Raw genomic sequence first — 57,671 nt, forward strand, 5'->3', positions numbered from 1 at the left:
AGCATAAGCTGGAAAATCTCATCACGGGATTGGTATTAATTCCGGGGAAAGGTCACAAATAAGGTAAAGCTATTAACCGGATTCGTAACAGCCTCGCCGTTCCGTTATGCCGAAAATTTCTACACACTGTGCCTTATTCCATTCTTGTGGCTTAAGGATACGCTTCAATGTTTACCGTTAAAACCTGCAAAACAAATAGAAAACCCTTAGTGCAGCTGTGTCTGGCTTTCTCTTTTTCAGGCTTATTCGCCTGCGGTACAGCACGGGCAGAGACAGCGCCCTCGAGCTTTGACAACCCTATTATTAAATACGATACCCAGGACCCAACCCGGCAGGTGGGCGACTTGATCTACACCGCAGATCCGGCCGCTTTGGTGCTAGGTGATACCCTGTATCTGTATAGCACGCACGACGAGGCGCTGCCGGATGGCAAAGACTACCGCATGTACGACTACCGGCTTTGGACTAGCAAAGACTTAGTCACCTGGCAAAACAAAGGCGCAGTTTTTCGCTACTCAGACTTTGCCTGGGCCAGAGGCGATCAAAAAACTGGCAATGCTTACGCTCATCATGTGATCCACCGTAAAGATCAATCAGGCAAATCTAAGTACTACTTTTATGCCGCAGTAGAAGGTGGACAAACCGGAGGGAAATTTGGTTTTTCCATTGGCGTGGCCGTATCGGATAGCCCTGAAGGCCCCTTTAAAGACGCCCGCGGTATGCCGATGATTTTGCTGGAAGATACCGCAAAAGATAAAGACCACACCTGGCGCAATATAGACCCAGCTGTCTTTATTGATGACGACGGCAAAGCCACTTGTATTGGGGCAATCAGCAATTATGGTGGGTGGAACTGGAAGCTGATTTAGTCCATCTGAAAGGCGAAAGCTACAGCTTGGATGCAGAAGGAAAAATGCAAAATCGCGATACCAGCAAGGTGAAAATCCACAGGGTAGATACTTTGCCTAATTTCGAAGAAGGCCCTTATCTGTCAAAACACAACGGTATTTATTATCTGGTATACGCGGCAGGTTTTCCGGAAAGTCTGGCCTATGCCACCAGCTCATCTGCCACAGGTCCCTGGAAATATCAGGGCATCATTATGCAGCCACTGCCCAACACCACCACTATTCACCCGGCTATGTTCGATTTTAATGGCCAGACCTATCTGGCCTATCACAGCGCCGACCTGCCGGGAGGTGGCAATTACCGCCGCTCAGTCAGCCTGGACAGAGTGTATTTCAATAAAGACGGCACTATAAAACCCATAGTAAGAACCTCTAAGAAGTAGTGCGTAGGTCTGCGAAACAGCCCGAACCATCTGTTTATTCACAAGACACAACAAGGAAAAGGAACAAGATGAAAACTAACTTTATCAATCGCAGCTCCTCGCACTTTGGCCTGTTCCGGCAGAGCCTGTTGCTGGCTGCTTGTTTGTTCACAGCACAAGCTGTGGCGCAGGCCAACGATGTAATGACGCCCATCACAGCGCCCGATCAAAGCAATGCCATAGAGCTTGGCACAGGGCCGCTGCCTGAAGCCAAGGCACAAGAATCCTGGCATTCGCAGTATGGCAGCAGATTTGCGCGGAATGTCACGGTGGCCACCCTGACGCCCTTTTTACCCGATGCCAGCAATGCCTGCGGCGCGGCGGTCATTGTGGCTCCTGGCGGTGGTTTTCGCACCTTGTCGATGGATAATGAAGGCTGGGATGTTGCCAAAGCTTTAGCCAAACAAGGCATTGCAGCCTTTTTACTGAAGTATCGCTTAAATCAAACCCCGGCCGATATGGCGGCCTTTGAGCAAGAAATGGCGCAGATGTTTTCCGGCACAGCCCGCCGTCCACCCCGCCCAGATCCGGCCGAAATGGCCACTCGTCTGGCGCCACAGCTGGAGGATTCAAATGCCGCCTTTGCACTTATTCGCAAACGCGCCACTGAATGGAAAGTCGATCCGGACCGTATTGGCATGATAGGTTTTTCTGCCGGTGCCATGCTGACAATGGCCACTACACTGGTAGGTAAAGACGCCAAACCTGCTTTTATCGCCAATATCTACGGCCCATTGGCTGAAGTCAAAGTGCCTGCCGATGCGCCACCATTATTCGTCGCCCTTGCTGCAGATGACCCATTTTTCGCCAATGGTGACTTTGACTTGATCAAAAACTGGCAACTAGCAAAAAAGCCGGTCGAGTTTCACTTTTACGAGCAAGGCGGTCACGGCTTTGGCATGTATCCAAAAGATACTACAAGCACAGGCTGGTTTAAAGCCTTTAGCAGCTGGCTAAAAATGCACGGCATGATGCAGCCTAAGGCCAAAGCATAACGCAGCTAAAGTGGCTGCTGATTATAAATTCATCCCAATCACACTCCACGGCGCTCTTTACGGGCGCCGCTATATGTTGGTTTGTTGTTTCACCTGCAGAATTTCTGATGCTTGTATATGGCTCGGGCCACATAAACCTGATGGCTCTAACTGGTAACGAATCGCTGCTTTTCACTGAAAGCGGACATTGTTGAAAATTGATAAAACATAGCTCTCAAAAATTTCGAGACAACAGCGAATTGCTGGGACAGTTTATCAATGCGTGGATTATTTATTTCGCGTTTCAAGATATCACCGATTTTTGGACAATAACGATGTGTCCAAATTCAGTTGATCACTGCACTCTTAGTATCGATTTCTAAAGCGCTTAATCGAAGTAAATCGATTTAATGTTGGCCACCCCAATTTCTCATTTCAGTATTGCCAAAAAGTGTACAACACACTACCTTGGAACAGGAACAGAAAACGTCATCATGGCTGCATAGATTGGACGGCATATGCAGCAGTTAAGTAGCTGTAGTTTTTGAATGCCGTGTTTTGTCTTGTTACGACCAAATGCAACGATGCATGTTAATACACATTAACGTGCATCCATTTATTTGGCGGGATTTATAAAAAACGAATGTCTGCAAATAAGGCAAAGCGACATTTGTTTTTTTCGAGAGAACCTACTCTGAATGTTCACAATTTGCTCTTTACAACCAACGGACAGCAACCCTACCAACTACCTGGATCAGTTCCCTGCGGACAATCCTTCACCTATCAGAAGTATGCTTTCTCAGTTTTTACTTTACGTCACGTTCTTTTGACGATGCAAAAGAAAGCGGCTGGCACAAGACGAAAGCTGTTAAGTAAACATTTTTGCAGTACTCCTCGCACTAAAGCATAAAGTTTCTGCTCAGTTTTCCACCAAACTCTTTAATCTAAGTGCAAGATCCACAACAGCATTTGCATTCATACAGCCTTTTTGCTTATGCTGCCAAAAGCATACAAAAGGCCGCAGCGATGATAGAACTTCACCAGTATTGTCCGGAGCAAAAACAATGGCAGATCAGCGATTTTCAGGCGCTGCATTACCCTTTGCTCACCGATACCAAAATCTGGATTAATTTGACGGCCGCCAATCAGATGGAACAGCGGCAAGTGCTGGAGTTTTTCCGTATTCATCCTCTAATCGCTGAGGATTTTTTACGTGAACGTCATCCACCGAAGATGGAGTTCAGCGACAGCTTTAGTCTGCTGATTTTGCGCGGCTTTTCTGGCTCAGATTTCAGTGATTACCCAGGCCATAGTCAGATTTCTGTATTGTTTAACGACCAGGTGCTTCTGGTGAAATACCATAGCCAGCTAGACGATAGCAAAATTGATCTGCCGTTTTCAGCCATGGTCGGTATAGAGAAGTTTAAAGACTGGATAAAAAAATATATTCATGCAGTTTCCGCCACTTATCTGGAAAAGCTGCTGCAGTTTGAAGACGAGCTGGGTGAGTTGGAAGATAGTATGCAAAGCAACGGTAACGATCAGAAAATGGCGCAAATTATGAAGTACCGCTCGGTATTTCGGAAAATTGACCGCAATCTGGCCTACCAGAAAGAAATGTTTTCGGATCTGTTATACGAAGAAGATGCCAGTCATCCATTTAAACGTCATTTTGATTCGATAGAATTACGTGATTTTTACGAGAAGTTTGAACGCCTGCACAGTATGACGCAGATGTACTATGACCAATTGAGTGATTTAGTCGGCAGTTATATTTCGACCTCGTCACATCAAATTAACGAAAAAATGAAAGTACTGACTATGCTCAGTGCCGTCTTTATTCCACTGACCTTTATTGTGGGTGTGTACGGCATGAACTTTAAATATATGCCTGAGCTGGACAACCCCGAGGGCTATTATATTACTTGGGGTCTTATGCTTGGATTGGCAGTAGGCCTGCTGGCCTATTTTAAAATCCGCCGTTGGTGGTAACGCTGTAGCCTAATAGCAAACAGCAGGAGCGGTTTGATGGTTGAAAATACCCAACTGGATATTGAAGAGATAGTCCGCGACAGTTTTGATGAAAACGAAACTGAACAGCTGGCAGAAAAACTGGACCAGTTGGAGCCGGAAGAGATAGCTTTTGCCCTTGAAGCTATGCCACTGGAACAGCGGGTTGGTACCTGGTTAACGCTGGAAAAAGAACAACAAATCGCCGCCTTAACCTATATGAGGGTGGATGCACGCAGCAACATCTTCAAGCAGCTCGAAACAGCACAATTGCATGAGCTGGTTGAAGAAATTGATGTTGATGATCTGATTGAACTGCTGGACGAATTACCGGACGCTATTTATCAGTACGCCTGCTCACGACTGGACCAAAGCGAAAAACGCTGGCTGGATCAGGCCTTAACTTACGATGATGAACAATGTGGTCGTTATGCTGACCACGATGTACTGATTGTAAGCAAAAACGCCAAAGTGCGGGATGCAGTGCGCTTATTTAAAAAACTAACCGAAGATGCTGAATACCAGGAAGCCTTGTTTGTGGTCGACCGCACCGGCCGTTATGTCGGTTTATTGCAGGGCATACGCTTATTAGGTCAGCCTAACCATATGCCTGTGGTGGAGTTTATCGACGCTGAAGCACCCGTAGTACAAGGGGATATGGGATTAGATGAAGGCTCTGATTTAGTAGCTCGCTCTGGTTATAGTGCTTTGGCTGTGGTCGATAGCGAAGGCAAACTCTTAGGTCGTTTATCTATAGGTGAAGCACTGGAAAACGTGCGGCGTAGCCTCGAAGGCCAGTTTATGCATACGGCAGGTCTGGACGAAGAGGAAGACTTATTCGCCCCTATTATCAACAGTGCCAAACGCCGTGCTTTATGGTTGGGTATCAACTTACTGACCGCCTTTTTAGCGGCCTGGACCATAGGTTTATTTGAAGCCACCTTACAGCAAGTGGTAGCACTTGCTGTGTTAATGCCGATAGTCGCCTCGATGGGCGGAATTGCCGGTAGCCAAACCTTAACCTTGATTATCCGGGGTTTAGCCCTAGGGCAAATTACGCCCCAAACTTACTGGACTTTAATGCGTAAGGAGTTAGGGGTCGGCGCTATTAACGGCGTGCTCTGGGCTTTGGTCATAGCGGGTATCACCTATTTATGGTTTGGTGACTGGATTATTGCCACAGTGATCAGTCTGGCCATCGTAATCAATATTTGTGTCGCCGCTTTCAGTGGTGTGGTGATCCCGGTCTGGCTGGAAAAAATGAAGATAGACCCCGCCCTGTCAGGCTCAGTGATACTAACTACGGTTACAGACGTGATAGGTTTTTTTGCCTTCCTGGGCTTAGGTTCTTTGTTTTTGCTTTAATGTAAATTTTTTGATTTTATACAGATACTTGGCTGGGAAAGCGCACTAGAATACTCATAACAAAAAAATTAAAGGTGTTGTTATGAAAATTGCGGTTTTATCGCGCAATAGTGAGTTGTATTCGACCCGCAGGTTGGTCGAAGCGGCCGAAGAAAGGGGTCACCAGATTGAGGTGATAGACCCGCTGATGTGTTATATGAACATCAACAAAACCAAATCCGGCATTCACTACAAAGGTGAAGTGCTGGAGCAGTTTGACGCCGTGATCCCTCGCGTTGGTGCCTCTATTACCTTTTATGGCACTGCAGTATTGCGTCAGTTTGAAATGATGGGCGTGTATGCACTGAATGAATCCAGCGCCATCAGCCGTGCCCGCGATAAACTCTGCTCATTGCAACTCTTAGCCCGCGAAGGCATAGGTTTGCCTATTACCGGCTTTGCCGATAAACCCGGTGATATTCCTGATTTAATCGACATGGTTGGTGGCGCACCGCTGGTGATTAAACTGCTGGAAGGCACTCAGGGGATAGGTGTTGTACTGGCGGAAACCCGCACCGCAGCGGAAAGCGTGATTGAAGCTTTTATGGGCCTCAATGCCAATATTCTGGTGCAGGAATACATCAAAGAAGCCAATGGCGCCGATATCCGTTGTTTTATTATCGGCAATAAAATTGTCGCTTCGATGAAACGACAAGCTAAAGCTGGTGAATTTCGTTCCAACTTACACAGAGGCGGTACAGCCTCTTTGGTCAAACTGAGCGCAGAAGAAAAACGCACTGCCCTTGCTGCGGCCAAAACCATGGGTTTGCATGTAGCAGGGGTGGATATTTTGCGCTCGAACCACGGCCCAGTGGTGATGGAAGTCAACAGCTCACCGGGCTTAGAGGGGATTGAAGGTGCAACCGACATAGATGTGGCTGGCCGGATGATTGAATATCTGGAAAAACATGTGCCTTTGCATCAGGCGCGCATGCAGCAAAAAGCACTGCAAAAACAGCAGGGGAAAAAGTAAATGTCGACAATTGAAGGCAAGCTCGTGCTGGCGGAGAAACAACAGGCTTTTACTTTAGGTGGCACAGTGATCCAGCCAGGCCAGCGTGCTGTGGTGGATATTCCTTTTGGTAAACTTTATACCCACACTGAACTGAATATAGGCGCTCATGTGGTGCATGGTAAAAGACCGGGCCCTGTGCTTTTAATCACTTCGGCTTTGCATGGCGATGAAATTAATGGCGTGGAAATATGCCGTCGTCTGCTGAAAATGCCGAAACTCAGCCAGTTGCGCGGCACCCTGATCGTTGTGCCTATCGTCAATACTTATGGTTTTGTGCAGCAATCGCGTTATCTGCCGGACAGACGGGATTTAAACCGCAGCTTTCCGGGCAGTGAAAAAGGCTCACTCGGCAGCCGCATGGCGTATCAGTTTACCGAACGAATTTTAAAACAATGCACTCATGTCATTGATTTACATACGGGTGCTATTCATCGCAGTAACCTGCCTCAGGTGCGCGCCAGTGCCAAGGACAAAGTAGCGTTGCAAATGGCCGAGGTGTTTAACGCTCCTATTATTATCAAAGCAGCCAGCCGGGAAGGCACTATGCGTGGCACAGCCAACGCCTTGGGTATTCCAATTATTTTATACGAAGCAGGTGAAGCGCTGCGTTTTGATGAACAGTCAATCAAAATTGGCGTGCATGGCATTTTAAATGTGATGCAAGACCTTCGGATGTTTAGCCCCAGCAAAAAAGCCGTCAAAACAGGCTCTTTATTCAGTAAAAAAAGTAGCTGGATCAGAGCAGAGCACGACGGCATAGCGCGGTATTACGTGGGTTTAGGTCAGACGGTACAACAAGGCGATGTACTGGCCCATATCTACAGCCCCTACTCCGATTTTGAAGTAGCGGTTGAAGCCAGTTTTAACGGCATAGTGATAGGCCGCAATAACTTACCACTGGTGAATGAAGGCGAAGCTTTGTTTCATATAGCAGAAGTCAGCTCGTTGGATGAAGCAGAAAAAACCCTGGATGCCATCACAGACGAGGTCGATGCTGCGATGCCATCCATATTGGGCGTGGTGTAAGAATGGGGTCAGAAGACCCCATTTTGTTATAACGGACTAGCTTTAGGCGCTATACCCACAGTGGCTATGCGTTGCCCTACCATTTCACGGACGGAAAGTGTCACTTCGCTAAAGTCTTTGCTGGCACCCAACACAGCCTGGTCTGCTAAAGTCTGACGCAATAATTCATCCAGCGACACCCCTCCTTCAGCCGACAATTCGATGCCATAGGAATGCTGCAAGTCTTCCACTTTGGTATAGCCTTTTAAGCGTAATTCGGTCGCAGGCAGCTCCTGATGGCTGGTTTCAGACACTCCGGCGCAGACCAAATCGACAAATTCGCGCGCCTCTGGTTTCATCACAATAAACAAATGATCACCGGCATGCAGCAAGGTTGACCCACGGGGCGGGATCACCTCATTACCACGAGTGATCATCGCCACCACAGTTCCATCAGGCAAAGCCATTTGGGATAAACGACGCTTTGCCGCTCTCGAATTATCTCCCAGTTGGTATTCGACTATGTCCGCATCAACATCACCCAAAGCAGTGATCTCGAGCGTTGCCGCAGGCGTTACTGGTGGAGGTTCTGTCAGTCCCAAAGTACGAGCCACCCAGGGTAAGGTAGAACCTTGAATGGTGGCTGAAATGAGCACTACGAAAAACACCACACTAAAAATCAGCTCTGCGCCAGGTAAACCATAAATCAGCGGGTAAATCGCCAGAATAATAGGCACTGAACCCCGTAACCCGACCCAGGATACTAAGGTCATTTCGCGCGCATTAAAACCAAATATCTTCAACACCGGCAGCACAGACAAAGGTCTGGCGATCAGGATCAACACTGCAGCTATGCAAAGCCCTTCCAGCCAGACATCAAGCAAGGAAGAAGGGTTAATCAGCAAACCTAAAAATACGAACATGATAATTTGGCCCAACCAGGCCAAACCGTCGTGAAACAAAAAGGTACTGCGCTGAAAAACAAAACGGCTATTGCCTATCACCACACCAGCAATAAAAATGGCAAGGAAACCACTGCCGCCTAAATTGGCGGCCACGCCAAAAGCCAATAAACCCAAAGCGGCCACCATAACGGGGTATAAACCTGAGGTGGTTAAATGGATACGGTTAATAATACGCACGGACAACCAGCCACCAGCTAAACCTACTGCCGAGCCGATCCCCATTTGCTGAATAAACAGCATCAATAAGCCGGTCCCTGGTTCCAGCCCTTTGACCATCACTTCCAATAAACCTACGGTCAGGAAAATTGCCATAGGGTCGTTGGTTGCACTTTCAATTTCCAGCGTCGATTTTAGTCGCGGATTGATATGAATACCGGCGTTACGCAATAAGGAAAATACCGCGGCAGCATCAGTAGAACCGACTATGGCACCAATGAGTAAGCCATAAAACAACGATACATCCAGAATATAGGCGGCAGCTACACCAGTGATAGCTGAGGTGACTAATACACCTAAAGTAGCCAGTACAGAGGCGGGTTTCCACACTTGCTTAATAGAGGCCATGGGGGTTTGTAGACCACCATCAAACAGAATAACAGCTAAAGCCAAAGAACCCAGCGCATGGGCAATTTGCGCATTATCAAAGACGATACCACCTGGGCCATCTTCCCCTGCCAGCATACCGACCATTAAAAACAGCACCAGTACGGGCAACCCCAGGCGGGCCGACAACTTGCTGGATAAGATGCCAAAAATAATCAGAATGGCGGCTAATAAAATAATTTGGTCAATCACAAACATAAATAGGGTTCTCACATTGTGGCTACAGGCCAAACCTACAGCAGAACTTCATTTTGCAGCACCTGACTTTTTAAAGTAGGAGACTGCCTGACACTACAGCTGAGTTAACTTAAAACCACAGGAGGAGCACGTGCCAAAAAAGGCAGTAAGGAAAAGACATTCCATCTTGTCACTAAATAGCTATAAGTTTGGCTGAATACCGGGCTAAGGACTTTCTGATGCAATTGAACCAGACTATTGTCATCGTCATCGGACAACGTCATGTGTTTGACAGGTGAAGCCGCCGAGGTCAGTTGGGCCAGGCTATGGCTGGCTGAAGTTTGAGGTGACTCCAGCCACTGTTGGGCAGCCGAAAACTGCGCCGAGGGAAGCAGTGAACTTAAATAAAAAAACAGCGCAACAAAACTTAACAGCCTCATAGTCAACCACCTGAAAGCATAAGAGAAACAACCCCTTGGTCTACAAAGTTCGTGAGTAAGTGTGTTGATCATACCATCGGATCGGCAGCACAACCTGACAAATTTAACCAAAAGATCAGGTTTTTCAGTCTTCTACCTCATATGCTTTCACCAATAGTCTTTAAAAGGCCGGATTTGAACGCATATCTGTTCCAGCCCCTTGTCCTTTGTTGATTTTTTATGCTGTGATGAACACGCGACCAACCGCCTAAAACAACAACAAAAAGGATTTCAGAATGCGTCTGCTTCCCCTCGCCTGCCTGATCAGCTCAGCCTTGCTCAGCACCAGCACTATAGCTGTAACCAAAGACTTAGCCGCAGCTATTCACACCGATTATCAACAGCATCTGGAACCGCTGTTTAAACACTTTCACCAAAACCCTGAACTGTCTTTTATGGAGTTTAAAACAGCAGAGCGCTTAGCCAAAGAGCTCAAAGCGGCTGGCTTTGAAGTGACTACCGGAGTAGGTAAAACCGGGGTCGTCGCTATTTTAAAAAATGGCAAAGGACCACTGGTGATGATGCGCGCAGATATGGATGCTTTGCCGGTAGAAGAAAAAAGTGGTTTGCCTTATGCGTCCAAAGTAAAGAGCAAAGATTGGCACGGCAACGAAGTTCGGTGATGCACGCCTGTGGTCATGATATGCATGTCACCAGCTTAATTGGCACAGCACGTCAGATGGTTAAAATTAAAGATCAGTGGCAAGGCACTTTAATGCTGATAGGCCAGCCTGCAGAGGAGTATGTTGGTGGTGCACAGAGCATGCGTGACGATAACATCTGGCAGCGTTTTGGCACACCGGATTACGCCATGGCGCTGCATGTGTCCAGCGAAATTGAAGCAGGTAAAATTGTTGCTGTCGAAGGTTCGCCCTACTCTGGTGTCGATTCGGTGGATATTCATATTCATGGCGTTGGTGCACATGGCGCCAGCCCGCACCGGGGTAAAGATCCGATCGTCTTAGGCTCCCAAATCGTGCTGGCACTGCAGACTATTGTCAGCCGGGAAGTAGCGCCAAAAGAGCCCAGCGTCATTACCGTTGGCTCTTTTCACTCAGGCTCGAAGCACAATATTATCCCCGACTCAGCTCATTTACAGCTGACAGTACGTAACGATACTTTAGAAACCCGAGAGCAGCTGATTGGCGCTATTAAAAGAGTAGCGACCAATATGGGCCGGGTCGCGGGTTTGCCTGAAGATAAACTGCCTGAAGTGACAGTAGACCCACAAACCACACCACCTACAGTGAACGATATTCCACTGACACAACGTTTAAAGCAGCGCTGGGTCAGTCACTTTGGTGCAGATATTCTGGATCAGAATTACAAACGTTTAGGTATGGGCGCAGAAGATTATCCGTTTTTAATTATGAACCCGACCATTCAGAGTGTGTATTTTCAGATTGGCGGTACACCCAAAGAGGACTTTGAGCGGGAAAAACAAGGCGGCGCACCTGTGCCCAGCCATCACAGCCCTTTATTTAAAATTGCACCAGAGCCTTCGATTAAAGCCGGTGTGGAAGCAACTGTGGTGGCTTTGCTGGATCTGATGCCAAAACACTAAACGAGGCTTCAGAGAATGCAAACCAAGGCTTGCCTCAGGCAGGCCTTTTTGTAAGATAAAGTTACAAATGAGTTTCGACTCGGGTGACAATTCAGGTTAGTCTGATAGTCACATCCTCAGTCCGGCTGTTTCAAACCGATGATGTTCCATAATCAATAACTAAAAGGAAAACGCAACGTGCGCCATTCATTATTAGCTCTTAGCATTGCCGCATTACTGGCAGGCTGTAATCCGGCACAAGATACCAAAACAACCACCGCAGCCGCAGCTGAACCTGCGACAGCAGCAGAAACTAAAGCAGCGTTATCTGAATCAGAGCGGCTAAACCAGTGGTTTGAAACCAAATACGAAGAGCAGCTGCAAATGAGTCCGCTGCAAATGACCTTCTTAGGTCGTAAAGATAAGCAAGATCAGATTGACGACGTGACAGAAGAAGCCGAAGACAAGCAATTGGCCTGGGCTGCCGCTTCTGTTGAAGAATTAAAATCTCAGTTTGATTACAGCAAGTTAGATACGGAAGCCAAAACTTCGTACGACTTATGGGTTTATCAGTATGAACAAAGTCGTGACGCTGCCGCATTTCGTGTAAACACTTATGTGTTTAATCAGATGCAAGGTGTACATGCGTTATTGCCTCAAGTCTTGATGAACTTCCATAAAGTTGACGAAGTGGTCGATATGGAAGCCTATGTCAAACGTATTGGCGGCATTGCCAAAGCTATTGCTGACTTGCAGCAACGTGCCGCTAAGTATGCTGAAGCAGGTGTACGCCCACCACGCTTTGCGTACGAAGGTGTATTGGAACAAGTCAATAACCTGTTAGACGGCGCGCCTTTTAAACAAAGTGACAAAGACGCTCCTTTATGGGCTGATGCCAAAGCTAAAGTGGAAGCGTTGAAAAAGGCCGACAAACTGGATGATAAAAAAGCTGAACAGTTACTGGCTGACGCGAAATCAGCTTTAACCACTCAGTTCCAACCTTCTTATGAAGCCCTGTCTGCTTTTTTAACCAGCGAACTGGATAAAACTCAGGTTAATGTGACGGGTGTATCGACTCAGCCTAACGGCGTGGCGTATTACAACCATCGCTTAGCCCAATCAACAACAACCAACTTAACTGCGGATGAAATTCACCAGATAGGTTTAAATGAAGTTGACCGTCTGACCAAAGAAATGAATGCGATTAAAGATAAAGTGGGCTTTAAAGGTTCTCTCAAAGAGTTCTTTACCTTTATCAAAACTGATGCACAATTTTTCTATCCGGATACAGATGAAGGCCGTCAGGGTTATTTAAAAGACTCAGAAGCTTATTTAGCCTTTATTGAGAAAAAGCTGCCTGAATACTTCGGTATTCTGCCCAAAGCGGCTTTAACAGTAAAACGGGTGGAAGCCTTCCGTGAACAACCAGGTGCGGCTCAACATTATTACCCTGGCACGCCAGATGGTAAACGTCCTGGTATTTACTACGCGCATTTATCTGATATGAAACAAATGCCGAAAAATGAAATGGAAGCCATCGCTTACCATGAAGGCAGCCCGGGCCACCATATGCAGATTTCTATTGCACAAGAGCTAACCTCAGTACCAACTTTCCGTACCCAGGCTGGTTTTACTGCTTATGTTGAAGGCTGGGCTTTGTATTCTGAGTTACTGGCCAAAGAAATGGGCGCTTACCAGAGCGACTACTCTGATTTTGGCCGTTTAATCACGGAAATGTGGCGCGCAGTGCGTTTGGTGGTCGACACAGGTATGCACAGCAAAGGCTGGACTGAACAACAAGGTATTGAGTATTTCAAAGAAAAAACCCCTGTTGCTGAAGGTGCAGTCACTTCTGAAGTGCGTCGTTATTTAGTGTGGCCAGGTCAGGCAACAGCCTACAAAATTGGTATGTTAAAAATTCTGGAAATCCGCGCTAAAGCCAAAGAACAGTTAGGCGACAAGTTCGATATCAAAGGTTTCCACGATACAGTGTTAGGTGGTGGTGCCTTGCCATTACAAGTACTGGAAAAACGTGTGCAGAACTGGGTCGATAGTGTAAAAGCGGCTTAAGTTCCGGACGACCTGTTGAAAATGGCCCGTTTAAGGGCCATTTTTTTGCCAAACACTTCAATTCGATGCAACCAATTTTACATTGCAGGCGTATTGATTAGGCTTTTTCTCACTACAGGATAATTTTATGTTTAGTTATGTCACTTTAGGTTCAAACGATTTAGATAAATCAGTTGCCTTTTATTTGGAGCTGTTAAAAGAGCAAGGTGCTAAGACGTTGATCAAAATGGACCGCATTGTATTTATCGGCAAAAGTATGCAAAGCCCTATGCTGGCTATTTGTATTCCTTACAACAAAGAACCAGCGACACCAGGTAACGGTACTATGCTGTCTATCGCTCCAGGCACTAAAGAGAAGGTAGATGAGCTGTATCACAAAGCTCTGGCGCTGGGAGCAAGCTGTGAAGGTGCTCCAGGTCAACGTATTGAAAAAACCTTTTACGGTGCTTACGTACGGGATTTAGACGGCAATAAGCTTTGCTTTAATCATTTCGGCTAATTTTCATACCACTACCAGGGCAGATTTAGGTGAAGCCTGAGTCTGCTCTTGATTTCTTCGCCCTCTTCATGTTAAATAATTGTAAACAAAAAACACTATTCTCCTCCTCCGGATAGAACCATTTGCGAAAGGATTCTTTGATGCGCGCTTTACTGCTGTTCACTAGTCTTGCTTTTAGTCCATTTGTCTACTCAGATATGCTCGATGCCTTACAACAGTATGAGCAACAAGACTATCAAAAAGCCTCTGCAGAATTTTCCTCACTCTTACCCTTGGGGAATGAACTGGCCGCTTTTAACCTGGCCGTTATGCATTACAAAGGGGAAGGTAGAAAAGCCGATACAGTCAAAGCTCTGGCTTATTTTCAACTGGCCGATGCGCTCGGAGATAAAAGAGCGTCAGCTCTTGCCAAATCTGTCGCAACTAAACTGTCAGCAGAGCAGCAGCAACAAGCGACTGAGCTATTTCAGGAACTACTAAGCAAAGTACAGATCCGTGATTTGCCTGATGACGAAGTGGATTTAACTGCTCTGCCTGAAGTGATCAGCCGTAAAGCTCCGGCTTATCCGAAGGAGGCGGCTCACAGCGGCATTTTCGGTTACACAGTGATGAAGTTTTTAATAGATGAGCAAGGTCATGTCGGCACAGTGGAAGTGTTGGGATCCTTTCCTGACAAAACCTTCAACAAAGTATCTGTCAAAGCGGTTAAATCATGGAAATATGCTGCCACAGGACAAAAACACCAAGGTAAAGTGATGCTGCACTACAGTCTGGGGCCTTTAAAGGAATATCAGGTGAAGGCCTTTATGCAGCAGCATAAGTTAATGGATTTTGCTGTTGCTGGCTCCCCCCAACACCAATTCTTGCTGGGTACTCTGCTGGATATGCTGGCAACTAACTCTAGCTATGTTGTGCAGGCGGATAAAAATCTGGCTTTAGAGCCAACCGCCGAATTACCAGCCCAGCTCTTTGACCGCAGATCCGGCTTCAGTAGCCGTATCGAAGGTTTTTCTGGTACAGCCATGGTAAAAACTGATGTGACTGGCAAAGTGACTGAAGTGCTAAATGCCGACAAACTAAGTAAGCAGCAAGCCAATACTCTGCTGCTGGGCAAAGTACTGGATGAAGATGCCAGCAATGGCGTTTTCAGACTCTGGGCCGATCCTGGCAAAACGACCTATGTCACTCCTGTTGTTTATGTGTCTGAATTACATACTGGCGGCTATTGGTGGACTGTGGCGGCGAAAAACGGCAATTTAGCAGCACAACGCCAATTGGCCATGGTATCTGAGTCCTGGGAGAATTATCTGTTACAGCGCAACGATCCCCAGGTACAGGCCTGGAGTGGCGTTAGAAAAATACTGCAGGGGAACAATGCTGAGGGTCAATTACTGCTGGATAAAGCGGTAGCGCAAAACTACGAAACCGCGGCGGAGCTTAAAGCCGCACTTTAAGCTCTGTCGACACATCAGCCCACCTCTGCGTGGCTTTTTTAACGCTCAGACTTCTTTTGTAAAGCCTCATGCATATCCTCCAGTCGTACCCCTCTGGTATCTATACCGTGGCGATGCAATAACAATGCAGCGGTAACCAAAGCAGCCATAATCAACAAGGCCGACCACGCCATCTGGTCGAACACACCAATGACACCAAGTAAAGCCCCTAAAATACCACCAAACTTTGAGCTGGCAGCCACTATACCAGAACCAGTGCCACGCAAATGCACCGGATAAATCTCTGCCGCGTAAGGGATCAGCATGGCGATCACCCCACTGGAGCTGACCAGCAGCAACGCAATGGATACAGAGAGCAAGGTCACAGAACGGCTATCGAGCCAGTCAAACAAGCAAAAACTTAGCAAAGACAAAGCTGTTAACAGAATAAACAGCAATAAGGTTTTTATGCTACTCCAGCTGTGATACAGCCAGATCACCACTGCCACGCCTGGCAATGCAAAAAAGGCGGATTTGGTGATGATAGCGCTGGCCTGCCTTGCTAAGCCCATTTCGCCTAAATTGGTTGGCAGCCATAACATAAAACCAAAGTTCACCAAACCCCAGGCCACACCGGCCGCCACTAAACCTAAAGTAATACCAGCATAATGCCCTTCTAACAGCTGTTTAAATCCTGTTTGCTCAGAGGCAGGCTCTTCCTCGACCACTATGCTGCTTTGATCCTGCGCCTGAACCCCACTGAAACGCTGTAGCACCAGGCGGGCTTCGCTGGTTAAACCTTTACTGGCAAGATAACGCGGAGATTCCGGAATATAACGGTTTAAAAAAATAACCAACAAACCTGTCGGCAACCCCAACATCCATAAAACACGCCAGCTAAACATGGGCTCTAATAACGCAGCAGAGCCAGAAGCAACCAGATAACCGGCTGCAGTGCCAAAGCCCCCCAGAGCCACTAAGAGCCAGCCTCGGTGAGCCGACGGAATAGTTTCTGCCATCAAGGTAAAGGTAATAGGTAATAAGCCCCCGCTGACATCCCCATTAAAAAGCACATCACCAGATTCCATTCAAAAGTTGGCATAGCACCACAAATCGCGGTACCAATAAACATCAGTGCTGACAACAAAATAGCGGCTCTGCGACCAAACAAATCCGCCATCAGGCCCCAAAGCACTGAGCCTATGGTGGTGCCCGTTAAAGCCACCAGAGCCAAAACGCCAGCTTCTTTTGAACTGATACCATATTCAGCTTTCATACCCGGCATAACAAAACCCAAAGTGGCAGGTTTCATTACATCCACTATCACAGCAGCCATCAGCACCATGACTAAGGTCCAATGTTCTTTGTTGAGCGGTAACTGATCCGCTATATGAAAATGCAATCTGCTGTGATCTGCAGTGCGAAGTTGCTCTAGCCTTGGCATCAATCCATACATGGCAAACAGCAAACCCAACGGAATAAGTCCCATACCAATCAACATAGTATTGTCCATCGGCATACCCACCATCTGATAATTCATATGAGAAGCGTGGATAAACATGGGCACATGAGCCAGAACCCCCAAAGTGATAGCAATACAGCCCAGCCAAAAGGCGAACGGATGGTAAAAATTGATTCCCTGAGATTTCATGGTACTTGTCTCTGTGATTGGCCCCTGCTGAGGCTCTGATGTAAGCGCAAAGCATACCGGGCAACTTGCTTGAATAGCAAGAATAGAAACAGCAGCCTGCAGATAAAAGCTGTTGATTAGAAAACAAAAATTAGCGCTGTTTTGGCTGGCAAATTCAGCTACCATAAATCTTCGTTCTGTCAGCCTTACACCAGACTGTAAGGACAGTTTCTTTGCCCTACTCCATCTGAGGATTGTATGCGCCCTTTGTCTGTTGCCCTGCTTTGTTTATGGAGTGGTTTTGCTCTGGCCAAACCCGGTGAACTGGTATTTTCCAGCGACTTTGAACAAGACGCCCATCAGTGGAATATTCTTGCAGGTTGCCAGCGTAGCTCTGAAATGGCGCGAACTGGTACAAGCGCTTTATTTTGTCAGGATGGCAGCAGCTCGTTAGTCAGCCGCTATCCTGTGTCTGAACTGGGTTTGCTGGAGTTTTGGGTCAAGCCTCAGTCCGCTTTTGCCAGCTACCGTATTAATATTCTGACCTCCTCTTCTGTCGCTTTGGATGCGCAGTGGCAACAGGTTGGCTTAATTGAAGCACCTGCTGGCACTGAAGCTTATATGGCACATCGGGTTTCTATCGATGATCCGGGTCGTAAGTATCTGCGCTTAGATATAGAAACCTTGCATGGTGGTCTTGCACTGGACGATGTGACTCTGGAACGTATCTTACTCGACACAGCGCTGCAGAAAAATGAGCAGAAAATTATTACCGGTATTCTGGATAAACTTCAAACCAATAAAAACTACGAATTACAAAGCGAGTCGTTCCGAACTATTGGCAAAAACTACGCGGCACAGCTGGAGAGTCAGCGCCAGTACCTGGAGTACGCCAACGCTATTTATTCAACCATTACCTTTGCACTGGCCAGTTCAGAGCGCAATAAAATGTCCAATCCAATGGCCTACTCCTCATTTCGTACTATTCTGGCCGATACCAAAAGAGTGGCTTCGCCTTTACAGCAAGCCCGGCTCAATTCAATGGTGAAACCTTTTGGTGATTTAACCACTGCGACTTTGACCGTGGTCAGTGGTGGGTTATACGCCGCTTTTGCGGAGCCTTTTAAGTCTTTCCTGGCCACAGCTTTTGATAAATCTAATTATGAAAACGCCGATTTAAACCGCAAAGATCGTAAATTTGCCGAGGAGAATGGTTTAAAAATTTACGAGCAGGCAGAGAAGTTTTTAAACGAGCTGGAAAAAGAGCTGGTGCAAGTATCCGCCCTGGAAAACGATTTGCAAAGCATGCTGAAGATGGTGGAAGTATTTCGCAAAGATTTAGATAAACACCTGCGCGATTATCTCCAACACGCCGGTCTTGCCCGCACTCAGGAAAACTACAGCAGGGTGATGAGCAAAGAAGACTCCATTCGTGCTCTGATCATTAACGAAGTGGGTGAAAATGTGACCAATAAAGCTCAGGGGTATCTGGCCGCCAATGACAATACGCAGCTTATCCAATACATGTTAAAAACCTCTGAGCAGCTCGAAGGCATGCAGGAATTTAAAGAACGTTTTAACCAAATCACTTCGTCGGCTATTACCTTTTACGACAGATTTGAACGCTCAGTCGCACCGGATCAAAACCCATTCACTGACGCCAAAGACAAAGCGGCCTGGGAGCAGCATGCACAAAAAGCCCGCAGCTATATCAGGCAATCCAAAGAGGCCTTCGCCAAGGCTTATATGTAAGGGATAAACAAAGCAAAGAAACCAGTCAAAGTACAAGAACTTTGACTGGTGAAAAGACATAAAGTTATTTAGTAGTGCGTGGTTTGGCTTTTGGTTTTGCCTTAGGTTTTACTTTGTTGGCACTGTCCAGATCAATCCGGGTTTCGCTGGCTTTATTAGAGCGGCCTGATAGCACCTTGCGCGAAATACTTTTGAGCAATGACTCACGGTTACTGACTTCAAAACCAGGTACCAGCACTCGTTTAATTTTACTGCCGATCAACTTTTGGATGCGCTCTAAGGTTTGCTCTTCTTCACGACTGACAAATGAAATCGCCTGCCCTTCAGCACCTGCCCGGCCAGTGCGACCTATGCGGTGTACATAATCTTCCGGCAGATAAGGTAAGTTAAAGTTAACCACATAATCCAGCCCCTGAATATCCAAACCTCGGGCTGCAACTTCAGTGGCGATTAATACCTGTAACTTAGCGGATTTGAAATCAGCGATAGCACGGCGTCGTGCGCCCTGACTTTTATCTCCATGACACACAGCGGCTTCAATACGGCGTTGTTGTAAACCTGCTAACAAGCGGTCAGCCTGCTCTTTGGTACTGGTAAAAACCAACACCTGAAACCAGTTATTTTCTGCTAACAGCTGTTCGAATAATTCGATTTTGCGGCTTTCTTCCACCGGATACACCACGTGGTGCACTGTATCTGCAGTACTGTTGGTTTTCGCCACCCGGATTTGCTGATGATTTTTCAGAATTTTATGCGACAACTCATTTACTGCTGGTGAGGTTGTAGCGGAGAACAACATGGTTTGGCGTGAAGTGGCTGTCATTTGAATAAGTTTCAGCACATCCGTAACAAAACCCATATCCAGCATACGGTCGGCCTCGTCCAGCACGACAAATTCAACATCAGTTAAAATCACATTGCCAAGAGCCATATGCTCAATTAAACGGCCCGGTGTACTGATGACAATATCGACACCGGCTTGTAGTTTATTCGCCTGCCCGCCCATTTTTACGCCACCGTACAGTGCCGTCACGCTCAAAGGCACAAACCTGGCATACGCAGAAACAGACTCGGCGATTTGCTCAGCTAATTCACGGGTTGGAGTCAGAATTAAGGCGCGTGGGCGCTGTGCCACTGTATCTTTTGGTTTATCCAGCATGCGTTGTAACAAAGGAATAGCAAAAGCAGCCGTTTTTCCCGTACCTGTTTGTGCTGTAACTTGTAAATCTTTACCACGACGAGCCGGCACTATCGCCTGCTCCTGTACCGGAGTCATAGTACTGTAGCCGCATTCAACCAAAGCGCGTTGTAAATCCGGAGCTAAATCTAAAGATGAAAATTGCATAAGAGTTCCTCTGTAGAATAGCTACAGTAAAAAATGAGGGCAGAATATACAGTATTTTAGCGGTAGAAGAGACAATTCTTTGTGATTGAATGAATTTTACGCAGTTTTTCTGTACTTTTCAGCTGCCAGAGGCAAGCTGGTTTTCAATTAAAAAGTGAAATGCTTATCTGCAGCGACAAGCATCCAGAGTATTAACCTTCGTCAGCTTCGTCGATGTCAAAGCCAAGTTCACGTGGTTTATGTTTACAGGCACGAGCAAGAATTTCTACATAGAAACTCTCCAACTCTTGAGCCACAGCAGCATCAATATGTTTATTGATTTCAGAGGTGAAAATCTTTTCAGCTTTCTCTTCAGACGCACCAAAGCGGCAATCAAAAGTCCAGTAATCCATACCTACAGGCAGGGTTTTACGGCGCTCTCTGTTCAGATACTTTTTAATATCATATTTAATGGAGTCTACCCAGCGGGCCGGTTGCAGTTTGGGGTGGGTCAAAGCTATGGTTTTTTTCATTACAAATCCTGAATAGGTAGGCCGGCGCGCATTCTACATGGAAGAGCGCAAGATAACTATAGCCAGCTCCTGCACAAAGCAGGTCAAATACCGCCAACTACTTCCAGTATTCGCTGATTTTTATCACTTTGTTGGCACGAAACTCAAATACAACCAGATGATTCTGCGCCCCCCTTATGCACTTCCTGCTGTTCTGGGGCCACAGTGTTGTAACCAGCTACTTGCTTGAGAATACGATACCGGGGTTCAGCTTTATCCTACCTGCCCAAGGCTTGCAACCGTATCGTATTGTCTTACAGTTGTTTTTTGCTGTAGTTCCCACCATAGACATCGTGCCGATATACAAAGTCATGGCTATAAAATACAAAAGCTAGTATTCATGCAGACTCGGGCTTAACGGTAAAAAGTTTGAGGTCAAGGCTGCGTCAGCTTCGACTCTGAACTTTTCCGAAGTTAATACCATAACTTTCTGGTTAATGACTCACAACCTTAGAAAACACCTGCATAATCACTACACCAGCGATGATCAAAGCTATGCCAACCAGAGCTGGTAAATCGAGTTTCTGACCAAATAAAAACCAGGAGATGGTGGTGATCAGCACTATACCAACCCCAGACCAGACTGCGTAAGCTATGCCTATAGGAATAACTTTTAGGGTGAGTGACAGAAAGTAAAAAGCGATGGCGAACCCAACAACTACAGCCACTGAAGGCCAGAGTTTGGTGAAGCTTCGCTGGCTTTAAGGGATGACGTGGCGATCGTTTCAGCTACTATAGCTGTGGCTAAAAATAACCAGTGTTTCATTGCAGCTCTCCTTTAGTCAGTGGTCCGGCTTAGCTGTCCCTGCTGAGTAAATTCTGATACATCTGTGCCAACAGTTCAGACATGTGCTGTTGCTGCTGCGAAGTCAAGCCTGCCAGCATTTTGCTGGCTATCTGGCGTTTTTTTATTTGTAACTGCGTAGCGACGTGTTGGCCTTGGCCTGATAATACTAATAATTGCCGCCTGCCATCGCTCGGATCGGTATGACGCTGCACTAAGGCAGCCTGCTGCAAGTCATTTAACAACCGGGTAATTTGTGCTTTATCCCGCCTTAACAATTCCGACAGTTGTTGCGCTGTGCAGCCGGTTGTTCTGGCGATCAGTAACAGTAAGCGGCCATGCATAGCAGTTAAGCCTGGTAATTCAGGCCCGAGTTGCTGGAAAAACTGCCCTCTGAGTTCAGCAGTAAGTTGCTGTAGTTGATCCAGTACATCCTGTTTTTGTTCCATGATCGTTCCTCATCACACAGACAGATAGTTGACTTTATCCACAAACACACAGATAATTAAGTTGATTATATCAACTAAAAAGCAATTTACCAAAGCTCAAACTAGCCCACAATGAGGTATTTATGTCAGATATACACAGTTGCCCAACCTGTAATGCCAAAGCAAGGCAAGTGAGAGATGCAGACTCAGGAGAACTCAGGCTTAAAGCCATACAGAACGATGAAGCTGCTGCCAAAATTGCTCAGTTAAAGCTGTTGTTGGAGAAAGAGAAAAACCGGAATGAGCGGCTAAAAGCTAAACTTGCCGAACTGGATGGACAGCCTGAGGTTTAATTATGAGCTGAGTGGCTTAACTGACCCACTCAATTTTATTTCATCGTTACAACATCATAGGCAAGAAGTTGGGGAACACGCTGTTGCAGCTGAGTTTCAATCTGATCAAGCTCAGTCAGGCGCTGACAAAACAACACAGATTTTTGCTCCAACTCGTCGGCTTTTAAATCCAGCCCTGTGTTAATTTTTGCCAATAATTCATCTGCGGGTTGCCAGTTCTGGCTTTCAGTCCGTTCAAAATCGTCTTCACTTTGGCGCAAAGCATCACGTAAAGCGTCCCACACCGCGCCGACAGTGTATTTGGCAAGGTCTTTCAGTTGAGTTTTTAATTCCCCATGTAAAAAGGAGTCCAGTTCATTCAGACTTTGTGGTGCCAGATAAAAATGCTCACCGCTGCGGACAAAACGTGAGGTCAGCTGATAGGTGGTTTCGCGGATCAGCGCTTGCCATTCCTCCTGCTGAGCTGTGCTGCCAATACCGACCAACATATTTTCAATGGCCGTCAAACCAAGTTCGACGCTGTCCACCGCTATGGTCACCAGCTCTGGTACAAATTTACGTAACCCCTGAGCGTACTGGCGAACCAACTCCTGCTCTGCCGGGTTTAAGGTGATCCATTCACCCCGGATAAATAGATCTTTATCCTGATTGATCTGAAACACTGTGCGGTTGGTGTTTTGAATACGAATTTGTTCAGGAGAAATAAGAATACCGTGGCGAAAGGCCATATTGCATTCAGCCGCCAAGCCTTGCCAGCTGCAGAACATCAGAAACAGGATCAACACAAGGCGCAAAATATCAACTCTCTTTCAACGGGATTGGTCAGGCAATGCAGGCTAGCTTAGGTGAAAAAGATTGCGAAATCATCTGGAAGTAACGCATTGCTGTGGTCTTTCATCGAAAAGACCACAGCATATAACCTTTTATTCATCACTGAATCGGACCAGGCGCACGTACAAACGAATAATTTTCTCTTTGGTATTGTTTTTGCCACTGTACATCGCAATAGCCCAGGCTCTGTCAGGCTGATTGACCACTGTAGTTCCTGTCCACATGTTTTCACTGTTGCTGGCAGGAAAAGCGGTCAGGTTGATAGCCGGGTCTACACAGCTGCGTTCAACCAGCGTCAGCACTTCTTTGGCATTAGGCAAACGCCAGGTGCTAAAGCCTGCCAGAGTACTGCGTTTTGCTTCAGTTAAAGCTTCAGGCCAGTCCAGTTGCTGCGCTGTTCCGGTACAGGTGCGGCTGGAGCTATCCCAACTTTGCCCAATCAGACAACGTGACCACATCAGCTTAGTCTTAGTATCCAGCACTGTGCCATCTGCGTTCAGCTGAAAATTACTGATAGGTTTAGTCGTCGTAATATCGCTGTAACATACTTGAGCTGCATAAGCGGGTAATGTCACCAACAGCATCATCAAAACATATTTTGACATAAATTTTCCTTATGGTGAGCGCACCAGACGCACATAACCTAACTGGTTTTGCTGTTTTGGCAAGGTGTTGTCGTTGCCGTTACGGATATCGAACACCCAGGCTGAGATCCCCCCGCCGCCCTCAGCGCTGGTTTGAGCTGTCCAGTAAAACATATTGTTTTGGATTGAAAGATCAGGTTCAAACCGGAAAAACGCCGGATCTAACAAATGATTTTCACCAATACGGCTAAAGTCGGCAATCGACATCAATTCCTCCAAGGTGGGCAGACGCCAGTTTGCACCACCGCAATAGGCAGTTTCATTCACCTCTTCGACATAGACCTCAATACCACAGTTTTCTGCACTGGGGCAGGTACTTAAAGCCGCGGCCGGGACACCGGCTTCATCACCATTGCCTGGATTAGTGCTGACAAAACTGTATCTGTTATTGGCAGCGCGCAAGGTACTGGCTGGTGGGGCGGTAATCACCGGTTCTTTTAATTCCCAAATAAGACCAGTGACATTATCGCGCAGACAGGCAAATTCAGTGGCTGTGTCGGGTAACTCATCACCAAATGGATCCAGCTTGGTAAAATCGAAGGCTTTTTCACCTTTGCCTATTTTGCGCAGATACTGCACCACGCTGTCACGTCCGCCATCCCCATCCTGACGTGGGTAGCTTTCATCACCACAAGGGATCACTCCGGAGAGATCATAACAATTCAGCACACCGGTGTCGGGCAAGTCGCCCAATACCGCATTGCTGACCGTCACTAGCATGGTATCGGTAGAGGTTTGGTTATTGCTGTCTGTGGCAATTAACTGCAGCTCTAACTGACTGGTACCTGAAATATCAGGAGCAATAAAAGACGCCTGACAAGAGGTTGGATTCACCAGAACTAATGCCTGACCTTTTAACTGACTCCAACGACAACCAAAACTACCTGCCACTGTGCGCGTGCCACTGCCGTCTAACTGCACTTCGGCAAACTCACGTACCTGCTGATCGGGTCCGGCATTGGCAATAATTTGTTGCGTGCTGGCGCGTATCGGCACTTTAATACTGCCTTGGGCTGTTAAACCCTCATCATCAGTGATCAGCAGGCTCAGCTCGATGTCAGTTTGGGCAGCCACTAAAGGGGCCACAAAACTAAGGGTCGCTGTGCCCGCGCCTGTTAAGGTGACTTCTGGTCCTGATATCTGGCTCCACTGATAGGCGGCAATACTGCCATCGGCATCTAAGTCATAAGAGGACGCAGCGCTTATACTGACGGTCAGCCCTTGAGCTACAGGTAAAATCGAAGGTTGGGTAATTTGAAGAACAGCAACAGGCCCTTTATTCTCGGCCTTGACCAATACCTGAGTTTCGTCCGTTAAGTTTTGTCCTGCAGGTGTAGTGTAAGTCACCTGAAACACTAAGATGCTATCTGCTTTTACCGCTGGTGCGGTTAAAGTCACTGCGGCTGTGCTGGCAGGCATCCCTGTAACTGCGGTTCCGGATAACTGACGCCACGCAAAAGTTCCACCTGCCGGGTCACCCAAAGCGGTCAGGGTAAAACTGTCGGTTTCATTGACAGTCTGCTCTCTGCCGGCATTGACACTGGATGTCGAGCCTGATTGGCCAGAGTCTTCACCCCCCCCCCCCCCCACAGCCAATCAACGCAGTGCTTAGTAAAAGAAAAATAAACCATTGTTGTATTCGGATCATTGTCTTGTTTCCACCACAGGCCGCTCATAGCACTGTCAATCAGCACCAATAACAGCAAAAATTTGACATCAGAAGTAACACAGGATAAACGAAGCAAAAGACAGGCCAGTTTTGCACAGGAAGACGGCAGAACTGGCATAAAGATGAGGAAGGCTACAAGGCTTCGACAACAACACCTTGCTCAGACAATCGAATACGGGACGGACCATACTCTTTTTTTGTTCTTAATAGTTCGTTGCCAAAACTGGTTTCGACTCCGGCAAATAGTTGCTGTGTCACTTCAATACAAACTGACAATAACAACTGTCGTCTTTGCTCTTCCAGTTGTTTGATATCTGCAATAAAGGCGGAGGCAATACTACGGTGTTCTTCAAACTCTTCCACCATAGCGGCCATCTGCTCTTGTACTGCCGCAGATTTCTCCATCTGTTTAAGTTGCTCGACGTGTTGTTTCACTAGTTCCATCTCGGCTTTTAAACCGGCTAAACTGGCCCTCAGTACAGTTTGTTTTTCTATCAGAGGATCCATCTGCTTATTCAGCACTATTTGCAATAAGCTGCCTGATGGTGCCCCCAGATTGCCGCAACGTAAGCCATTGCCCAGGTAATAACGGCCACCGACAATTTTTCCATTAGCTTTTTCGACTGTACCGGCTAGTACCGAATCCGCTTCAACCTGACAGTGCAGCAATTGTTTGGACACTGTTAGAAGGCCTTCACATTTGATAGCGGCGTATTGCGCCAGCGTACAGTGAATATTACCTTTAGCCCTCAGCTGGGTGCTCAGTTCAGTATGTTCACTGACTTCACCTATCTGATGGCCGATGATAGCGCCGCCTATAGTGATGTCACCGCCAGACTCAATCAAATCACCTTCAAAAATACCTTTGACAAATACATTGCCACCGGCAATCACTTTCATTGCTTCAGCAACGTCGCCGTTAATTACCACAGCACCTTTGAAAATAATATGACCTGACCCCGTGTCGACCTTATTGATCACAAAGACTTCATCAACCGCAACACTGGCCTCCATCAAACGCGGCATTCCATCTTTGCTGGCAATTAAAAGATCGGGGTTATCTGCAGAGATCTCAGAACCTTCAGCCGCTCCCCAAGGTAACTGCTGTCCATCCAAAGCAGAGAGCCGGGTCCCTGTCACCGTCATGCCTTCTTTGCCTTTGGTCGGCGGAAGACGACGCATCAGAGCTTCCCCCTTTTTGACCGATGCAATAGCACCAAAATCACGTAAATCGACTTTGCCTTCAGAGCGGGCAACAGGCTGTTTACTGCGGTTAGACATATCACGGATCAACAGTTCGAACACAGAATCACGGCCTGGTGTTGGTAACCGCCCTGCTGCAATTTCGGCTTTAATTTTACTACCGGGTTCGGCACGGCTGGCTTGTGCTACCAACTGCAGTATCTGCTCTTTTTGGAAACCAAAAACGATACCGGCTTCCTGCCCAGCCTTTACGGCTTCGTTGGCTGAGATAGGGTTCCCGCCATAAGCAGCTGTGATTTCGGCGGTAGCGAGCATAGCGTCGCTGCTAAGCTCAATCTTCAGCTGAGCATGTACACGCTGAGCAACTTTGTATTTCAGCACATAGCCTTCGGCCTGTAACTGCTGTTTGATTTTCTGCTGGATTTGCTGATATTCCAGCAATAAATTTTTGATTTGGTCTTGCAATAATAAACAACGACCGTAACCAGCCTGATGTAATTGCTCTTTGAGTAAATCCACAGTCAGATTGGTCTGAGTGACAGGCATGTGAATAAAGACTAAATCGTCCTGGAGGCTAAACTGACACGCTAACACATTTACTGTCACAGGCAATTACCACTTAAAGAGAGCAAGCCACCATGATGTCAAACTCGTCCGGCTTAAGCCGGCATTGAGTTCGTACCTGATTTTACTAAATATAGTTTTCCTGGTGAATACGGATAAACAAATCTGTACCTACTTTACTGTAATCTACTTTGTATTCTTTGTTATTCAAAGCTTGTACAAATAACAAAGTTTTGTTTTCACTGAATACGTCGGAGCTGGCGATATCTACTAATTCCAGATAACGGGCTTTTGCATCCGCTTTGCTTGACGGAACTTCTTCAGTGAATATTTTCACGCCGTGACGAGTGGCAACAATCACCGGATCTCCCGTGTCATTTACTATGACTAAATCCACTTTTTTCTGCTTGTGGATCAGAGTGTTACGCCCACTAACTAAAAATGCTTTTTCATAATTATTCATAACTGAAATACCGTTTTTAATTTTGTTTTATTGCGCCATTATGATACAGACGCATATCAAGTGTCTAGGTCACTGTATTATCTAAACATTGTAACCTGATTTGATTCACTTTGCGGCAAAACTCAGCAGGTTCCGGACCTATAGCATTCATTGGAATAAATAGATCAAAGCCTGTTAATTGCCTCAATAATTGCATGCGCCGGGCAAACATTGCAATAGCACCTTTATAACTGCGCGCTGTTCCTCTGTATTCACCAACTTCTACCATCAGATCTGTTGGACAGGTCCCTGAAGGGCAATTACTACCTAGTGCAGCAATCAGCAAGTGGCGCTGCTCTACCATTAAATGGACAGCTAAACGCGGTTGCAGTTGATCGAGAAAATCATCGTAGTTTTTCAGTTTTACACCGATATAAGCGATTTGTTTACCATCCAGTTCCGGCACTGCAACAAAAGAAAGCCCGGTCCAGGGAATACGCCAGCGCCCTTTGTGGTGTATATAACAGAATCCTTGCCGGTCAAGCTCAACTACATAAAAAGGTTCTGTTAATTTGGCATACCCCGCCAACAATCCAAGCAAACAACAAATCAACAACAAGACCCAGGCTGAACTGTGCAATAGATCTGGCGTTAGCAATAGCAAGAACAGCCATAACAACAAAGCAGAGCTACTGAAAAGCAGAGTTTTCACACCACCTTTGGCTGTTGCCGCTCTGTACTGCAATTTATCCATCAGCCCATGTACCAAAAATAAAATGCAGCCATCAGTGCCACCCATACAATGTAAAACCGCATATTCTGGCAAAACTCACACTTTTGTTCCGACATTCTCTACTCCGATACGACCAACACCTGAGTCATTGCGATAACACGTGCACTCTGCTGGCTATTATTCCCTACAATAAAGCCCATTATTCTAAGAGTACCAGACCGGGGTTATCGTGACGCAAAAAAATTCGAATCTGATATGGGTGTTGTTAGTGGGGTTATCCCTGTTTATTGTCTACCTTTTCCTCCAAAATCAATCAATTGAGGAGGAAAGAAAGGCAGAAAGCTCAGCGACCTTAGTCACCACCCAAGTCGTCAGGCACTCAGCTTTAGTGCGCCAGGTGACAAGTTTAGGTACAGCTCTTGCTAATGAGTCTGTGCAAATTGTCAGCAACACCAGTGATTATCTAATTGAATTACATATTAACGAAGGTAAGTTGATTGAAAAAGGCCAACTGATCGCTCAGTTAAATGATGTGGAAGAACGAGCCAGGGTAGCTGAACTGTCTGCCTCTTTGGTGGACCAAAAACGCCAATTGGAACGGGTGAAAAACCTGGCAAAAACTCAAGCCACAGCCCAGTCTCTGCTGGATGAACAGCAAACCCGGGTGAATACCACACAAGCTCAGTTGGACGCAGTCAAAGCCCGCTTAAATGAAATGACGATCCGGGCTCCTTTTACTGGCGTTTTAGGTTTACGTCAGGTCAGCGAAGGTGCCTATTTAACCGCAGGTACGGTACTCACTACACTGGATGATTTAAACAAAATCCGTCTGGAATTTAGCGTGGCTGAATATTATCTGGCCCAATTAAAACCTGGTATGACAGTCAACTCCAGCAGTGTGGCTTACCCTGGAAAAGTCTTTACAGGTCAGATCAAAGCGATAGACACTCGCTTAGACCCTGTCACCCGTTCTGTAAAAGTGCATGCCTTAGTGTCAAATGACGAACTGGAATTACGCCCTGGTATGCTGCTGAATGTCAGCGTGACGCTGGCAGAAGTGCAGGCGCTGCAAGTCTCTGAAAAGGCGATAGTGCCACTGCAAAACAAGCAGTACGTCTTTGTGGTCAATCAGGACAACACTGTGACTCAAACCGAAGTGCAGCTGGGGCAACGTATGCCGGGTCTGGTAGAGGTTGTATCAGGGTTAAATGCAGGTGATCAGATAGTGATTGAAGGCACTACTAAAATCCGCTCAGGTTCTGTGGTGACTCCTACTGTTAGCAAAGCGGGGCAATAAGCATGTGGTTATCTGATGTTTCGGTCAAACGACCGGTCTTTGCCACTGTAGTGAACTTGATTTTACTGATTTTTGGTATCGTCTGTTTCACTATGCTGCCGCTTAGGGAATTCCCTGATATTGATGCGCCTATAGTGACCATCAGTACCGACTATCCGGGAGCCTCGGCTGAAATCGTTGAAACCAAAATCACACAGCCCATTGAGGATATGATTTCGGGTGTGGAGGGTATTAAAAATATAAACTCCAACAGCCGTGATGGACGCTCCAACGTCACTATCGAATTTAATATCAGCCGTGATATAGACGCCGCAGCCAACGATGTGCGCGAGCGGGTGTCGCGTATTCTGGATAACCTGCCTGATCAGGCGTACCCGCCTGAAGTGTTTAAAGCAGATGGCGATGACGACACTATTGCCTGGTTTGTGCTCAATAGCGAAACCATGACCAATCTGGAGTTATCTGATTATGCCGACCGTTACATCGTTGAGCGTTTTTCAGTCGTTGATGGTGTAGCCCGTATTCAAATCGGTGGGGAACGCCGTTATGCGATGCGCTTATGGCTGGACAAAGACGCCATGGCGGCCCGTGGGGTGACAGTCCAGGATATTGAAACTGTGCTGCGGGCTGAAAACGTTGAATTACCGGCAGGTAATATCAAATCTGAAGATCGGAACTTTACAGTACGGGTGGTTCGGACTTACAAAACTCAGCAGGACTTCAGACGTTTAGCTATTAAACGCGGTGAAGATAATTACCTGGTGCGTTTAGGTGAAGTAGCTCAGGTTATTTTAAGTTCGGAAGATGAAGAAAACGAATTCCGTGGTGATGGTAAAAACCTGCTGGGTATCGGCATCATCAAACAGTCAAAAGCCAACACGCTGGATGTGGTACAAAATGCCCGCGCAGAGATGGAAAAAATTAAAGCCAGTCTGCCAGCAGGTACAACGATAGAACCGGGTTATGACTCTTCACTCTTTATCGCTGAATCTATTAAAGAGGTGTACAACACCTTAGGTATTGCCATGGGCATGGTGGTCCTGGTGATTTTCCTGTTCCTCGGGAATTTACGTGCTACTTTTATTCCTGCTATCACTGTTCCAGTCGCTTTAGTTGCCGCGGTCACTGTGCTCTACGCTCTGGATTTTTCCATCAATTTGCTGACGCTGCTGGCCATGGTTTTAGCCATAGGTTTGGTTGTGGATGACTCCATCGTCGTACTAGAGAACATTTACCGCCGCATCGAGGAAGGCGAACATCCGCTGCTGGCATCATACCGTGGTGCCCGTGAAGTAGGTTTTGCTGTAGTCGCCACCACTTTAGTGCTGATTGCGGTTTTTGTTCCCTTGGTCTTTATGCAGGGTGAACTGGGTAAACTCTTTACTGAATTTGCGTTAGCTGTAGCTGCTGCTGTGGCCTTCTCTGCTATTACCGCATTAACCCTCTCCCCTATGCTGGCCAGTAAGTTGTTAACGCACAAAAAACGCGAATCCCGTTTCAGTGCAGCTATGCACAAGGGGTTTGCCAAACTGGAAGCGGGTTACAGTAATCAGCTGAATTCAGTGATAGCAAGGCGCTGGCCGACTATGGCCGTGCTGGTGATGAGTTTTGTTGCCACTATACTGCTATTGAAGTTAATTCCTTCTGAGCTGGCACCACAGGAAGACAGAGGCACCTTTTTTGTCAATATGAGTGGCGCTGAAGGCGCAAGTTACGCCAACAACAGCCGTAACATGCGTTTAATCGAAGATATACTGATGCCCTACTACGAAAAAGGTGAGTTTAACCGCTTGCTGATCCGCGTCCCTGGCTGGGGCAATTCAGGCGGCGTGGCCATAGTAGGCACTGAAAACTGGAATAATGGCAAAAGACGTACCTCAGAGCTGATGCAGGAAGTCAGTGGCAAACTGAATCAATTACCTGATGTCAAAGCCTTCACCTTTATGCGCAGCGGCTTAGGTGGCGGTCGTGGTGGTGGTCGTCCTGTGCAGTTTGTAATTCAGGGCAATACCTATCAGGAACTGGTGCAGTGGCGCGATATAGTGCTGGCAAAAGCTGCAGAAAATCCACAACTGCAAATGCTGGATCACGACTACAAAGAGACTGTGCCTCAAGTACTGGTGGAAATTAACAGTGAGCGGGCTGCCGATTTAGGGATTTCTGTCGGCGCTGTAGGTCAGGCATTGGAAGCTATGCTGGGCGGTCGCAGAGTCACCACTTTCCTCGACCGGGGTAAAGAATACGACGTGATACTCGAAGGCGCAGACAAAGACTTTGCCAAGCCTGGCAGTATCAGTAATGTCTACGTGCGAGCGAAAGAGTCTGGCAAGCTTATTCCACTGGATAACCTGGTGGTGCTGAAAGAAGAAGCCACTACATCCAGCTTAAACCGCTACAACAGGATGCGTAGCATCACTATTACCGCTAACCTGGCGCCTGGCTACAGTCTGGGTGAAGCGCTGGAGTTTTTAGAACAAACGGTGAAAGACAATATCGAAGGTACAGTCGGTATTGACTACAAAGGTGAATCACTGTTGTTTAAAGAAAGCGGCGAGTCGACTGTGCTGATTTTTGCGCTGGCTTTGCTTATCACCTTTTTGGTGTTGGCGGCGCAGTTCGAAAGTTTTGTCCATCCTTTTGTCATTATGCTGACGGTGCCGCTGGGCTTAGTCGGTGCTTTGGCTGGTTTATATTTGGCTGGTATGACGCTGAATATATACAGCCAGATAGGCTTGGTGATGCTGATAGGTTTGGTGGCGAAAAACGGCATTTTAATAGTTGAATTTGCTAACCAGTTGCGTGACGCTGGCGTCGAGTTTGAAGAGGCGATTAAGCGGGCTTCCGCTTTACGATTACGGCCTATTGTGATGACCGCTTTTACTACCGTATTCAGTGCTATTCCACTGATCATCACCACAGGCCCAGGCTCTGAAAGCCGTATGGTGATAGGTATGGTGATCTTCGCAGGTGTAGGTGTTGCCACCTTGCTAACCATTTATGTCGTGCCTGTGGCTTATATGGTATTGGCCCGTAATACAGGCTCACCACTGGCTATTAGTAAAGAGCTGGACTTACTGGACAAAGAGTCACCGGACAAAGAGTCGTAACATTAAGGGTTCGACTGAGTCAAAAGACCTCGCTTCGTGCGGGGTCTTTTTTATCCAAGCGCAAATTAAAACACAGTCCTTTGTTTTAGATCTGGTTTATATGGATAAAAATCAGCTATCTTAACCACGAGATCTGATGAATGGAGCAATAGCACATGGACGCCTGGCTTTTGTTGAGTGCACTTTTTCCGCTACTGAGCGTGCTCACGTTTTTAGTCCTGTTGCGCTGGCCTGCCCGCCAAGCCATGCCGCTATGTTTGCTGGGTACAGCTATCTTAAGCGCTTTTGTCTGGTCTGTATCGCTGTTACAGATAGCAGCAGCTATTGCTGAGGGACTAGTCATCGCTGCCACTGTGCTATGGGTAGTGTTTGGCGCCTTGCTGCTTTTAAACCTGCTTGAGAATAACGGTAGCTTTTTATTGATCCGCCGTGGTTTTGCCGCTATTTCTGGCGATCATCGTATTCAATTATTATTTGTTGGCTGGTTACTAGTGGCATTTTTAGAAGGTGCTGCCGGTTTTGGTACGCCAGCCGCTATAGCGGCGCCTCTGTTGATTGCTTTGGGTTTCAGACCATTAGCTGCAGTAGTTTTAACTCTGATCGCAGATTCAGTCCCGGTCTCTTTTGGTGCCATAGGAACTCCAGTACTGGTCGGGCTGACCAACGGATTGCCGGGCATATCGCCAGAACTGATTGAACAAAGCGCCGTAACCGCGGCCAGTATTGACCTGTTTTGTGCCAGTCTCATACCTGTACTGATGTGCCTGATATTGTGCCGCTATTTTAGCGATAAGCCCGACTGGCGTTCCGGTTTGACTATTGCACCTCTGGCTTTTTTATCCGGCCTTTGTTACAGCTTGCCCGCTTTTTTAGTCGCCCGTTACCTAGGCCCTGAATTTCCCTCTTTGTTAGGTGCTTTGACAGGTTTGATCGTGCTGACCTTGTTAGTGCGTTTTGGTATAGCGGTACCTGCGACTTTGTGGCGCTGTGACAACGAAACAAATAACACCAGTGCAGTAGAAGTTGCGCCTGAGCACTTAGCTTTGTTCAAAGCCTGGGGAGCTTACCTGTTACTGGCGGTTTTATTGGTGCTCAGCCGATTGGAGTTTTTACCTTTTAAAGCTGTTTTGCAGGCAGTGCAACTCAACTGGTCAGAGATTTTTGGCTCAACTTTATCCACCTCAGTTCAGCCTTTGTATCTACCCGGTACTGTGTTTGTGTTGACCGTACTTTTGTTGTTGCCATGGCAAACTAAGCGTCGCCAGTTGATGCGCAAAGCCACGACTGAAAGCTTACACAGAATTTGGCCAGCTGCTATTACGCTGGCCAGCGCAGTGCCTATGGTACGGCTGTTTTTACATTCAGACCTCAACAGCGCAGAATTGCCGGCTATGCCAATCTATCTCGCCTCTGTTGCGAGCCAGCATTTAGTGGAGTTCTGGTTGTGGTGTGCCCCATGGATAGGCGCTTTAGGGTCCTTTATTGCCGGGTCAGCCACCTTTTCCAACCTGATGTTTGCCAGTGTGCAACAACAATTGGCGCTCGATGCTACCCTGCCTTTATCTCTGGTACTGGCACTACAAATGCTCGGCGCAAACGCAGGTAATATGGTATGTGTAGTGAACGTAGTAGCTGCGGCTTCGGTCTGCAAGCTGACCGGCCAGGAAGGGCAGATCATGCGTTTTACCTTGTTGCCGATGGCGCTGTACTGCTTACTGGCAAGCGCAATAGCCACTGTACTCTACAGTACTACAGCTTAGTCGAAGGGGTCAGCACATCTGTGGTTGTGCTCTGATAACGCTTCACCGTTTTTTCTATATCACCTTGCTCAAACAACTTCTGCCAGGCTTTTTGCAGTTTGATTAACATAGCTTTGGATAAGGTTGTTTTACTGAAACCAAAATAGACAGGGCTTTGATACACCAGCACTAAAGCCTGGTAATTTTTAGCATTTTTATACTGATGTGTTTGCCAATAATGCAGTACTGACTGATCCTCCAAAATTGCATTGACTCTGCCCGCCTCCAACAACGCAAGTTTGTCCTGAATACTGCTGATACTAACCAGTTGTCTGGCAAAAAAAGGTTTTTGTTCCAGTAACTCAAACTCCTCGCCGTAATAAGCGCCATTGAGCTTCGCAATACGTCCCAGGTCAACCTTGTCAGATAAGTCATTTAATTGTTCGATCTTAGGTAACTTGCTCGGATCACCAATCAGCCAGATAGATTCAATATGGTGAGGACCAATAAAGGCAAAGTCAGCTTTGCGGGCATCGCTGTATGACAAATGACTGACTAAATCCAATTCACCGCTTTTAAGTTGTGCTAACGAACGCAACCAGGGGCTGTTGACAAACACCAGCTCGCATCCCACCTCTTTTGCCAGCAGTTGCAACAACTCGACACTCTGCCCTTGCCAGCCTTGCTCTCTTAAAATCAAGTGGGGAGGGAAATCGGTTTCTGCCGCCATCCGCAGCACACAGGCCTGAATACTCGCAGAGCAAAGTAATACCATTGCAGCTAATGCAAACAATACTCTTTTGCGCATTCCTGATCCTGTTGATTTAATTAGACAGTTCTACTATTACACGACATTATTTGCTTTACCAGATGCCTCTTCAAGTAGTGATAAATATCTTTAGCAATCACTTGTTTCTATTTCTTATTCGTTTTAATGTCAAATATGTAAGCGATTGGTTTTGTTAGTTAATTTAAAGATAAGGAGTTGTCGAATTGAATAAAAAAATACTGTTGTTATCTGCTGCGTTTTGCAGTGTATTTATCAGCACTGCAGCTTTGGCAGCGGACAAAGGCAAAATAGGTTTGTCTCTGGATATTGCAGTAGAAGGAGGTTTTTTTAACCCTACTTTATCCAGCGTAAAAGTGAAACAACTTGTGGCTGGCGGCGCAGCAGAAAAAGCCGGAGTATTGGTAGGCGATCAAATTCTGAAGATTGCGGACTGCGCTATTCCTGGTTGTCCTGCCGATGATGCCAAAGACTTGCTGAAGAAAAATAAAGGCGAGTCTGTCAGCTTCTTGATTAAGCAAGCAGACGGTGCACAACTGACGAAAACTGTAATTGCTGAATAAGCATCTCCACCACGCTAAAGACACCTGACCGCCGGACATTTCTGCTAACGCCCGGCTCCCAGCTCTGCTACACTGCACAAGTTTTGTCAAAGGTGTTCTGCATAAGCAATAGCTACTGTCATGAACTTGAAAGGGAAACAGGTGTAAATCCTGTACTGTACCCGCAACTGTAAGCCACTTTGCTCTGAGCAGAGTATGGCAAGTCAGATGTCCTGCCTTTACAAATCTCAGGCGTTGCCGGACTTCCAATGTCATTGGGTTATACAGTCCGTGCGGCACACAGTGCGGGCTTACACTGTGCCGGAACTCTGCGGTTTTTTCTGCTGCCAGTGCTGGTCCCTGCCCGTTATTTCATGGAGCTTTGTTGTGGGCCAGACCCCGGTTATCGAATTTTCAGAGGTGCAGCTATGCATCCATCAGCAACAGATCTTAACAGCGCTGAATTTTGTCATTCAGCCGGGCCAATTTGTCGCTTTACTTGGTCCTAACGGCGCAGGTAAAACCAGCTTATTGCGCTTGCTACAAAAAGAATATCAGCCAAGCTTTGGACAGATTAAGTTGCAAGGTCGGCCGCTTAGCGCTTTTAGCCAATCCGAACTGGCTGCGAAAGTGGCGCTGGTCAGTCAGTTATCTGATCCTTTATTTGATTTAACTGTAGCTGATGTGGTGCTGATGGGGCTGATCCCTCATAAAGCCTTATGGCAAACCAATACAGAACAAGACTTGCAGCAACTTAAACACAGCCTGGAACTGGTTGGTTTAGCCAATAAAGAGTGTCACTCTTTTGCTCATTTATCAGGGGGTGAACAACAACGGGTGTTATTGGCCCGCGCTGTGATGCAAAAGCCTCTGTTGTTACTGCTGGACGAACCAACTAACCATCTGGACTTGTATTACCAGCATCAGGTGCTGCGTATTGCCAAAGCGCTGAATATTACCGTGATTGCCAGTATTCATGATCTCAATCTGGCGTCGCGTTATTGCGACCGTTTATTGCTGTTGAATAAAGGCCAACTGGTCGCGGATGGTACAGCAGAACAAGTGCTGACGCAGCAGTTGCTCACCGAGGTATTCCGCATCCCCTGCCTTATTGATCAAAACCCTTTTGGTGATTGTCCTCGGGTAAGTTTTGGTTATAAGGACAATTTATGAGCAAAGTGTTAGTGGCAGCTTTGCCTGTCCCTTTACGTCTTTTATTGGCAACAGCCTTGTTACTGCTGGTCTGCATGCTGGCTTTAAACACTGGCTCCGTATCTATCCCCTTTACTGGCTTATTCGGCTTTGCCGCGCTGGATGAAATGCAATCGACTGTGCTGTGGCAACTGCGTTTGCCGCGCTTATTATTGGCATTACTGGCGGGGAGCGGTTTAGCTCTCTGTGGTGCTTTGCTGCAAAATGCCAGCCGCAATCCACTGGCCGATCCTTATTTATTTGGCATAGTTTCAGGCGCTGCTTTGGGTGCAACCATTGCGACTATAGTGCTGCCAGAGTGGCAACTACTGACTCCTCTCTTCGCTTTTTTTGGCGCTTTGCTGGCAGTATTTCTGGTGCTGCTAATTGGCGCTCGTAGTCGCTGGCAACGTTTAGAAACTTTGCTGCTTTGTGGTGTAGCGGTCAGCTTTATGCTCAGTGCCATCACTACCACCTTGCTGTATTTATCTGAGCCTTTTGCCGCCAATAGGGTGATGTTTTGGCTGATGGGCAGTTTAAGTCAGGCCAGCCTGACTCATGTGGCTCTGATCAGTCCCCTTGTGTTTATCACCTTGTTGCTGGGCCTACTGTATCGACGCCAGCTCGACGCCTTGGTTTTAACCGATGAAAGTGCCCGCAGCCTGGGGGTCAAGGTCCAACCTTTGCGTCTGATTATTCTATTGCTTTGTGCTGCGGTCAGCGCCGCTATCGTAGCCTGTTGTGGCGGTATAGCTTTTGTCGGCCTGATGATCCCCCATCTGGTGCGTTCTTTGTTTGGCTTATCCAGTGTGGCTTTATTACTGGGTTCTGTCTGGTTGGGAGCTTTATTTTTAGTCGCGGTCGACACCTTGTCGCGCAGCTTGTTGCCAGATCAGGAGCTACCTATAGGTGTGGTCACATCCGCCATCGGCAGCTTGTTCTTTTTATCCATGTTATTTAAATACCGCCGCGGTTAACGGAGTTTTATGATGTTATTTGAGATACCTGCTCTGGATAAAACGGCGACGGTAGCCATACAGCAACGCATTGATTTAAAAACTAAACCTGCAGGTGCTTTGGGCGTGCTGGAGATGCTGGCGTTACAACTGGCGCTGATACAAAACTCAAAGGCCCACTTATCACTCAATAAGCCTGTACTGCTGATATTTGCTGGCGATCATGGCATCAATGCTCATGGCGTCAGTATAGCGCCCAGCGCAGTCACACAGCAGATGGTGCTGAATTTTCTTGCCGGAGGAGCTGCGGCTAACTGCTTTTGTCGCAGTAACGGCATTGAGTTAGCTGTAGTAGATGCCGGTATCTTATCTGCCCTGCCCGACGCGGCTGGTTTAATTCAGCAATCTTTAGGCTGTGGCACCGCAGATTTCAGTCAGGGTCCGGCCATGACGCTGGCTCAGGTGGAAGCGGGTCTGGCCTTAGGCCGCCATATCGCCCGGCAGCAGATCCTGGCAGGTTGTGATCTATTACTGCTCGGTGAAATGGGCATAGCCAATACCAGCAGCGCAGCAGCCTTACTGGCCGCTGCGACTGATTTGCCTGTTGAAACTTGTGTTGGTCGGGGCACCGGCATCAGCGATGCGCAATTTGCATTAAAACTGAGTTTAATCAAACAGGCGCTGCAGCGGCCTTATGCCAAAGATCCGCTATCCGTACTCGCTGAATTTGGTGGTTTTGAACTGGTCCAGCTCTGTGGCGCTATCTTAGGTGCAGCTTCTTTGCAGAAACCTGTACTGATTGATGGCTTTATTGTTTCAGTCGCAGCTTTGATAGCCTGCCAGCTAGCGCCCAATTGCCGGGATTATTTAATTTTTGCTCATCAGGGAGCTGAGGCCGGTCACAAGGCGGTGTTACAACAGCTCAATGCAACAGCCTTACTGGATTTAGGCTTACGTTTAGGCGAAGGCACAGGTGCCGCTTTGGCTGTACCGCTCGTGCGTGCCGCCATCAGCTTTTACAACGATATGGCCAGTTTTGCTGATGCTGGCGTGACTCAAGTGGTGGAAGCCGGAGTCGCGACGTGATGAGCGCTTTGCTGCAATGGCCCCTCCGGCAATGGCAACTCTTTTGTCTGGCGTTAGCATTTTTCAGCCGTATTCCAGTGCCTGCATCGACCCCTTACAGCCCGGAGCTGTTAAATCAAAGCAGCCGTTATTTAAGTCTGGTGGGGTTGTTATTAGGTGCTCTGCAAGCTTTGGTGCTGCTATTGGCTGCTCAACTGCTGCCTTTTTCCATTGCCGTGCTGCTCAGTTTAATCTCAGGTCTGGTGCTGACCGGTGCTTTTCATGAAGACGGTCTGGCCGATACAGCGGACGGTTTAGGCGGCGGTTTGTCTCTGGATCGTAAACTGGAAATCATGAAAGACAGCAGAGTAGGCACTTATGGTCTGGTCGCGCTGTTCTCTGTGTTTTTAATCAAATGGCAAAGCCTGTTCGCTTTAGACACCCAAGCCGTTTGGGCTCTGGTGCTGGTAGCTGGCTTATCGCGCGCAACCGCAGTCAGCCTGACCTTTGTGTTGCCTTATCAGCAGTTGGACATCGTCAGTAAAAGCAAACCTATAGCGACCTCCTTACAAAAACGAGCCTTGCTGTCGATTTGGCTTTTTGTCCTGCCGTTTTTATATTTTATCCCTCTGTCTTTAACTTTATCTCTGCTTGCAACATTAGCCTTGAGTTTTATCCTGCTGTTTTTTTACTACCGCAGCCAGTTGCAAGGCTATACCGGAGATTTATTAGGCGCAGCGCAGCAAGTTACTGAACTGAGTTTGTACTTGGTATGGCTGATATGGTGGAGACAACAGGGATGAAAAAAACGCTGATTTTAGGAGGAGCCCGCAGCGGTAAATCCAGTATGGCAGAGCGTCTGGCCAAAACATCAGAGCAGGTCACTTATCTGGCAACCGCTACGGCTTTTGACGCCGAAATGAGCCAAAGGATAACACTGCACCAGCAGCAAAGACCCAAAACCTGGCATTTGCTTGAATGTCCTTTATTACTCAGTGACGCTTTACGTCAGCTTTCAGGTTCGGGCCAAACTCTGTTAGTTGATTGCCTGACACTGTGGCTGAATAATCAGCTGTATCATTTTCCACAGCAGGATTTTGCCTTAGTGCGCCAGCAGTTAGCTGAGGCTGTTGCACAGTTTGAAGGACAACTGATTTTAGTCAGCAATGAAGTCGGTATGGGACTGGTGCCACTGGGCGAGCTGAATCGTCTGTTTGTCGACCAGCAAGGCTGGCTGAATCAGCAACTGGCCGCTGTCTGTGATGAAGTTGTATTTGTGGCAGCGGGTTTACCGCTGTATTTAAAACGAGGCACAGATGCAACAGATTGATTTAGTCCGCCATGGTCCTGTGGCCGGTCCCGCCGCTTTGTATGGCTGGACAGATGTCGCGCTGCAACAGTCAGCACCAGCCTGTCTTGACTGGTTAAACAAACAAAATTATCAACAGGTGCTGAGCTCGCCGTTACAGCGCTGTCGCCTTAGTGCCGAAGCTCAGGCACAGCGCCTGCAGCTGCTGCTTGTGGTAGAGCCAGATTTCAAAGAAATGAATTTTGGCCGCTGGGACTCTGTGCCTTTTGATGAACAAAGTCCAGACTGGCCTGCACAACAAGACTTCTGGCAGCAGCCTTTTGCAATCACGCCGCCTGCAGGTGAATCTTTAACTGAGTTTCAGCAACGGGTTTTACAGGCTTTTGAACGACACAGTCAGTATCAAAGTGGACGAGCATTATGGCTGCTGCATGGTGGTGTGATCCGTCTGCTACTGGCCCATTTACTTCATATTGATCTAAGACACAGCCACTGGCTGCAACAGCTATCAATTGGCTATGGCAGTGTCAGTCGGATCAGCCGTTATAACGAACAGAGTCCCTGGCAAGTCCATTGCATTGCCGCGCCAGGTTTTTCATTTGAACAACGAGAACTGCCATGACCGATCTGAAACAACAAAACCATAAAAAACGTCAGCAAAAACTGAAAGAACAAGTCGATAGCCGTATTGCCGCTGCTACGGCCGACAAAGCCTTATTGCTGGTGATCACCGGCAATGGGAAAGGTAAATCCACAGCGGGTTTTGGTACTGTGGCCCGCGCTGTCGGCCATGGTTTAAAAGCTGCTGTGGCGCAGTTTATTAAAGGCAGTTGGGACTGTGGCGAGCGCAATTTATTGCAGCAGCACGGTGTTGAATTTGCCGTGATGAACACAGGGTTTACCTGGGATACCCAGGACAGAGCTGCCGATATTGCTGCCGCTGAGCAGGTTTGGGCCAAAGCCGAACAGTTTTTGCAGGATGACAGTATTCAGCTAGTGCTACTGGATGAGCTGACTTATATGGTGAGTTACCACTACATAGACTTAGAGAGAGTAGTCAAGGCACTAAATAACAGACCCACGACTCAACATGTGGTGATCACAGGCCGTGCTGCGCACCGGACTTTAATTGAGATGGCCGATACTGTTAGCGAAGTGCAGTCAATCAAACATGCTTTTGATGCAGGCATACAAGTACAAAAAGGAGTCGATTGGTAATGTCTGTGCTACGTATTGTGTTGTGCTGCTGTGCTTTATTTACAGTGACGGTACAAGCCAAACCGGCTCAACGTATTGTTGCGCTTTCTCCCCATTTAGTAGAGCAGCTCTATAGCCTTGGTGTAGGCGACATGATTGTTGGCACGACCGATCATGCCGATTACCCAGAAGGCGCAAAAAACATACCTCGTGTTGGCAATTATGCCCAATTGCAGGTCGAGAAAATTCTGGCGTTAAAACCGGATCTGGTCCTGGTCTGGACGGACGGCAACCCGCCGGCTGATGTCGCCAGGTTACGCCAGTTTGGCTTAACTGTGGTGGATTCGAATCCACTGCTGCTGACAGACATTGCCAAAGAACTGCGTTTATTAGGTCAGCTGACAGGCGCTGACGCGGCGGCAGAACAACAAGCTCAGCTAATGGAACAAGGCTTAGCTGAACTACAGAAAAACTACAGCGATAAAACTAAAATCACAGTTTTTTACGAGCTCTGGCAACAACCACTGTCGACTGTGGCACAAAAAGCCTGGCCGCAGCAGCAGTTGGAGCTTTGTGGCGCCCACAATCCCTTTGCTGATGCTATAGGGGATTACCCGCAGGTTAGTTTGGAGCATGTGGTCGCCAGTCAGCCGCAACTGATTATTCAGCCAGTGTCGGAGAATGAACCACGCGCCCTGCTCGACTGGAGCCACTGGCCCGCCATTCCGGCCGTTAAATATCAACAGTTTAGCCAGCCAGATTCAGACCTGGTGCACCGCACCACCAGCAGAATGCTGCATGGGGTGCGGCAACTTTGCGCCGACATCGACAAAGCGCGGCAATTTTTTGCCAAAAAGTCCTAAAGTTATTTAAACCAGCGCCGATAACCTGATTAGTCAGAACTATACTGCAAACGATCCAGCCCCTAAGGGAGTGTATTTATGTCATCTGTGAACGGTGTCGGCGCATCAAATGCTTCAGCCCAGGCTCAAGCGAAAAAAGCAGAAAGCAATGAGAAAACCGAAGAGAAAAAGCTCTCTGGTTACGATGCATCACGCATGAATAAGCAAAAACTCAATGCTGCTATTATGGAAAACCAACTGAAACTGAGCGCAGGTGAAGACGATAACTCGATGAAGTTATTGTATAAAACAGCTCTTGAAGGCATTAACAAAGAACTGGAAGCTGAATTTGGTCCCAATGCCGCAGAGAAAATTAAAAATAGTGGTGTCGATACCTCAGCTCAAGCGACAGCCGATCGTATCGTAGGTTTTGCCACAGCGTTTTATCAGAAATACTCAGAACAAAACCCCGATATGCCGGAAGAAGAGCGGTTGGATAAATTTCTCGCCTTAGTAGGTGGTGGTGTAGATAAAGGGTTTGAAGACGCCCGCGGTGTTCTGGATGGCTTGGGTGTGCTCAATGGCAAAATTGCCGAAGACATCGACAGCACCTATTCCTTGATCCAGGACGGTTTTGCCAAGTTCCGTGAAATGATTTTAAACCCGGATAAAACTACCGAAGATCAAGACATGAGTGAATCTGTTGCGGCCAATACCGGCAGCGAATTACGGTTTTCGGTAAAAGTGTAATTCATTCTCTGTCGTAGCGACTCCTGACGTGCTGGTTTCAGTGAATGTTTGAAACCAGCGGTTTTTACACTGGCCTTAGACCGTTAAGGCCAGTTTTTTTGTTTCAGGCACAAGAAAATTTAATGGCTGCTCAGCCCTGTTTTCATCAATAACGCTGGGCTTTGTTTGCTTCCTTCCTCACTGATCCAAATCTGATTATCCTGATCAATGCAGACTCCTTCGACTTGACCTTTAGTCGGTAACGTCTTGGTTTGTAACAATTGCAGCTGATGATCATAACGGGCTATCTGAGACTGAAAACCCGCATTACTTAAGTAAGCCCAAATTGCTGTTCGCGGATCCGGGTAGCCGACCAACCACCACTGCTGCTGGTTATGATCAAAAATCGCATCCGTCACCAGAAAGCCTGGATTAGCGAAAGGCAGAGCATCACCAAGATATTGCTGTTTCACATCAGGACTGATTTTGTAACGTGCAGGGATTTGGCTCTGCCAGCTTTTACTGATCAGCCACAATGCACCTTGTTGATACACCATGGCCTCGAAGTCCAGATCATGTTGATAAGGCTGACGTTTTTCATCTGGCGGCAACAAGACCTCCAGTCGTTCAGGCCGATAAGGTTGTGATAAACCAGACCAATCCAGAGGTACTTTGTAAATAAATAATCTGTGTTTACGACCCGCATTGTTACCCGTATCGGCCAGATATAAAAATTTACCATCTGAAGTGATAGCTTCCCAATCGCTATTTTTGACGGACAATTGAAGCTGGGCGCGGAGCAAACCGCTGCGATCAAACCGATATAAGACCGGTTTTCCCCCCGAATCATTAAAGCTTATAAAGTCTTGCTCCAGGCAAAGTAAGCCTGAGGTCTCCAATAGCTCTGGCGGCAAAGTGACAATAGAGAGCCCCTGAACTGGCGCGGTCTGACTGATGCTACAGCCACTTAACAGCAACAAAAGCCCCGCCAGTCCGGACAATATGCTGTATCTGATTGGATGGCTCACAACAACTCCCTGAAGTGGCAGAGCCGGCAACAAAGACACGGCATGCATAATGATGCCTGCACTGGCATCTTTTTGGATAACGGCTCAACGCCTCTGTGGTTTCATTCTATGAACGGCAACAATACTGAGCCAGCGCTTTTTGTACATCCAAAATGGAACCGTCTTTATTAAAGGTTTTGGTGAGAGGACTGTCTGCACCGCTGAGCCAGATATGCAAGTCAGATTCTAGGTCAAAGTGACCTTTGGTTTGTGCACTAAACCGCACAATAGAGCGATAAGGCACGGACATAAACTCTCTTTTCGACCCGGTTAAGCCTTGTTTATCAACAAAAATCAAACGCCTGTCGGTAAAAACAATCAAGTCGCGAATCACTTTATAGGCTTGTTGCAGTTTTTCATCTGGTAGTAAAATCTGGCTGAACTCAGTTTCAATATCAGCCAAATCAATTTGTCCTGCATTGCCCAATAAACCGCTAAAAAGTCCCATCTGTATTCCTTGTTCAAGCCTGTGCAACTGAGCTTATCTTTGCCTCAGGCTTAGAGCAAGAACTAAAAACTCAGCACTCTGCCATCCCAGTTTAGCAATAAACCACTGTGCTCAGCCTGAAGCTGCTCAGCCACCTGTGCCAGATGTTGCGCCGTTTGGGCCGGAGTCTGTAACTGCCCTGCAGGCAAATTGCGCTGAAATGGTTCAGACAAAGCAGAATCTGTAGTACCAGGATGCAAAGTGACCACTGCCGCGGTTTTATTACTGCGCTTGAGTTCAATGCTGGCGGTTTTTATCCATTGATTCAATGCAGCTTTCGCACTACGGTAGCTGTACCAACCACCTAATTGATTGTCACTGATACTGCCTACTTTGGCACTTAATTGCAGATAACGAATGCCAGAAGTTTTACTTAAATAAGGCCAAAGCCCTTGTAAATACATCACTGGAATTTCCAGATTCAGTTGCAAAGTTTTACGAAGCAACAGAGCACAGCTTTGACTTAAACTTTTTTCCGGCAAAAGTTTTGGCTCAGTCTGCTGATGTAGCCAGCCGATGCAGTTAAAAATAAGTCCGACCTGATACTGCTGCAGCCTACTTGTCACTGCGCTGAAAAAACTCCGATGCACAGTCCAGTCCGCAGTTTCCGCCAGATCCGGCGCCTGGATCACCAGAAGCTTCGGATCACTGAGATCCGGGCTGTAACGGGACAACCAAATCACATGCAAACCTTGTTGCAGATAATGAGTCGCCAGCGCCTGCCCTATCGCGCTGCTGGCCCCAATGATAAGTACTGCGCTCATCGCATTGCCTCAGTGTGATCAGAGTATTCATGCACAGCTTGCGCTAACTGCAGCCCGGCCAAATAAGCATTCTCAACCCGCCCGCCGTAACTCCAGTCACCAGCGGCCCATAACTGCTGTTCAGGCATAGCCAATATACCAGGAGGAGCCATCTGGTCTTTTTGACTGGCGTAAAGCCAACGATGCGCCACCAGCGTCTTGATATCCCCCTTTACCTGAAGCTCCTGGCGTAAGATTTGACTCGATCTCTCAAACCAAAACTCTGCAGGCTCATCCAGATGCAAAGCGCTGAACTGTGCATTAAAGTGCAGAATGTAACAGCTGCTGCGGCCAGTTTTATGCTGCTGGTGACTAATAAATCGCAGTTGCGGGTGCTGGCAAAAAATAGCATCTCCGTAAGGGATAGACTGAGCTTGCACTGCAACAGCCCAGCAGGGTTCCAGTAAATCTGTGACAGAGTCAAAAATGTTGGCCAAACCGCTTTGCGTCATCAGTTGCTGCGCCTGAACCGGTGGTACAGTGACAAGAACTGCATCAAAACCAGCATAGTGTTGACCATCTTCAGCGTATAAAGTCCAACACTGCTGCTGATAGTCCAGCTTATGAATACGACAGCTGGTGAGCAGTGGTATTCCCTGCAGCAACGCAGAGACCGGACTTTGCATCGATGGGATCCCAATAAAACGCTGTTGTTTATCTTCGGAAGCTGTCAGGGAAATCACCCCTTCATCATCGGATAAAAGTGCCGTTTTGCAGCGCCATAACTCAACCAGCCCCGCCTCAAGCCACTGCTTGACCTGCTGTGTAAACACATCGCTGCGGGCAGTAAAATACTGAGCCCCCATATCCAGGTAGCCTTGTTCTGTTCTTTTACTGCTCATACGGCCACCTGCAGCACGGCCTTTATCGAACACTGTCACCTGATGGCCCTGCCGAACCAGACTTGCCGCCGCCGACGCTCCTGTAAGCCCCGCACCTAACACTGCTATTTTTTTCATGGCTGTATTTCTTTAAACCAAAAACTTTCTTTTGAACTGATATCGAATTTACGCTGTATCATAAGCTTAAGATCAACGATGGAGATAAACCCATGGCTCAGACAGAAATAGCAACCTTTGGAGCTGGCTGCTTCTGGTGTATTGAATCAGCGTTTAATCAGTTACAAGGCATTAAAAAAGCGGTCAGCGGTTATATGGGAGGCCAGACACTGAATCCAGATTACCGTCAGGTTTGCACAGGCACCAGTGGTCATGCAGAAGTGGTGCAAGTCGAGTTTGATCCGGTTCAGGTCAGTTTTGAACAGTTGGTGCAAGTGTTGTTTTTTCTACATGACCCAACTCAGCTCAATCGTCAGGGCAATGATATAGGCACTCAGTATCGCTCTGCTGTATTTTACCATTCAGCGCAACAGAGGGAGCAGGCGCTTGCGTCGATAAAAGCAGCTCAGCCGTTATTCGATTTGCCTATAGTGACGGAAGTGACAGCCGCCAGTACTTTTTATCCGGCTGAAGATTATCACCAGGGGTATTATTTACAGAACACTAACCAGCCTTATTGCCAGTTTTTGATCACACCTAAACTGGCCAAATTTCGTCAGACTTTTGCAAGTCTGCTGAAAGCTTAATGGCTAACTAATCTGCTGCAAATAGCCGATAGCATGGGAGATAAACAGAAGGGTCAGAGCCAAGGCTCTGACCCTGGTGATTAAAAATCAGGAGTCCATTTTAAACGCAGTGACCATTCGGCCCCTGCAGTAGCATAACCAGGCAAGTACAGATAGTCTTTATTGGTCAGATTATCCGCTTTAGCCGAAATCTGTAGCTCAGGACTTAACTCATAGCTGGCCCCAACGCCCCATAAGGTGTAACCACCCAGCTGGGGTGTAGCGAAATCTCCCGTCTGGAAATCACTCTGGTAGTCTGAAGTGACAAAAACACGCCAGTCTTGCCACTGATAAGCACCTTGCCAGTGCACTGTGTGTTTAGAACGTTTGATCAGCGCTGCATCAGTCACTTTATCTTTCGCATCAGTGTAGCTATAAGCCAATTGCTGATGCAGCTGTTGCCCGCTATGACTGACACTGAATTCAGCACCTTTGATTTTAGCTTCACCAACGTTTTGTGGCACCCAGTTACCATCAGCCATCGGCGCCCATTGGATCAGATTATTGACGTTCTGCTGATAAACAGAGCTTTCAATCTGCACATCGCCTGCACTGTACTTTAAACCCAACTCATCTGAAGTTGCAGTCTCAGGTGATAAATCGGCATTGCCACTGAACGGGTAATACAGGTCGTTAAAGCTTGGCGCTTTAAAGGCACTGCTGCGACTGGCCCGAACCAATAACTCGTTAGTCAACTGATAACCCAGGCCCAACTCGTAGGTATTGTAATGACCATACTGGCTTTGTTTATCATGGCGGCCTGTTACATCAGCCAACCAGGCACCTGACTGATAACTCAGACCGGCAAACACTGCTTTATTGATACGGGAATCGACGTCATAACCCAGCTCGCTGTCTGACACGTCTTCCTTATACCAGTTCACTCCAGTTAACGCAGTTAAACCTTGCGTCAATGGTCTGCTGTATTGATAATCCAATTCATGCCGCTTGGTTTCAAACAAAGTGGCCGGACTGTTGTCTCCCCAGTTCAAATCTTCTGTCTGATTCTGAGAAAGGCTCAGCTTCTGACTGGATGTAGCGCGATCCAGTGCCCAACCTAAACGGCTTTGATTGGTCTTAGTCTCAACCTGATCGGCACCTGGCCATGTGGGGTCAAAGTCATACTGGCCACGGCTTCTGAGTACATTGTGATCAGCAGACCATACACCGTAAGCCGTCTTGTATTCACCCGCTACTTTACCATAACGCTGGTCAAAACCATCCTTGTCAGCTTGAGTGCCGGGACGGACATCAAAACCTTCAGAGTCGGACCAGCCCAAATTACTGCGAAGGGTCAAATCACCATAGGTTTGACTAGTGGCTACATCCGCTTCATGGCTGTGGTAACGACCGGTTTTTAACTGTACTGAGGTATGGTCAGATTTACGGGTACTGATAGCAATCACACCAGCTAAAGCATCTGAGCCGTATAAAGCTGCTTTGGGCCCTTTAATCACTTCAATTTGTTCTATTTGTTGCAGAGAAATTTCAGCTAAAGAGGCATAACCTAAAGTGGCAGAACCTGCACGTACACCGTCAATCAGCACTAAGGTATGACCAGCAGCACCACCGCGTAAAAATACGGTATTGGTCTGGCCTTTACCGCCTGAGCGGCTGATTTGTATTCCAGCAACCTGGCGCAATAAAGCGGGCAGATCAGACACCTGAGCCTGTTCGATTTGCTCACGGTCAAGCACTGTGACTGACGATAAAATCTGATGCACGGGCTGAGGTTGGCGAGTGGCGTATACACTGATATGTTCCAGTGGATCGTCCGAGCTATCGTCAGCTTGGGCGGTCAATACAAAAGCAGGCAGGCCAACGACAAGCGTCGCCAGCAAAGATTTTTTAAACATGATGTCTCCCAAAGACGCCCACCGCGTCCTGATTAGTGAATGAACTTCTCAGGCCGGTCTCCGGGCTAACAGCAGGCAAAAATAACCAAAGTGGTTGGAGTTGCAGTCACCAAAGCTGCAGCTTCAAGTACAAAGGATATAAAAGCGACTTTAATCCCTTCCCATCCGTAGACAGTGGTTTGATTAAAGCCAGAGCAAAGCTCTCTGTTATTTTACCGTTGCGGGGGCAGCTCTGGATTTACACCAGATTCCCGTTTCACCCGCAAATATGAAACATATTCTGTGGGCACCTGAAAAACGCGGCGTCAGTGTAGCTGCGACAAGATGAAAGTCAATAGAAATCCAGACGTCTCTATCCTACGGTAAATACAGAGTTCCAGGGATTTAAGCTTGTTACCACGACAGGTTAGCACAAGCTAAATAGTAGTAATTAGCCAGTGTTGAGGTTCGCTCTGTGGATTCTTTCGCTTATAATGGCCCTATAACTTTTAATGGAAAAAAAGAGAACGCTATGCCTTCATTTGATATTGTTTCTGAAATTGATATGAATCAAGCCAAGAACGCGGTTGAAAACGCTAAACGTGAGCTTGAAACCCGTTTCGATTTTCGTGGAGTGGATGCAAAAATTGAGCTGAACAAAGATCACATTGAGCTGACTGCAGAAGCGGATCAGCAAGTTATGCAACTGTTTGATATTTTTGCCACCAAAGCCAGCAAACTTCAGCTGGATGTCAGCAGTTTTAAAATTGAAAAAGAAGATCGTCACGGCAAATACATCACACGCCATATCACGATCAAACAAGGCATCGACAAAGAAATCGCCAAAAAGGTCGTCAAGCTGGTCAAAGACAGTGGCATTAAAGTACAAGTCGCGATTCAGGGCGAAGAGCTGCGTGTGACAGGTAAAAAACGTGACGACTTGCAAGAAGTGATGCAGTTAGTCAGAACCAGTGATCTGGGACAGCCATTCCAATTTAAGAACTTCAGAGACTAAGTTCATCTGCCACTGTTGTTCACCACAACCGCAAGAGAGCTACCGGATCCAAAAGCCATAGCTCTCTTACCCACTGAATACAGGATATCAGAGCAAGACTTTTCACCTCTCTTTGTTTCACGCTGGAGATTGTAATCCTAAAGCTGATACAATCGGGCTAAGTCTTTTAAAGAAGAGTGTCTTGTGAAGCGTCATCTTTACCATGCGATTTGTTTGTTGGTGTTCACCGCAGCTACTTTTGGTTTTCTGACAGAGGTAAAAAGTAGTGGCATTAGCCTGAACCAATACGATAAGCATCTGCATTTTTTAATCTTTTTTTGTCTTACCGCTCTGTTGCAATGGAGTTATAAACCCAAATTGTGGCAAGCCGTCGTTATTATGGCTGCTTATGGTGTCGCTATTGAGTTTCTGCAGAATTACCTGACCAGCTACCGCAGGGCCGAATTACTCGATTGGGTAGCAGATATAACGGGTATGGCTGCCTTTTATTTGTGCTACTTTGCTTTCAGAAAATGGCGCAACCGCACCCAATAACAATGCCTTTGTGGACCGTCGTAGGCCAAGGTGCTATTGGTTTGCTGGCTACGGCCCGTTTGCATCAGGCGGGCTATCCGGTGCAATTGCATCGTCGTTCCAGTGCACCTTTCGATTTTATTTTCCAGTCGGCTGATGATGCGTTCTCGCTGTCTTTTCATACCCCATTAACCCCCTACTCGTTCATCCTTTTACCCGTCAAAGCTTATGCGGTTGTGGATGCGGTACAGCAGCTATTACCTTTATTAGCAGAGAATGCTCAGTTGGTGTTAAGTCATAATGGCATGGGCACTATAGAGCAGGTCTTGCCCTTGCTTAAGCCGAAGCAAGGGCTATGGTTTCTCAGCACCAGCCACGGCGCTTTTAAAGCCAACCAAACAACAGTGATCCACAGTGGCAAGGGACAGTCAGTTCTGGGCGCTCTTAATCAGGCAGCTTTTGCACAGCAACAGTCTGTGGAAGAGGCGATGCAAGCTGCATTGGGCCCGCTGGTCGTCGAGGGCGATATCAAGCCATCACTCTGGCTGAAATTGGCGGTCAATGCAGTGATTAACCCGTTGACGGCATTGCATCAATGCAAAAATGGCGAACTCAGTCGCAGCCACTATACCTCAGCCATAACCCTGTTAATTGAAGAATTTGTGCGGGTTGCAAACGCAGCAGGGCAAGATTTTAGTGTTGAGACAATACAAAACAGAGTGAAGCAGGTGATCGAACAAACCGCAGAGAACTACTCCTCAATGCAACAGGACTTTGTAAAAGGCCGCCGCACTGAGCTTGAATACATTACTGGTTTTTTACTGCGACAGGCAGAGCAGCATCAACTACAACTACCTGCGCATCAAGCTCTATATCAATTGTTACTTCAAAAGTCACCGCGATAAACGCCAACATTCTGATGGCCTTGCTCCGTCAAGAGCAAAGCTTGCAGGCGACTCATCACGCCACGCTCACAGTACAGATAATACTGCTGCCCTTGATCAAGCTGACTAAACTGACCAGCCAACTTGTAAAACGGTAGTAGCTGCACCTGATGGCTGACGCCTGTTAAAGGTTTGATATCCACTTCATCCGGAGCACGGATATCCAGAATAATAGCATCCTCTACCATCGCACTTTCATCCAGTACAGTGCTGATTTGCTGCTCGGCCTGAAATTCCACAGTACGAATATCCAGCACATTAGCATCCAGAGCCAGCTTTTCCAGCGCAGCTAAATCCAGTTGCTGCTCAGCCTGTAAAACTTTGGCTAATTCGGCGTTGATGGTAGGTTTGTTTGAAATAACACCACAGTATTCAGGCATAGTTTTAGCCATATCTTCAGCGCCAATTTTTCGGGCCAAATCGATGATTTCTTGTTTATCCTGATAAATCAGCGGCCTTAACACCAAAGTATCAGTGGCTTTATCAATCACACTTAAATTGGCGATGGTCTGACTCGCCACCTGACCGACACTTTCACCTGTGACTATCGCCTGCACACCAATACGTTCCGCCACTATAGCCGCAGCGCGCATCATCTGGCGCTTGAGCACAACGCCCATCAGGCCGTTATCAACTTTTTCCAGAATTTCTGTGACCACAGGGGCAAAATCTACACTGATAAATTTGACCTTGTGCGACAAACTGAATTTTTGCCATAAGTAAAACGCCATTTGACGCACACCTGTTTCGTGCGCAGCACCACCTAAATTAAAAAACAGATAGTGAGTACGCAGCCCCTTGCGGATCATCAAATAACTGGCCACCGCAGAATCAAAACCACCAGAAATTAACGACAATACATCGGTTTGACTTGGCAGTGGGAAACCACCCATGCCATCAAACACCTGACTGACGATGATCAACTGGTCGCGTTTAATTTCAACGCGCACCACTTCATCGGGATTTTTCAGTTGTACACGGGCGGAAGGGATATGTTGGTTGAGACCACCGCCTATATAACGCTCGGCTTCAAGAGAGCTGAATTCATGATCGCCCGTGCGTTTGACCCGCACACAAAAACTTTTGCCTTCAAGCCTTTGGCTAAACACAGCTTTGACTTGTTCAAAAATATCGTGCAGTGAACTGTAGGTGCCGGACTGCATTTCCATAAACTGTACTATGCCGGGAATACAACCTAAATGATCAATCATCTGCTGACGTAATTTAGGGCTGCTGGATTCAACCTGCACCAGCAAATGGTCATAGTTGTTTTTGATGGCAACGGATGGGTCTAACCGCAACAAAATCGTTTTCAGATTCTGCTCTAACAGCATGGTCTGACGTTTCCGGACCGATTTACTTTTAATCGAAATTTCCGGGTGCAGTTTGACTAAAAATTCCATCAGGTAAAGCTCGCTGAAAAAATAAAGGCGCGAATTATAGCGCGCCTTGCCACAACAGTTTAGCTTTAATTGCTGCTGTTGTTACTGTTTGGGTGTGCCCTGCGCTGCAGGTTCCAGGCTGATAGGCTCAGACTCTTTTGGTTTGCCTTGCATAATAGAAATCTCAACCCGACGGTTACGTCTTCTGTTGCTTTCGGTATCGTTCGGCACCAATGGACGGGTTTCTGCATGACCTACCACCACCAGACGATTTTTATCAAAACCCGGCGCTTTTATCATTTCTGAGGCGACAGACACTGCGCGCTGAGCAGATAAATCCCAGTTATTGCTATGTAGCTCGTCAGACACCTGATCATTATCGGTGTGGCCTGAGACAGTGATCTCTCCTGGAACCTCTTTGAGTAAAGCTCCTATATTTTGGATAATAGGCTTAAATTTGGGCTGTAAAAATGAAGAACCGGAAGGGAAAGAGCCATTTTCACGAATGCGGATAATGATTTGTTGACCCAGAGATTCCAGTTCGATAGCGCCATCGATAATTTGCTTCTCTAATTGCTCAGCAATTTTTTTCAAAAGCTCATTGGTTTGTTCCTGCAACTCAGCTGAGGCAGCGACTGTATCCATAGGCTCTTCTTCGGTACTGGTTGACTGGCCACCGGTTTTATCTTCCCGTTGCTCCTGACGCCCGCCAGCTTCATCCTCTTTGCCTGCCTGAAAGTTCAACATTTGTTGCGTCATTTCCACGGTCTGCTGTTGGATAGTATCGATAGGCGTTGGATCTGGACGGCCAGGGCGAAACTCCATAGCAATCACGCTGGTGCCTTTGGGAATATCTTTCACTTCAATTTTATTTTGCACACCAAAAGCATACTGCATCGAACCTGCAATTTGCTTAAATTTCAGCACATCCATTTCCGAAAATGACAGCAACAGCACAAAAAAGCACATCAACAGCGACATCAAATCAGCAAAGGTTCCCATATAAGCGGGTAAACCTGGTGGTGGGCACTTTTTACACTCAGCCATACCTGCCCCTACTCTGCAGCGGCAGGGGCTGCCGGGTCACGTTTTTTCGACTGCAGGTAATTCCGTAAAATACCTTCTATTACTTTAGGGTTTTGACCATCCTGTATGCCCATAATGGCATCCAGTATCAGTTGATTGTTGGTTTTCTCTTCTTCATTACGCACAGCCATTTTTTCTGACAGAGGTAAAAAAATACAGTTGGCTTGCATTGCACCATACATAGTGGTCAACAAAGCCACAGCCATAGCAGGACCTATAGCTTTAGGGTCAGACATATTAGATAACATGGCTACCAGACCGACCAAGGTCCCTATCATTCCCATAGCTGGTCCCAGATCACCCATTTGCTTAAACACCTGAATAGCGACATCGTGGCGGGCATAGGTCAGCTCAATATCTTTTTCTAAAGTGCCACGCACCACATCAGCATCATGGCCATCGACCAACATATTGATGCCTTTTTGCATAAAAGGATTAGGAATTTCAGCTTCTTCCAGTGCTAAGAAACCACCTTTACGGGCCGCATCGGCCAGCTGCACTGCTTTTTCAATCAGCTCCTCGGCTGACTCAATTTTAAACATAAAGGCTTTGCCAGCAGCTTTCATCGAATCAGCGAGCTGAGTGAAAGTAAATTTGATCATGACCGCAGTAATACTGCCACCGAATACGATCACGATAGAGACAAAATCGTAAAACATGCCCATATTGCCGCTGGAACTGAGCCACATTGCCCAGCCCATCATGCCCATGACCGCGACTAATCCTATGACGGTTGCTAAATCCACTCTGTATCTCCCGGAAAACTGAATGCAAATCGTTGATCTTGTACCAGCGTAAAGTTGGTTTTATCTTAGCTTATAGTGAGTTATCGGCAAAAGTATGGGATAGTTAACTATAAATTAAGGCTTCAAACAAATTTATCCTTTCCCAACACGGGCCTGATTGCTCATAATAGCGCGCAGGGCTTGGTCAGACACCCATTATCAGGCGAAAATATGACAAAAAAGAAAACAGATTTCAGCCATTTTGAGCAGAGTATTGCCGAGCTGGAACAGATAGTACAGCAGTTGGAGCAAGGCGATCTGAGCCTTGATCAGGCTTTGCAACAATTTGAACGGGGTATAGAGCTCTCCCGCACCAGTCAGCAGCAGTTACAATCTGCCCAACAAAGAGTCCAGTTATTAGTTCAGGACTCAGGGCAAGATCAGCTCGAACCTTTTGTGACCACCGAAGGTGAATGATTTGACGTTAGATTCTTTAACCTCTTACCAGCAACGGCTGGAACTAGTACTGCAACAGCACTTAGATAAGAAGTCTTTAACTGACCCACGCCTGCATCAGGCTATGGCCTATAGTCTGCTGCTTGGCGGTAAACGTATGCGGCCTTTTTTAGTCTACAGCTGTGGTCAGATGTTAGGTGCAGCATTAACAGATTTAGATGCCCCGGCAGCGGCCATTGAAGCCCTACATACCTACTCTTTAATCCATGACGACTTACCCGCCATGGATAACGATGATTTACGTCGCGGCAAAGCCACCTGTCACAAAGCTTTTGATGAAGCGACTGCTATTCTTGCCGGCGATGCACTGCAAACCTTCGCTTTTGAATTATTAAGCAGCCATGATTACCAGCAGGTTCCGGCGCAGCGTATCGTGGCGATGATCCAACAGTTAGCATTGCATGCTGGCTACAATGGCATGTGTGGTGGTCAGGCTATTGATTTGGCGCATACCAATCAAAAAATGTCGGTTGAAGCACTAGAGCAGATGCATCAGCTAAAAACCGGAGCTTTGATTGAGTGTTCAGTACGTTTTGCTTATCTGGCCAGTCCAGTGGATAATGTGGAGCATTTAGACGCTTTAGTTCGCTACAGCAGAGCCATAGGTCTGGCCTTTCAGGTTCAGGACGATATTCTGGATATTGAAGGCGACACCCAGGTACTGGGGAAGACCGCAGGTTCGGATCAAAAAGCCAATAAAGCCACTTACCCTGCTTTACTGGGTTTGGAGCCAGCGAAACGAAAAGCACAACTATTGGTTGAAGAGGCATTAGCCGCTTTACGTGAACTTCCTTATGCAACAGACGAACTGGTGGCGTTAGCCCGGTACGTCATTGCCCGACAGTTTTAGATACAGGCATTCTCATGACATTAGCTAGTCAGGATTTCCCTTTACTCCACAAAGCCAACTGGCCTGCCGATTTACGCCAGTTACCACAAGATGAGCTACCAGCTCTGAGTGATGAATTACGGGCATTTTTACTCAAAACCGTCAGCCAAAGCAGCGGCCATTTCGCCTCAGGACTTGGCACTATTGAGCTGACGGTAGCTTTGCATTATGTCTACAACACCCCTTTTGACCGTCTGATTTGGGATGTGGGTCATCAGGCTTACCCTCACAAAATTCTGACGGGCCGTCGTGACAAGATGCACAGCATCCGCCAGAAAGACGGTTTACACCCTTTCCCGTGGCGGGAAGAGAGCGAATACGATACCTTAAGTGTCGGTCACTCCAGTACGTCCATCAGTGCAGCCTTAGGTATGGCCATCGCTGCACGTGCTGAACAAAAAAACCGTAAAGTCGTAGCGGTGATCGGTGATGGCGCTATTACCGCAGGTATGGCTTTTGAAGCATTAAATCATGCCGGCGAAGTTAAACCCGATATGCTGGTGATTCTGAACGACAACGAAATGTCGATTTCAGAGAATGTTGGCGCATTAAATCGCTATTTCGCCCGCATTTTATCCGGTAACTTTTACACCAGCCTGCGTGAAGGCGGTAAAAAAATACTCAGTGGTGTACCTCCTTTGCATCAGTTAGCCAGCCGCGCTGAAGAGCATTTTAAAGGCATGGTCACGCCAGGTACTTTTTTTGAAGAGCTGGGCTTTAACTACATAGGCCCCATTGATGGTCATGATGTCAAAGGTCTGGTCGACACCATCCGTAATATGCGCAACCTCAAAGGTCCGCAGTTACTGCATGTGGTGACCAAGAAAGGCAAAGGCTATTTACCTGCTGAACAAGATCCTATTGGTTATCATGCCGTCAGTAAATTTGATCCGGCAGCCCAATGCCAGCCCGCCAAAAAAGCCGGTAAAGCCACCTTCTCTAATATTTTTGGTCAGTGGATTTGCGATATGGCAGCTGTGGATCCAAAGCTACAAGGTATTACGCCTGCCATGCGAGAGGGCTCAGACTTAGTGCAGTTCTCAAAAAGCTATCCGGAGCGTTATTTCGATGTAGCTATTGCCGAACAGCATGCGGTGACTTTAGCGGCAGGTATGGCAATAGAAGGTTTAAAACCTGTAGTCGCCATCTACTCCAGCTTCCTGCAACGAGGTTATGATCAGCTTATTCACGACATTGCCATTCAAAATCTGGATGTACTTTTTGCGATAGACCGCGCTGGTGTTGTAGGGGCCGATGGTCCAACTCACCAAGGTTCGTTTGATTTAAGCTTTATGCGCTGTATTCCCAACATGCTGATCATGGTGCCTTCGGATGAAAACGAATGCCGTCAGATGTTGTACACCGGCTATCAGCACAAAGGTCCTGCAGCTGTGCGTTACCCCAGAGGGAGCGGTAACGGTGAAGCGCCAGAGTCTGTAATGACTGAATTAGCTCTGGGTAAGGGCGTAATCCGCCGTCAGGGTGAAAAAGTGGCGTTGCTGGCCTTTGGCCCTCTGTTGCAAGCCTGTCACACCGCAGCAGAACAGCTCAACGCTACGTTGGTGGATATGCGGTTTGTCAAACCTCT

The 57,671-nt window shown here is 47.2% G+C and carries 54 protein-coding genes, 2 pseudogenes and 2 riboswitches (1 of these 58 running past the window's edge); of the genes and pseudogenes, 34 read left to right on the plus strand and 22 right to left on the minus strand.

Features of this window, described 5'->3' with window-relative positions; all coding sequences use genetic code 11:
* The first annotated feature begins 167 nt into the window (after window positions 1–167).
* The 7 genes from WH43_RS05040 (at window position 168) to WH43_RS05070 (ending at window position 7,759) form a co-directional block, all read left to right on the plus strand.
* Window positions 168–869 (plus strand): family 43 glycosylhydrolase, encoded by a 702-nt coding sequence (locus tag WH43_RS05040; RefSeq protein WP_053423563.1) that lies wholly within the window; start codon window positions 168–170, stop codon window positions 867–869.
* Window positions 848–1,291, plus strand: coding sequence for a family 43 glycosylhydrolase (locus tag WH43_RS05045; RefSeq protein ID WP_053423564.1), 444 nt, complete (start codon window positions 848–850; stop codon window positions 1,289–1,291). The genes WH43_RS05040 and WH43_RS05045 overlap by 22 nt, the downstream gene beginning before the upstream one ends.
* A gap of 68 nt (window positions 1,292–1,359) precedes the next feature.
* Window positions 1,360–2,325 carry an alpha/beta hydrolase gene (locus tag WH43_RS05050; RefSeq protein WP_053423565.1) on the plus strand — a complete coding sequence of 322 codons (966 nt, stop codon included), beginning with the start codon at window positions 1,360–1,362 and terminating at the stop codon, window positions 2,323–2,325.
* A gap of 1,005 nt (window positions 2,326–3,330) precedes the next feature.
* Window positions 3,331–4,296, plus strand: a complete 966-nt coding sequence (locus tag WH43_RS05055; protein ID WP_053423781.1) for a magnesium transporter CorA family protein — start codon at window positions 3,331–3,333, stop codon at window positions 4,294–4,296.
* Between the two features lie 36 nt (window positions 4,297–4,332).
* Window positions 4,333–5,679, plus strand: coding sequence for a magnesium transporter (gene mgtE, locus WH43_RS05060; RefSeq protein ID WP_053423566.1), 1,347 nt, complete (start codon window positions 4,333–4,335; stop codon window positions 5,677–5,679).
* An 82-nt stretch (window positions 5,680–5,761) separates the two neighbouring features.
* Window positions 5,762–6,691: a 30S ribosomal protein S6--L-glutamate ligase gene (gene rimK, locus WH43_RS05065; protein ID WP_053423567.1), complete on the plus strand. Its 930-nt coding sequence runs from the start codon at window positions 5,762–5,764 to the stop codon at window positions 6,689–6,691.
* The gene (locus WH43_RS05070) at window positions 6,692–7,759 is read left to right on the plus strand and encodes a succinylglutamate desuccinylase/aspartoacylase family protein (RefSeq protein WP_053423568.1); all 1,068 of its coding nucleotides are present in this window, start codon (window positions 6,692–6,694) and stop codon (window positions 7,757–7,759) included. It begins immediately after the preceding gene.
* 26 nt (window positions 7,760–7,785) lie between these two features.
* Here the strand turns inward: WH43_RS05070 and WH43_RS05075 are convergent, their stop codons facing one another.
* Together WH43_RS05075 and WH43_RS05080 are read right to left on the minus strand one after the other, a co-directional pair.
* Complete coding sequence (locus tag WH43_RS05075; protein WP_053423569.1) at window positions 7,786–9,504, minus strand: potassium/proton antiporter; 1,719 nt, start codon at window positions 9,502–9,504, stop codon at window positions 7,786–7,788.
* Window positions 9,505–9,608: 104 nt separating this feature from the next.
* On the minus strand, window positions 9,609–9,923 hold the full coding sequence (locus WH43_RS05080; RefSeq protein ID WP_053423570.1) for a hypothetical protein: 315 nt from the start codon (window positions 9,921–9,923) through the stop codon (window positions 9,609–9,611).
* Window positions 9,924–10,198: 275 nt separating this feature from the next.
* Between WH43_RS05080 and WH43_RS20340 the strand changes: the two genes are divergently transcribed.
* The 5 genes from WH43_RS20340 (at window position 10,199) to WH43_RS05100 (ending at window position 15,528) form a co-directional block, all read left to right on the plus strand.
* Entirely contained in the window at window positions 10,199–10,585 is a 387-nt protein-coding gene (locus WH43_RS20340; protein ID WP_286049478.1) for a zinc-binding metallopeptidase family protein, read from the plus strand.
* Entirely contained in the window at window positions 10,561–11,526 is a 966-nt protein-coding gene (locus WH43_RS05085; RefSeq protein ID WP_286049479.1) for an amidohydrolase, read from the plus strand. The genes WH43_RS20340 and WH43_RS05085 overlap by 25 nt, the downstream gene beginning before the upstream one ends.
* 177 nt (window positions 11,527–11,703) lie before the next feature.
* Window positions 11,704–13,575, plus strand: coding sequence for a DUF885 domain-containing protein (locus WH43_RS05090; RefSeq protein ID WP_053423571.1), 1,872 nt, complete (start codon window positions 11,704–11,706; stop codon window positions 13,573–13,575).
* A gap of 127 nt (window positions 13,576–13,702) precedes the next feature.
* On the plus strand, window positions 13,703–14,074 hold the full coding sequence (locus WH43_RS05095; protein WP_053423572.1) for a VOC family protein: 372 nt from the start codon (window positions 13,703–13,705) through the stop codon (window positions 14,072–14,074).
* Between the two features lie 140 nt (window positions 14,075–14,214).
* The gene (locus tag WH43_RS05100) at window positions 14,215–15,528 is read left to right on the plus strand and encodes a TonB family protein (protein ID WP_053423573.1); all 1,314 of its coding nucleotides are present in this window, start codon (window positions 14,215–14,217) and stop codon (window positions 15,526–15,528) included.
* Window positions 15,529–15,566: 38 nt separating this feature from the next.
* On the opposite strand, the pseudogene WH43_RS21045 reads toward WH43_RS05100, so the two are convergent.
* A pseudogene (locus WH43_RS21045) lies at window positions 15,567–17,323 on the minus strand (MFS transporter).
* Window positions 17,324–17,395: 72 nt separating this feature from the next.
* On the opposite strand from WH43_RS21045, the gene bdpA reads away from it, so the two are divergent.
* Entirely contained in the window at window positions 17,396–18,889 is a 1,494-nt protein-coding gene (gene bdpA, locus WH43_RS05110; protein WP_053423574.1) for a BAR domain-like protein A BdpA, read from the plus strand.
* A 64-nt stretch (window positions 18,890–18,953) separates the two neighbouring features.
* On the opposite strand, the gene WH43_RS05115 is transcribed toward bdpA, so the two are convergent.
* The 4 genes and pseudogenes from WH43_RS05115 to WH43_RS05130 form a co-directional block, all read right to left on the minus strand.
* On the minus strand, window positions 18,954–20,234 hold the full coding sequence (locus tag WH43_RS05115) for a DEAD/DEAH box helicase (RefSeq protein WP_053423575.1): 1,281 nt from the start codon (window positions 20,232–20,234) through the stop codon (window positions 18,954–18,956).
* A gap of 191 nt (window positions 20,235–20,425) precedes the next feature.
* Window positions 20,426–20,746: a DUF6172 family protein gene (locus tag WH43_RS05120; protein WP_053423576.1), complete on the minus strand. Its 321-nt coding sequence runs from the start codon at window positions 20,744–20,746 to the stop codon at window positions 20,426–20,428.
* A 473-nt stretch (window positions 20,747–21,219) separates the two neighbouring features.
* Window positions 21,220–21,551: pseudogene (locus WH43_RS05125) on the minus strand (DMT family transporter).
* Window positions 21,552–21,580: 29 nt separating this feature from the next.
* Window positions 21,581–22,018, minus strand: coding sequence for a MarR family winged helix-turn-helix transcriptional regulator (locus tag WH43_RS05130; protein ID WP_053423577.1), 438 nt, complete (start codon window positions 22,016–22,018; stop codon window positions 21,581–21,583).
* A 122-nt stretch (window positions 22,019–22,140) separates the two neighbouring features.
* Between WH43_RS05130 and WH43_RS20000 the strand changes: the two genes are divergently transcribed.
* Window positions 22,141–22,350, plus strand: a complete 210-nt coding sequence (locus tag WH43_RS20000; RefSeq protein ID WP_152342788.1) for a hypothetical protein — start codon at window positions 22,141–22,143, stop codon at window positions 22,348–22,350.
* A gap of 35 nt (window positions 22,351–22,385) precedes the next feature.
* Here WH43_RS20000 and WH43_RS05135 read toward each other — a convergent pair whose 3' ends face one another.
* The 6 genes from WH43_RS05135 to WH43_RS05160 form a co-directional block, all read right to left on the minus strand.
* Window positions 22,386–23,135: a DUF2884 family protein gene (locus WH43_RS05135; RefSeq protein WP_229670415.1), complete on the minus strand. Its 750-nt coding sequence runs from the start codon at window positions 23,133–23,135 to the stop codon at window positions 22,386–22,388.
* A 138-nt stretch (window positions 23,136–23,273) separates the two neighbouring features.
* Window positions 23,274–23,786: an Lcl C-terminal domain-containing protein gene (locus WH43_RS05140; RefSeq protein ID WP_053423578.1), complete on the minus strand. Its 513-nt coding sequence runs from the start codon at window positions 23,784–23,786 to the stop codon at window positions 23,274–23,276.
* A 9-nt stretch (window positions 23,787–23,795) separates the two neighbouring features.
* On the minus strand, window positions 23,796–25,415 hold the full coding sequence (locus WH43_RS05145; protein WP_286049528.1) for an Lcl C-terminal domain-containing protein: 1,620 nt from the start codon (window positions 25,413–25,415) through the stop codon (window positions 23,796–23,798).
* A 211-nt stretch (window positions 25,416–25,626) separates the two neighbouring features.
* Window positions 25,627–27,303, minus strand: coding sequence for a flagellar assembly protein A (locus WH43_RS05150; RefSeq protein WP_082335696.1), 1,677 nt, complete (start codon window positions 27,301–27,303; stop codon window positions 25,627–25,629).
* 85 nt (window positions 27,304–27,388) lie between these two features.
* Window positions 27,389–27,724 carry a hypothetical protein gene (locus WH43_RS05155; RefSeq protein ID WP_053423581.1) on the minus strand — a complete coding sequence of 112 codons (336 nt, stop codon included), beginning with the start codon at window positions 27,722–27,724 and terminating at the stop codon, window positions 27,389–27,391.
* Between the two features lie 64 nt (window positions 27,725–27,788).
* Window positions 27,789–28,457, minus strand: coding sequence for a DUF2982 domain-containing protein (locus WH43_RS05160; protein ID WP_286049483.1), 669 nt, complete (start codon window positions 28,455–28,457; stop codon window positions 27,789–27,791).
* A gap of 208 nt (window positions 28,458–28,665) precedes the next feature.
* Between WH43_RS05160 and WH43_RS05165 the strand changes: the two genes are divergently transcribed.
* The 3 genes from WH43_RS05165 to WH43_RS05175 all read left to right on the plus strand — a co-directional run bounded on the left by WH43_RS05165 (window position 28,666) and on the right by WH43_RS05175 (window position 34,600).
* On the plus strand, window positions 28,666–29,733 hold the full coding sequence (locus tag WH43_RS05165; RefSeq protein ID WP_053423583.1) for an efflux RND transporter periplasmic adaptor subunit: 1,068 nt from the start codon (window positions 28,666–28,668) through the stop codon (window positions 29,731–29,733).
* Between the two features lie 2 nt (window positions 29,734–29,735).
* The gene (locus WH43_RS05170) at window positions 29,736–32,840 is read left to right on the plus strand and encodes an efflux RND transporter permease subunit (protein WP_053423584.1); all 3,105 of its coding nucleotides are present in this window, start codon (window positions 29,736–29,738) and stop codon (window positions 32,838–32,840) included.
* 155 nt (window positions 32,841–32,995) lie between these two features.
* Window positions 32,996–34,600 (plus strand): L-lactate permease, encoded by a 1,605-nt coding sequence (locus WH43_RS05175; RefSeq protein WP_053423585.1) that lies wholly within the window; start codon window positions 32,996–32,998, stop codon window positions 34,598–34,600.
* Here the strand turns inward: WH43_RS05175 and WH43_RS05180 are convergent.
* Window positions 34,590–35,387: a substrate-binding periplasmic protein gene (locus WH43_RS05180; protein WP_053423586.1), complete on the minus strand. Its 798-nt coding sequence runs from the start codon at window positions 35,385–35,387 to the stop codon at window positions 34,590–34,592. The two genes, WH43_RS05175 and WH43_RS05180, sit on opposite strands and share 11 nt — an antisense overlap.
* A gap of 185 nt (window positions 35,388–35,572) precedes the next feature.
* Between WH43_RS05180 and WH43_RS05185 the strand changes: the two genes are divergently transcribed.
* The 10 genes from WH43_RS05185 to WH43_RS05230 all read left to right on the plus strand — a co-directional run bounded on the left by WH43_RS05185 (window position 35,573) and on the right by WH43_RS05230 (window position 43,218).
* Window positions 35,573–35,929 carry a PDZ domain-containing protein gene (locus WH43_RS05185; RefSeq protein ID WP_053423587.1) on the plus strand — a complete coding sequence of 119 codons (357 nt, stop codon included), beginning with the start codon at window positions 35,573–35,575 and terminating at the stop codon, window positions 35,927–35,929.
* Window positions 35,930–36,002: 73 nt separating this feature from the next.
* A riboswitch (cobalamin riboswitch) is annotated at window positions 36,003–36,163 on the plus strand.
* 132 nt (window positions 36,164–36,295) lie between these two features.
* A complete protein-coding gene (locus tag WH43_RS05190; protein WP_053423588.1) occupies window positions 36,296–37,081 on the plus strand; it encodes an ABC transporter ATP-binding protein in 786 nt (261 codons plus the stop codon).
* On the plus strand, window positions 37,078–38,076 hold the full coding sequence (locus WH43_RS05195; protein ID WP_053423589.1) for a FecCD family ABC transporter permease: 999 nt from the start codon (window positions 37,078–37,080) through the stop codon (window positions 38,074–38,076). Before WH43_RS05190 ends, WH43_RS05195 begins: the two co-directional genes overlap by 4 nt.
* A gap of 9 nt (window positions 38,077–38,085) precedes the next feature.
* Window positions 38,086–39,141, plus strand: coding sequence for a nicotinate-nucleotide--dimethylbenzimidazole phosphoribosyltransferase (cobT, locus tag WH43_RS05200; protein ID WP_286049485.1), 1,056 nt, complete (start codon window positions 38,086–38,088; stop codon window positions 39,139–39,141).
* Window positions 39,141–39,923, plus strand: a complete 783-nt coding sequence (locus tag WH43_RS05205; RefSeq protein WP_053423591.1) for an adenosylcobinamide-GDP ribazoletransferase — start codon at window positions 39,141–39,143, stop codon at window positions 39,921–39,923. The genes cobT and WH43_RS05205 overlap by 1 nt, the downstream gene beginning before the upstream one ends.
* On the plus strand, window positions 39,920–40,450 hold the full coding sequence (cobU, locus tag WH43_RS05210) for a bifunctional adenosylcobinamide kinase/adenosylcobinamide-phosphate guanylyltransferase (RefSeq protein WP_053423592.1): 531 nt from the start codon (window positions 39,920–39,922) through the stop codon (window positions 40,448–40,450). Before WH43_RS05205 ends, cobU begins: the two co-directional genes overlap by 4 nt.
* Window positions 40,437–41,051 (plus strand): histidine phosphatase family protein, encoded by a 615-nt coding sequence (locus WH43_RS05215; RefSeq protein ID WP_053423593.1) that lies wholly within the window; start codon window positions 40,437–40,439, stop codon window positions 41,049–41,051. Before cobU ends, WH43_RS05215 begins: the two co-directional genes overlap by 14 nt.
* Entirely contained in the window at window positions 41,048–41,647 is a 600-nt protein-coding gene (gene cobO, locus WH43_RS05220) for a cob(I)yrinic acid a,c-diamide adenosyltransferase (RefSeq protein ID WP_053423594.1), read from the plus strand. The genes WH43_RS05215 and cobO overlap by 4 nt, the downstream gene beginning before the upstream one ends.
* A complete protein-coding gene (locus WH43_RS05225; RefSeq protein WP_053423595.1) occupies window positions 41,647–42,489 on the plus strand; it encodes a cobalamin-binding protein in 843 nt (280 codons plus the stop codon). The genes cobO and WH43_RS05225 overlap by 1 nt, the downstream gene beginning before the upstream one ends.
* 78 nt (window positions 42,490–42,567) lie before the next feature.
* Complete coding sequence (locus WH43_RS05230; protein WP_053423596.1) at window positions 42,568–43,218, plus strand: DUF5610 domain-containing protein; 651 nt, start codon at window positions 42,568–42,570, stop codon at window positions 43,216–43,218.
* Between the two features lie 119 nt (window positions 43,219–43,337).
* On the opposite strand, the gene WH43_RS05235 is transcribed toward WH43_RS05230, so the two are convergent.
* From WH43_RS05235 to WH43_RS05250, 4 genes are all read right to left on the minus strand, one after another.
* On the minus strand, window positions 43,338–44,225 hold the full coding sequence (locus WH43_RS05235; RefSeq protein ID WP_152342790.1) for a hypothetical protein: 888 nt from the start codon (window positions 44,223–44,225) through the stop codon (window positions 43,338–43,340).
* 106 nt (window positions 44,226–44,331) lie between these two features.
* Window positions 44,332–44,712: a PH domain-containing protein gene (locus WH43_RS05240; protein ID WP_053423598.1), complete on the minus strand. Its 381-nt coding sequence runs from the start codon at window positions 44,710–44,712 to the stop codon at window positions 44,332–44,334.
* 62 nt (window positions 44,713–44,774) lie between these two features.
* Complete coding sequence (locus WH43_RS05245) at window positions 44,775–45,515, minus strand: SDR family NAD(P)-dependent oxidoreductase (protein ID WP_053423599.1); 741 nt, start codon at window positions 45,513–45,515, stop codon at window positions 44,775–44,777.
* Complete coding sequence (locus WH43_RS05250) at window positions 45,512–46,513, minus strand: NAD(P)/FAD-dependent oxidoreductase (RefSeq protein WP_053423600.1); 1,002 nt, start codon at window positions 46,511–46,513, stop codon at window positions 45,512–45,514. Before WH43_RS05250 ends, WH43_RS05245 begins: the two co-directional genes overlap by 4 nt.
* A 92-nt stretch (window positions 46,514–46,605) precedes the next feature.
* On the opposite strand from WH43_RS05250, the gene msrA reads away from it, so the two are divergent.
* Entirely contained in the window at window positions 46,606–47,139 is a 534-nt protein-coding gene (gene msrA, locus WH43_RS05255; protein WP_053423601.1) for a peptide-methionine (S)-S-oxide reductase MsrA, read from the plus strand.
* A gap of 80 nt (window positions 47,140–47,219) precedes the next feature.
* Here the strand turns inward: msrA and WH43_RS05260 are convergent, their stop codons facing one another.
* Window positions 47,220–49,034 (minus strand): TonB-dependent receptor domain-containing protein, encoded by a 1,815-nt coding sequence (locus tag WH43_RS05260; protein ID WP_053423602.1) that lies wholly within the window; start codon window positions 49,032–49,034, stop codon window positions 47,220–47,222.
* A gap of 34 nt (window positions 49,035–49,068) precedes the next feature.
* A riboswitch (cobalamin riboswitch) is annotated at window positions 49,069–49,343 on the minus strand.
* A 202-nt stretch (window positions 49,344–49,545) separates the two neighbouring features.
* On the opposite strand from WH43_RS05260, the gene WH43_RS05265 reads away from it, so the two are divergent.
* From WH43_RS05265 to WH43_RS05275, 3 genes are all read left to right on the plus strand, one after another.
* Complete coding sequence (locus WH43_RS05265) at window positions 49,546–50,028, plus strand: YajQ family cyclic di-GMP-binding protein (RefSeq protein WP_053423603.1); 483 nt, start codon at window positions 49,546–49,548, stop codon at window positions 50,026–50,028.
* Window positions 50,029–50,211: 183 nt separating this feature from the next.
* Window positions 50,212–50,562: a VanZ family protein gene (locus tag WH43_RS05270; protein WP_053423604.1), complete on the plus strand. Its 351-nt coding sequence runs from the start codon at window positions 50,212–50,214 to the stop codon at window positions 50,560–50,562.
* A gap of 2 nt (window positions 50,563–50,564) precedes the next feature.
* Window positions 50,565–51,446: a ketopantoate reductase family protein gene (locus tag WH43_RS05275; protein WP_053423605.1), complete on the plus strand. Its 882-nt coding sequence runs from the start codon at window positions 50,565–50,567 to the stop codon at window positions 51,444–51,446.
* Here the strand turns inward: WH43_RS05275 and thiI are convergent.
* The 3 genes from thiI to pomA all read right to left on the minus strand — a co-directional run bounded on the left by thiI (window position 51,428) and on the right by pomA (window position 54,699).
* Entirely contained in the window at window positions 51,428–52,888 is a 1,461-nt protein-coding gene (gene thiI / locus WH43_RS05280; protein WP_286049487.1) for a tRNA uracil 4-sulfurtransferase ThiI, read from the minus strand. The two genes, WH43_RS05275 and thiI, sit on opposite strands and share 19 nt — an antisense overlap.
* 81 nt (window positions 52,889–52,969) lie before the next feature.
* The gene (locus WH43_RS05285; protein ID WP_053423607.1) at window positions 52,970–53,914 is read right to left on the minus strand and encodes a flagellar motor protein MotB; all 945 of its coding nucleotides are present in this window, start codon (window positions 53,912–53,914) and stop codon (window positions 52,970–52,972) included.
* An 8-nt stretch (window positions 53,915–53,922) separates the two neighbouring features.
* The gene (pomA, locus tag WH43_RS05290; RefSeq protein WP_053423608.1) at window positions 53,923–54,699 is read right to left on the minus strand and encodes a flagellar motor protein PomA; all 777 of its coding nucleotides are present in this window, start codon (window positions 54,697–54,699) and stop codon (window positions 53,923–53,925) included.
* Between the two features lie 210 nt (window positions 54,700–54,909).
* On the opposite strand from pomA, the gene xseB reads away from it, so the two are divergent.
* The 3 genes in view from xseB to dxs are tightly spaced (at most 14 nt apart) and all read left to right on the plus strand, a layout consistent with a single transcriptional unit that may run on beyond the window.
* Window positions 54,910–55,155: an exodeoxyribonuclease VII small subunit gene (xseB, locus tag WH43_RS05295; protein WP_053423609.1), complete on the plus strand. Its 246-nt coding sequence runs from the start codon at window positions 54,910–54,912 to the stop codon at window positions 55,153–55,155.
* Window position 55,156: 1 nt separating this feature from the next.
* On the plus strand, window positions 55,157–56,044 hold the full coding sequence (gene ispA, locus WH43_RS05300) for a (2E,6E)-farnesyl diphosphate synthase (RefSeq protein ID WP_053423610.1): 888 nt from the start codon (window positions 55,157–55,159) through the stop codon (window positions 56,042–56,044).
* A 14-nt stretch (window positions 56,045–56,058) separates the two neighbouring features.
* Window positions 56,059–57,671, plus strand: partial view of a 1-deoxy-D-xylulose-5-phosphate synthase gene (dxs, locus tag WH43_RS05305; RefSeq protein ID WP_053423611.1) — the 5' portion only. It continues 253 nt past the right edge of the window; only the first 1,613 of its 1,866 coding nucleotides appear in the window; its start codon is at window positions 56,059–56,061; its stop codon lies off the right edge, out of view.

The organism is Rheinheimera sp. KL1 (assembly GCF_001275035.1).
In the GTDB taxonomy this organism is placed as follows: Bacteria; Pseudomonadota; Gammaproteobacteria; order Enterobacterales; family Alteromonadaceae; genus Pararheinheimera; species Pararheinheimera tangshanensis.

Bases quoted from the DNA above. Each gene is read 5' to 3' on its own strand.
- WH43_RS05075 (WP_053423569.1), bottom strand. From the start codon at position 9,504: ATGTTTGTGATTGACCAAATTATTTTATTAGCCGCCATTCTGATTATT.
- cobT (WP_286049485.1), top strand. From the start codon at position 38,086: ATGATGTTATTTGAGATACCTGCTCTGGATAAAACGGCGACGGTAGCC.
- WH43_RS05265 (WP_053423603.1), top strand. From the start codon at position 49,546: ATGCCTTCATTTGATATTGTTTCTGAAATTGATATGAATCAAGCCAAG.
- WH43_RS05240 (WP_053423598.1), bottom strand. From the start codon at position 44,712: ATGGGACTTTTTAGCGGTTTATTGGGCAATGCAGGACAAATTGATTTG.
- WH43_RS05170 (WP_053423584.1), top strand. From the start codon at position 29,736: ATGTGGTTATCTGATGTTTCGGTCAAACGACCGGTCTTTGCCACTGTA.
- WH43_RS05040 (WP_053423563.1), top strand. From the start codon at position 168: ATGTTTACCGTTAAAACCTGCAAAACAAATAGAAAACCCTTAGTGCAG.
- WH43_RS20340 (WP_286049478.1), top strand. From the start codon at position 10,199: ATGCGTCTGCTTCCCCTCGCCTGCCTGATCAGCTCAGCCTTGCTCAGC.
- WH43_RS05115 (WP_053423575.1), bottom strand. From the start codon at position 20,234: ATGCAATTTTCATCTTTAGATTTAGCTCCGGATTTACAACGCGCTTTG.
- WH43_RS05160 (WP_286049483.1), bottom strand. From the start codon at position 28,457: ATGGATAAATTGCAGTACAGAGCGGCAACAGCCAAAGGTGGTGTGAAA.
- rimK (WP_053423567.1), top strand. From the start codon at position 5,762: ATGAAAATTGCGGTTTTATCGCGCAATAGTGAGTTGTATTCGACCCGC.
- WH43_RS05245 (WP_053423599.1), bottom strand. From the start codon at position 45,515: ATGAGCGCAGTACTTATCATTGGGGCCAGCAGCGCGATAGGGCAGGCG.
- bdpA (WP_053423574.1), top strand. From the start codon at position 17,396: ATGCGCCCTTTGTCTGTTGCCCTGCTTTGTTTATGGAGTGGTTTTGCT.
- WH43_RS05100 (WP_053423573.1), top strand. From the start codon at position 14,215: ATGCGCGCTTTACTGCTGTTCACTAGTCTTGCTTTTAGTCCATTTGTC.
- WH43_RS05155 (WP_053423581.1), bottom strand. From the start codon at position 27,724: ATGAATAATTATGAAAAAGCATTTTTAGTTAGTGGGCGTAACACTCTG.
- WH43_RS05195 (WP_053423589.1), top strand. From the start codon at position 37,078: ATGAGCAAAGTGTTAGTGGCAGCTTTGCCTGTCCCTTTACGTCTTTTA.
- WH43_RS05095 (WP_053423572.1), top strand. From the start codon at position 13,703: ATGTTTAGTTATGTCACTTTAGGTTCAAACGATTTAGATAAATCAGTT.
- WH43_RS05215 (WP_053423593.1), top strand. From the start codon at position 40,437: ATGCAACAGATTGATTTAGTCCGCCATGGTCCTGTGGCCGGTCCCGCC.
- WH43_RS05080 (WP_053423570.1), bottom strand. From the start codon at position 9,923: ATGAGGCTGTTAAGTTTTGTTGCGCTGTTTTTTTATTTAAGTTCACTG.
- WH43_RS05130 (WP_053423577.1), bottom strand. From the start codon at position 22,018: ATGGAACAAAAACAGGATGTACTGGATCAACTACAGCAACTTACTGCT.
- thiI (WP_286049487.1), bottom strand. From the start codon at position 52,888: ATGGAATTTTTAGTCAAACTGCACCCGGAAATTTCGATTAAAAGTAAA.
- mgtE (WP_053423566.1), top strand. From the start codon at position 4,333: ATGGTTGAAAATACCCAACTGGATATTGAAGAGATAGTCCGCGACAGT.
- WH43_RS05175 (WP_053423585.1), top strand. From the start codon at position 32,996: ATGGACGCCTGGCTTTTGTTGAGTGCACTTTTTCCGCTACTGAGCGTG.
- WH43_RS05225 (WP_053423595.1), top strand. From the start codon at position 41,647: ATGTCTGTGCTACGTATTGTGTTGTGCTGCTGTGCTTTATTTACAGTG.
- WH43_RS05230 (WP_053423596.1), top strand. From the start codon at position 42,568: ATGTCATCTGTGAACGGTGTCGGCGCATCAAATGCTTCAGCCCAGGCT.
- WH43_RS05070 (WP_053423568.1), top strand. From the start codon at position 6,692: ATGTCGACAATTGAAGGCAAGCTCGTGCTGGCGGAGAAACAACAGGCT.
- WH43_RS20000 (WP_152342788.1), top strand. From the start codon at position 22,141: ATGTCAGATATACACAGTTGCCCAACCTGTAATGCCAAAGCAAGGCAA.
- WH43_RS05275 (WP_053423605.1), top strand. From the start codon at position 50,565: ATGCCTTTGTGGACCGTCGTAGGCCAAGGTGCTATTGGTTTGCTGGCT.
- WH43_RS05120 (WP_053423576.1), bottom strand. From the start codon at position 20,746: ATGAAAAAAACCATAGCTTTGACCCACCCCAAACTGCAACCGGCCCGC.
- WH43_RS05285 (WP_053423607.1), bottom strand. From the start codon at position 53,914: ATGGCTGAGTGTAAAAAGTGCCCACCACCAGGTTTACCCGCTTATATG.
- WH43_RS05055 (WP_053423781.1), top strand. From the start codon at position 3,331: ATGATAGAACTTCACCAGTATTGTCCGGAGCAAAAACAATGGCAGATC.
- WH43_RS05140 (WP_053423578.1), bottom strand. From the start codon at position 23,786: ATGTCAAAATATGTTTTGATGATGCTGTTGGTGACATTACCCGCTTAT.
- WH43_RS05050 (WP_053423565.1), top strand. From the start codon at position 1,360: ATGAAAACTAACTTTATCAATCGCAGCTCCTCGCACTTTGGCCTGTTC.
- WH43_RS05260 (WP_053423602.1), bottom strand. From the start codon at position 49,034: ATGTTTAAAAAATCTTTGCTGGCGACGCTTGTCGTTGGCCTGCCTGCT.
- xseB (WP_053423609.1), top strand. From the start codon at position 54,910: ATGACAAAAAAGAAAACAGATTTCAGCCATTTTGAGCAGAGTATTGCC.
- msrA (WP_053423601.1), top strand. From the start codon at position 46,606: ATGGCTCAGACAGAAATAGCAACCTTTGGAGCTGGCTGCTTCTGGTGT.
- WH43_RS05180 (WP_053423586.1), bottom strand. From the start codon at position 35,387: ATGCGCAAAAGAGTATTGTTTGCATTAGCTGCAATGGTATTACTTTGC.
- WH43_RS05250 (WP_053423600.1), bottom strand. From the start codon at position 46,513: ATGAAAAAAATAGCAGTGTTAGGTGCGGGGCTTACAGGAGCGTCGGCG.
- cobU (WP_053423592.1), top strand. From the start codon at position 39,920: ATGAAAAAAACGCTGATTTTAGGAGGAGCCCGCAGCGGTAAATCCAGT.
- cobO (WP_053423594.1), top strand. From the start codon at position 41,048: ATGACCGATCTGAAACAACAAAACCATAAAAAACGTCAGCAAAAACTG.
- WH43_RS05205 (WP_053423591.1), top strand. From the start codon at position 39,141: ATGAGCGCTTTGCTGCAATGGCCCCTCCGGCAATGGCAACTCTTTTGT.